This is a genomic window from Nonomuraea sp. WAC 01424, assembly GCF_003947315.1.
GTDB lineage: Bacteria > Actinomycetota > Actinomycetes > Streptosporangiales > Streptosporangiaceae > Nonomuraea > Nonomuraea spiralis.
This window is the reverse complement of sequence record NZ_QHHZ01000024.1, coordinates 1-53480: the sequence shown is the minus strand read 5'-3', so window position 1 is coordinate 53480 and position 53480 is coordinate 1. Positions and strand designations below refer to the sequence as shown.

At 73.1% G+C, this 53480-nt stretch carries 61 protein-coding genes (1 of these 61 running past the window's edge); 39 read left to right on the top strand and 22 right to left on the bottom strand.

Annotated features, from left to right (window positions below; genetic code table 11):
- Positions 1–17: the beginning of a Gfo/Idh/MocA family protein gene (locus DMB42_RS46650; RefSeq protein WP_125646609.1), read on the bottom strand. It extends 1000 nt beyond the left edge of the window; 17 of the gene's 1017 nt are visible here — the first part of the coding sequence; its start codon is at positions 15–17; the stop codon falls past the left edge of the window.
- 126 nt (positions 18–143) lie between these two features.
- Between DMB42_RS46650 and DMB42_RS46645 the strand changes: the two genes are divergently transcribed.
- Positions 144–1445: an aspartate aminotransferase family protein gene (locus DMB42_RS46645; RefSeq protein WP_260478355.1), complete on the top strand. Its 1302-nt coding sequence runs from the start codon at positions 144–146 to the stop codon at positions 1443–1445.
- Between the two features lie 208 nt (positions 1446–1653).
- Here the strand turns inward: DMB42_RS46645 and DMB42_RS46640 are convergent, their stop codons facing one another.
- Positions 1654–2391, bottom strand: coding sequence for a hypothetical protein (locus DMB42_RS46640; RefSeq protein ID WP_125646606.1), 738 nt, complete (start codon positions 2389–2391; stop codon positions 1654–1656).
- A gap of 172 nt (positions 2392–2563) precedes the next feature.
- Here DMB42_RS46640 and DMB42_RS46635 point away from each other — a divergent pair, with 172 nt between their 5' ends.
- Complete coding sequence (locus DMB42_RS46635; protein ID WP_260478347.1) at positions 2564–4171, top strand: sensor histidine kinase; 1608 nt, start codon at positions 2564–2566, stop codon at positions 4169–4171.
- Positions 4172–4348: 177 nt separating this feature from the next.
- Complete coding sequence (locus DMB42_RS46630) at positions 4349–5662, top strand: S28 family serine protease (RefSeq protein WP_185845229.1); 1314 nt, start codon at positions 4349–4351, stop codon at positions 5660–5662.
- A gap of 20 nt (positions 5663–5682) precedes the next feature.
- On the opposite strand, the gene DMB42_RS46625 is transcribed toward DMB42_RS46630, so the two are convergent.
- Positions 5683–6273: a TetR family transcriptional regulator C-terminal domain-containing protein gene (locus tag DMB42_RS46625; protein WP_125646600.1), complete on the bottom strand. Its 591-nt coding sequence runs from the start codon at positions 6271–6273 to the stop codon at positions 5683–5685.
- Positions 6274–6371: 98 nt separating this feature from the next.
- Between DMB42_RS46625 and DMB42_RS46620 the strand changes: the two genes are divergently transcribed.
- Together DMB42_RS46620 and DMB42_RS46615 are read left to right on the top strand one after the other, a co-directional pair.
- On the top strand, positions 6372–7586 hold the full coding sequence (locus tag DMB42_RS46620) for a glycosyltransferase (protein ID WP_125646597.1): 1215 nt from the start codon (positions 6372–6374) through the stop codon (positions 7584–7586).
- Positions 7587–7840: 254 nt separating this feature from the next.
- Complete coding sequence (locus DMB42_RS46615; protein WP_185845228.1) at positions 7841–8443, top strand: DUF305 domain-containing protein; 603 nt, start codon at positions 7841–7843, stop codon at positions 8441–8443.
- Here DMB42_RS46615 and DMB42_RS46610 read toward each other — a convergent pair.
- From DMB42_RS46610 to DMB42_RS46600, 3 genes are all read right to left on the bottom strand, one after another.
- On the bottom strand, positions 8393–9304 hold the full coding sequence (locus tag DMB42_RS46610) for a hypothetical protein (protein WP_125646591.1): 912 nt from the start codon (positions 9302–9304) through the stop codon (positions 8393–8395). The two genes, DMB42_RS46615 and DMB42_RS46610, sit on opposite strands and share 51 nt — an antisense overlap.
- Positions 9301–10143 carry a hypothetical protein gene (locus tag DMB42_RS46605; RefSeq protein ID WP_125646588.1) on the bottom strand — a complete coding sequence of 281 codons (843 nt, stop codon included), beginning with the start codon at positions 10141–10143 and terminating at the stop codon, positions 9301–9303. The genes DMB42_RS46610 and DMB42_RS46605 overlap by 4 nt, the downstream gene beginning before the upstream one ends.
- A 166-nt stretch (positions 10144–10309) precedes the next feature.
- Positions 10310–11206, bottom strand: a complete 897-nt coding sequence (locus DMB42_RS46600) for a hypothetical protein (protein ID WP_185845227.1) — start codon at positions 11204–11206, stop codon at positions 10310–10312.
- A 209-nt stretch (positions 11207–11415) separates the two neighbouring features.
- Here DMB42_RS46600 and DMB42_RS46595 point away from each other — a divergent pair, with 209 nt between their 5' ends.
- On the top strand, positions 11416–12957 hold the full coding sequence (locus DMB42_RS46595; protein WP_125646585.1) for a phosphodiester glycosidase family protein: 1542 nt from the start codon (positions 11416–11418) through the stop codon (positions 12955–12957).
- 56 nt (positions 12958–13013) lie between these two features.
- On the opposite strand, the gene DMB42_RS46590 is transcribed toward DMB42_RS46595, so the two are convergent.
- Together DMB42_RS46590 and DMB42_RS46585 are read right to left on the bottom strand one after the other, a co-directional pair.
- On the bottom strand, positions 13014–13937 hold the full coding sequence (locus DMB42_RS46590; protein WP_221762673.1) for an endonuclease/exonuclease/phosphatase family protein: 924 nt from the start codon (positions 13935–13937) through the stop codon (positions 13014–13016).
- 75 nt (positions 13938–14012) lie between these two features.
- On the bottom strand, positions 14013–14588 hold the full coding sequence (locus tag DMB42_RS46585; protein ID WP_125646582.1) for a TetR/AcrR family transcriptional regulator: 576 nt from the start codon (positions 14586–14588) through the stop codon (positions 14013–14015).
- A gap of 68 nt (positions 14589–14656) precedes the next feature.
- On the opposite strand from DMB42_RS46585, the gene DMB42_RS46580 reads away from it, so the two are divergent.
- Positions 14657–15601 carry an SDR family NAD(P)-dependent oxidoreductase gene (locus tag DMB42_RS46580; protein ID WP_125646579.1) on the top strand — a complete coding sequence of 315 codons (945 nt, stop codon included), beginning with the start codon at positions 14657–14659 and terminating at the stop codon, positions 15599–15601.
- Positions 15602–15607: 6 nt separating this feature from the next.
- On the opposite strand, the gene DMB42_RS46575 is transcribed toward DMB42_RS46580, so the two are convergent.
- Positions 15608–15973, bottom strand: coding sequence for a nuclear transport factor 2 family protein (locus DMB42_RS46575; protein WP_125646576.1), 366 nt, complete (start codon positions 15971–15973; stop codon positions 15608–15610).
- A gap of 92 nt (positions 15974–16065) precedes the next feature.
- Between DMB42_RS46575 and DMB42_RS46570 the strand changes: the two genes are divergently transcribed.
- The 6 genes from DMB42_RS46570 to DMB42_RS46545 all read left to right on the top strand — a co-directional run bounded on the left by DMB42_RS46570 (position 16066) and on the right by DMB42_RS46545 (position 19575).
- A complete protein-coding gene (locus DMB42_RS46570) occupies positions 16066–16953 on the top strand; it encodes a LysR family transcriptional regulator (protein ID WP_125646573.1) in 888 nt (295 codons plus the stop codon).
- Positions 16954–17016: 63 nt separating this feature from the next.
- Positions 17017–17448, top strand: a complete 432-nt coding sequence (locus DMB42_RS56200; RefSeq protein ID WP_125646570.1) for a ClpX C4-type zinc finger protein — start codon at positions 17017–17019, stop codon at positions 17446–17448.
- Between the two features lie 45 nt (positions 17449–17493).
- Positions 17494–18132: a TetR/AcrR family transcriptional regulator gene (locus DMB42_RS46560; protein WP_125646568.1), complete on the top strand. Its 639-nt coding sequence runs from the start codon at positions 17494–17496 to the stop codon at positions 18130–18132.
- A gap of 12 nt (positions 18133–18144) precedes the next feature.
- Positions 18145–18432 carry a DUF6204 family protein gene (locus DMB42_RS46555; RefSeq protein ID WP_260478346.1) on the top strand — a complete coding sequence of 96 codons (288 nt, stop codon included), beginning with the start codon at positions 18145–18147 and terminating at the stop codon, positions 18430–18432.
- A 34-nt stretch (positions 18433–18466) separates the two neighbouring features.
- Entirely contained in the window at positions 18467–19027 is a 561-nt protein-coding gene (locus DMB42_RS46550) for a helix-turn-helix domain-containing protein (RefSeq protein ID WP_260478345.1), read from the top strand.
- Between the two features lie 17 nt (positions 19028–19044).
- The gene (locus tag DMB42_RS46545) at positions 19045–19575 is read left to right on the top strand and encodes a GNAT family N-acetyltransferase (RefSeq protein ID WP_125646562.1); all 531 of its coding nucleotides are present in this window, start codon (positions 19045–19047) and stop codon (positions 19573–19575) included.
- On the opposite strand, the gene DMB42_RS46540 is transcribed toward DMB42_RS46545, so the two are convergent.
- Positions 19559–20371, bottom strand: coding sequence for a MurR/RpiR family transcriptional regulator (locus DMB42_RS46540; RefSeq protein WP_125646560.1), 813 nt, complete (start codon positions 20369–20371; stop codon positions 19559–19561). The genes DMB42_RS46545 and DMB42_RS46540 overlap by 17 nt on opposite strands.
- 55 nt (positions 20372–20426) lie before the next feature.
- Between DMB42_RS46540 and thrC the strand changes: the two genes are divergently transcribed.
- From thrC to DMB42_RS46480, 12 genes are all read left to right on the top strand, one after another.
- Entirely contained in the window at positions 20427–21491 is a 1065-nt protein-coding gene (gene thrC, locus DMB42_RS46535) for a threonine synthase (protein WP_125646558.1), read from the top strand.
- 87 nt (positions 21492–21578) lie between these two features.
- Positions 21579–22877 carry an alpha-amylase family protein gene (locus DMB42_RS46530; protein WP_221762672.1) on the top strand — a complete coding sequence of 433 codons (1299 nt, stop codon included), beginning with the start codon at positions 21579–21581 and terminating at the stop codon, positions 22875–22877.
- Between the two features lie 182 nt (positions 22878–23059).
- Complete coding sequence (locus DMB42_RS46525) at positions 23060–23719, top strand: DNA/RNA non-specific endonuclease (RefSeq protein ID WP_185845226.1); 660 nt, start codon at positions 23060–23062, stop codon at positions 23717–23719.
- Positions 23720–23780: 61 nt separating this feature from the next.
- Complete coding sequence (locus DMB42_RS46520; RefSeq protein WP_125646552.1) at positions 23781–24374, top strand: biotin transporter BioY; 594 nt, start codon at positions 23781–23783, stop codon at positions 24372–24374.
- Positions 24374–25714: an AMP-binding protein gene (locus tag DMB42_RS46515; protein ID WP_125646550.1), complete on the top strand. Its 1341-nt coding sequence runs from the start codon at positions 24374–24376 to the stop codon at positions 25712–25714. The genes DMB42_RS46520 and DMB42_RS46515 overlap by 1 nt, the downstream gene beginning before the upstream one ends.
- A 1-nt stretch (position 25715) precedes the next feature.
- Positions 25716–26846 carry a thiolase family protein gene (locus tag DMB42_RS46510; protein ID WP_125646549.1) on the top strand — a complete coding sequence of 377 codons (1131 nt, stop codon included), beginning with the start codon at positions 25716–25718 and terminating at the stop codon, positions 26844–26846.
- Entirely contained in the window at positions 26843–27517 is a 675-nt protein-coding gene (locus tag DMB42_RS46505) for an energy-coupling factor ABC transporter ATP-binding protein (protein WP_125646547.1), read from the top strand. The genes DMB42_RS46510 and DMB42_RS46505 overlap by 4 nt, the downstream gene beginning before the upstream one ends.
- On the top strand, positions 27514–28119 hold the full coding sequence (locus DMB42_RS46500) for an energy-coupling factor transporter transmembrane protein EcfT (protein ID WP_125646546.1): 606 nt from the start codon (positions 27514–27516) through the stop codon (positions 28117–28119). Before DMB42_RS46505 ends, DMB42_RS46500 begins: the two co-directional genes overlap by 4 nt.
- A 125-nt stretch (positions 28120–28244) precedes the next feature.
- Positions 28245–30284 (top strand): prolyl oligopeptidase family serine peptidase, encoded by a 2040-nt coding sequence (locus tag DMB42_RS46495; protein WP_125646544.1) that lies wholly within the window; start codon positions 28245–28247, stop codon positions 30282–30284.
- A 32-nt stretch (positions 30285–30316) separates the two neighbouring features.
- Positions 30317–30694: a helix-turn-helix transcriptional regulator gene (locus DMB42_RS46490; RefSeq protein ID WP_125646542.1), complete on the top strand. Its 378-nt coding sequence runs from the start codon at positions 30317–30319 to the stop codon at positions 30692–30694.
- On the top strand, positions 30642–31259 hold the full coding sequence (locus DMB42_RS46485) for an SRPBCC family protein (protein WP_125646540.1): 618 nt from the start codon (positions 30642–30644) through the stop codon (positions 31257–31259). The genes DMB42_RS46490 and DMB42_RS46485 overlap by 53 nt, the downstream gene beginning before the upstream one ends.
- Positions 31256–31654, top strand: coding sequence for a VOC family protein (locus DMB42_RS46480; RefSeq protein ID WP_125646538.1), 399 nt, complete (start codon positions 31256–31258; stop codon positions 31652–31654). Before DMB42_RS46485 ends, DMB42_RS46480 begins: the two co-directional genes overlap by 4 nt.
- Before the next feature lie 30 nt (positions 31655–31684).
- Here DMB42_RS46480 and DMB42_RS54540 read toward each other — a convergent pair whose 3' ends face one another.
- Both DMB42_RS54540 and DMB42_RS46475 read right to left on the bottom strand, forming a co-directional pair.
- Positions 31685–31804, bottom strand: a complete 120-nt coding sequence (locus DMB42_RS54540; RefSeq protein ID WP_221762671.1) for an SDR family oxidoreductase — start codon at positions 31802–31804, stop codon at positions 31685–31687.
- A gap of 1 nt (position 31805) precedes the next feature.
- Complete coding sequence (locus DMB42_RS46475) at positions 31806–32477, bottom strand: SDR family oxidoreductase (RefSeq protein WP_221762670.1); 672 nt, start codon at positions 32475–32477, stop codon at positions 31806–31808.
- Between the two features lie 265 nt (positions 32478–32742).
- Here DMB42_RS46475 and DMB42_RS46470 point away from each other — a divergent pair, with 265 nt between their 5' ends.
- Positions 32743–33381, top strand: a complete 639-nt coding sequence (locus DMB42_RS46470) for an NAD(P)-dependent oxidoreductase (RefSeq protein WP_125646536.1) — start codon at positions 32743–32745, stop codon at positions 33379–33381.
- A gap of 9 nt (positions 33382–33390) precedes the next feature.
- Here DMB42_RS46470 and DMB42_RS46465 read toward each other — a convergent pair whose 3' ends face one another.
- Entirely contained in the window at positions 33391–34002 is a 612-nt protein-coding gene (locus DMB42_RS46465; protein WP_125646534.1) for a TetR/AcrR family transcriptional regulator, read from the bottom strand.
- Positions 34003–34047: 45 nt separating this feature from the next.
- Between DMB42_RS46465 and DMB42_RS56195 the strand changes: the two genes are divergently transcribed.
- Positions 34048–34995, top strand: coding sequence for a GNAT family protein (locus DMB42_RS56195; RefSeq protein ID WP_312024808.1), 948 nt, complete (start codon positions 34048–34050; stop codon positions 34993–34995).
- An 8-nt stretch (positions 34996–35003) separates the two neighbouring features.
- On the opposite strand, the gene DMB42_RS46455 is transcribed toward DMB42_RS56195, so the two are convergent.
- Positions 35004–35501, bottom strand: a complete 498-nt coding sequence (locus DMB42_RS46455; protein ID WP_125646532.1) for an FBP domain-containing protein — start codon at positions 35499–35501, stop codon at positions 35004–35006.
- A gap of 67 nt (positions 35502–35568) precedes the next feature.
- On the opposite strand from DMB42_RS46455, the gene DMB42_RS46450 reads away from it, so the two are divergent.
- The gene (locus tag DMB42_RS46450; RefSeq protein WP_125646530.1) at positions 35569–36138 is read left to right on the top strand and encodes a TetR/AcrR family transcriptional regulator; all 570 of its coding nucleotides are present in this window, start codon (positions 35569–35571) and stop codon (positions 36136–36138) included.
- 21 nt (positions 36139–36159) lie between these two features.
- Here DMB42_RS46450 and DMB42_RS46445 read toward each other — a convergent pair whose 3' ends face one another.
- Entirely contained in the window at positions 36160–36666 is a 507-nt protein-coding gene (locus tag DMB42_RS46445; protein WP_125646528.1) for an RICIN domain-containing protein, read from the bottom strand.
- Positions 36667–36800: 134 nt separating this feature from the next.
- Here DMB42_RS46445 and DMB42_RS46440 point away from each other — a divergent pair, with 134 nt between their 5' ends.
- Positions 36801–38288: a pyridoxal-dependent decarboxylase gene (locus DMB42_RS46440; RefSeq protein ID WP_260478344.1), complete on the top strand. Its 1488-nt coding sequence runs from the start codon at positions 36801–36803 to the stop codon at positions 38286–38288.
- 23 nt (positions 38289–38311) lie between these two features.
- Here the strand turns inward: DMB42_RS46440 and DMB42_RS55710 are convergent, their stop codons facing one another.
- Together DMB42_RS55710 and DMB42_RS46430 are read right to left on the bottom strand one after the other, a co-directional pair.
- Complete coding sequence (locus DMB42_RS55710) at positions 38312–39442, bottom strand: SWIM zinc finger family protein (RefSeq protein WP_125646526.1); 1131 nt, start codon at positions 39440–39442, stop codon at positions 38312–38314.
- Positions 39439–42162: a DEAD/DEAH box helicase gene (locus tag DMB42_RS46430; protein WP_125646524.1), complete on the bottom strand. Its 2724-nt coding sequence runs from the start codon at positions 42160–42162 to the stop codon at positions 39439–39441. The genes DMB42_RS55710 and DMB42_RS46430 overlap by 4 nt, the downstream gene beginning before the upstream one ends.
- A gap of 101 nt (positions 42163–42263) precedes the next feature.
- Here DMB42_RS46430 and DMB42_RS46425 point away from each other — a divergent pair, with 101 nt between their 5' ends.
- The 4 genes from DMB42_RS46425 to DMB42_RS46410 are packed head-to-tail and all read left to right on the top strand — an operon-like array spanning position 42264 to position 45539.
- Complete coding sequence (locus DMB42_RS46425; RefSeq protein ID WP_125646522.1) at positions 42264–42881, top strand: DedA family protein; 618 nt, start codon at positions 42264–42266, stop codon at positions 42879–42881.
- Positions 42865–43965 (top strand): sensor histidine kinase, encoded by a 1101-nt coding sequence (locus DMB42_RS46420; protein ID WP_125646521.1) that lies wholly within the window; start codon positions 42865–42867, stop codon positions 43963–43965. Before DMB42_RS46425 ends, DMB42_RS46420 begins: the two co-directional genes overlap by 17 nt.
- The gene (locus DMB42_RS46415) at positions 43956–44600 is read left to right on the top strand and encodes a response regulator transcription factor (RefSeq protein ID WP_125646519.1); all 645 of its coding nucleotides are present in this window, start codon (positions 43956–43958) and stop codon (positions 44598–44600) included. The genes DMB42_RS46420 and DMB42_RS46415 overlap by 10 nt, the downstream gene beginning before the upstream one ends.
- Positions 44601–44621: 21 nt before the next feature.
- Positions 44622–45539 (top strand): N-acetyltransferase, encoded by a 918-nt coding sequence (locus DMB42_RS46410; RefSeq protein ID WP_125646517.1) that lies wholly within the window; start codon positions 44622–44624, stop codon positions 45537–45539.
- 29 nt (positions 45540–45568) lie between these two features.
- Here DMB42_RS46410 and DMB42_RS46405 read toward each other — a convergent pair whose 3' ends face one another.
- Complete coding sequence (locus DMB42_RS46405; RefSeq protein ID WP_125646515.1) at positions 45569–46474, bottom strand: chlorophyllase/cutinase-like alpha/beta fold protein; 906 nt, start codon at positions 46472–46474, stop codon at positions 45569–45571.
- 166 nt (positions 46475–46640) lie between these two features.
- On the opposite strand from DMB42_RS46405, the gene DMB42_RS46400 reads away from it, so the two are divergent.
- On the top strand, positions 46641–47219 hold the full coding sequence (locus DMB42_RS46400) for a TetR/AcrR family transcriptional regulator (protein WP_125646513.1): 579 nt from the start codon (positions 46641–46643) through the stop codon (positions 47217–47219).
- A gap of 116 nt (positions 47220–47335) precedes the next feature.
- Complete coding sequence (locus DMB42_RS46395; protein ID WP_185845225.1) at positions 47336–47944, top strand: dihydrofolate reductase family protein; 609 nt, start codon at positions 47336–47338, stop codon at positions 47942–47944.
- A gap of 21 nt (positions 47945–47965) precedes the next feature.
- Here the strand turns inward: DMB42_RS46395 and DMB42_RS46390 are convergent, their stop codons facing one another.
- Positions 47966–48610, bottom strand: coding sequence for a TetR/AcrR family transcriptional regulator (locus tag DMB42_RS46390; protein ID WP_125646509.1), 645 nt, complete (start codon positions 48608–48610; stop codon positions 47966–47968).
- Between the two features lie 429 nt (positions 48611–49039).
- Here DMB42_RS46390 and DMB42_RS46385 point away from each other — a divergent pair, with 429 nt between their 5' ends.
- Complete coding sequence (locus tag DMB42_RS46385; protein WP_125646507.1) at positions 49040–49639, top strand: SRPBCC family protein; 600 nt, start codon at positions 49040–49042, stop codon at positions 49637–49639.
- A gap of 27 nt (positions 49640–49666) precedes the next feature.
- Here DMB42_RS46385 and DMB42_RS46380 read toward each other — a convergent pair whose 3' ends face one another.
- A complete protein-coding gene (locus DMB42_RS46380) occupies positions 49667–50320 on the bottom strand; it encodes a maleylpyruvate isomerase N-terminal domain-containing protein (protein ID WP_125646505.1) in 654 nt (217 codons plus the stop codon).
- Between the two features lie 140 nt (positions 50321–50460).
- On the opposite strand from DMB42_RS46380, the gene DMB42_RS46375 reads away from it, so the two are divergent.
- Both DMB42_RS46375 and DMB42_RS46370 read left to right on the top strand, forming a co-directional pair.
- Complete coding sequence (locus tag DMB42_RS46375; protein ID WP_125646503.1) at positions 50461–51342, top strand: RNA polymerase sigma-70 factor; 882 nt, start codon at positions 50461–50463, stop codon at positions 51340–51342.
- Positions 51343–51400: 58 nt separating this feature from the next.
- Entirely contained in the window at positions 51401–51817 is a 417-nt protein-coding gene (locus DMB42_RS46370) for an HIT family protein (protein WP_125646502.1), read from the top strand.
- A gap of 19 nt (positions 51818–51836) precedes the next feature.
- Here the strand turns inward: DMB42_RS46370 and DMB42_RS55705 are convergent, their stop codons facing one another.
- Both DMB42_RS55705 and DMB42_RS46365 read right to left on the bottom strand, forming a co-directional pair.
- Positions 51837–52028, bottom strand: a complete 192-nt coding sequence (locus DMB42_RS55705) for a hypothetical protein (protein WP_260478343.1) — start codon at positions 52026–52028, stop codon at positions 51837–51839.
- Complete coding sequence (locus tag DMB42_RS46365; protein ID WP_260478342.1) at positions 52019–52660, bottom strand: S9 family peptidase; 642 nt, start codon at positions 52658–52660, stop codon at positions 52019–52021. Before DMB42_RS46365 ends, DMB42_RS55705 begins: the two co-directional genes overlap by 10 nt.
- Positions 52661–52741: 81 nt before the next feature.
- Between DMB42_RS46365 and DMB42_RS46360 the strand changes: the two genes are divergently transcribed.
- The gene (locus DMB42_RS46360) at positions 52742–53335 is read left to right on the top strand and encodes a TetR/AcrR family transcriptional regulator (RefSeq protein WP_125646500.1); all 594 of its coding nucleotides are present in this window, start codon (positions 52742–52744) and stop codon (positions 53333–53335) included.
- Positions 53336–53480: the final 145 nt, after the last annotated feature.

Below are 53480 nucleotides of genomic sequence, written 5' to 3'. Positions count from 1 at the left end.
ATGGAATCTCTTTCCATGCGTGCATCCTTGAGGGCGCGTCTTCCCGCTGTCAAGAGGCTGGAGCATTGACGTGGCACGACGTTCCACGTACGTTCGCAGCAACCTGAAACGACTTTCCATGTGAGGGATGCACGGTGGACTCCATGAAGCCGGCCGGCCTGGCCCTGCACCAAGCCGCCCGCGCGGTACTCCCTGGAGGCGTGAACTCCGCGACGCGCTACGTCGGCTCGCCGTATGCCTTCGTGGCCGCGGAGGGCGCCCGCGTCACGGACGCCGACGGCACGCACTACCTCGACTACCACGCGGCGTTCGGCGCCGTGCTGCTCGGCCACAACGCGCCTGTCGTGAACGAGGCCGTCGCCCGCGCCCTGGGAGGCGTCGACCTGATGGGCATCGGGGTGACCCGGCCCGAGATCGAGCTGGCGGAACTCGTCACCGAGCTCATTCCCTCGGCGGAGACGACCATCTCGACGATGAGCGGGTCGGAGGCGACCGCCCAGGCCGTGCGCCTGACCCGCGCGGTGACCGGGCGTCCGCTGCTGGTCAAGTTCCAGGGCTGCTACCACGGCTGGCACGACTCCGTCGCCCGGAACGTGATCTCCCCGCCGGAAAGGGCCTACGCCAGGGATCCACTGTCGGCCGGGCTGCTCGACGAGGCCGTGGACTCCACCCTCATCGCCGAGTTCAACGACCTCGACTCGGTCCGCGCCTGCTTCGAACGGCACCCCGAGCGGATCGCCGCGGTCATCCTGGAACCCGTCCCGCACAACGTCGGCGCGCTGCTGCCCACCCAGGAGTTCGTAGAGGGGCTGAGGGCGCTGACCACCGCCCACGGATCACTGCTGATCTTCGACGAGGTGATCACCGGGTTTCGGCACGCGCTCGGCGGCTACCAGCAGGTCTGCGGTGTCATGCCTGACCTGACCGCCTTCGGCAAGGCCATGGGCAACGGATATCCCGTGGCCGGCCTCGCGGGCAGGCGGGACCTGATGGCCCGCTACGAGAGTGACGTCCTGCTGGCCGGGACCTTCAACGGGCACCCGGTCACCACGGCGGCGGCCGTGGCGACCATGACCTACCTGCGCGACAACCCGGACTTCTACCACCGGACCCACCGGCTCGGCGAGCGCATGCGCAGCGGCCTGTCGGACATCCTCGGCGAGCTCTCCACCTCCGCGACCGTCGCCGGGTTCGGCGGCGTCTTCGCCGTCTACTTCACCTCCGGCCCGGTACGCGGCTACCGCGACCTGCTCCGCAACGACGGCGACGCCTACCGGGTCTTCCACCGCAGGATGACCGAGGCGGGATTCCTCATGCTCCCGATGGCGCTCAAGCGCAACCACATCTCCGGCGCGCACACCGAGGCCGACATCGACCTGACCCTGGAGGCCGCCCGCGATGTCCTGAAGTCCATGCACACCGAGGGCCTGCTGCCGGGGGCATGATCTTTCCCGGGTGAGGAGCGCGGCCTCGCCCGTCCGACGGGGTCACGGCGACCTCCGGGCGGCGGGGCCGCGGACCTCGCTGCGCGGGGCGGACTTGACCCTGACGTCGGGCCACGGGCTCGGGCACCCAGGTCACCGCGTACTTGTAGGCGCGGCCGGTGACCTCCGGCCGCTGGGTTGCGGATTGCGCAGGCTCGTCCTTCTGTGGTCATGGTTTGTGGTGGGTGGCGGGGTCGGCGTCCTCCAGGGTGGCCAGGCGGGTGCGGGCGCCGGTCAGCATGTCCGCGGTGTCGGTGTCGTCGGGGCGTTCGGCGTGCAGGACCTCGTACATCTCCACCCTGCGCTGGGCGAGGCCGAGCTCTGCGTCGCGCTGTTCGGCGGGTGTCAGTTCGGCGCCCTTGTGGGGACCGGTTTTCGTGAGCAGGTTGGCGGCCTCGGCGATGAGCCCGGCCTGCTCGGTGGTGGTCATGGCCGGATAGCCCGGAGGGACGGGCTCGGACTCGTGCACCGCCAGTCGCAGGCCCGTCTGGGGCGGCCGCAGCCGAAGGCTCAGCAGGGCCAGGACCTGCGCCGGGTCGGCGAGGGGGCCGAGGTAGGCGTGGGCACGGTCAGGGATCAGCCAGGCCAGCAGGGCCCGGCGCCGGAAGTCCGCGTCGGCCGCTCCGTAACGTTCGTGCGCGGCCTGCTTGCTGATCTCGCCGTGCGCCTCGCCGATCGTCTCCCAGGAGGTGCCGGCCAGCCGCTCGCAGACGACGGCGTCCCGCAGGATGTCGCGGGCCTGCTCGAACAGCAGGTGGGCGGCGGCGACCAGGTCGCCGGGCTGGTGGTCGCTGTGGTCCCCGTCGGCGGCCAGCGCGAGGTAGCCCCTGGCGGCATCGGCTGCCTCGGAGGTGACGGCCAGCCGGGCCAGCGCGGCCCTGGAGTAGGCAGTGCCCTTGTCGATCATCTGTCAAGAATCACCTGACGAACATGGATGGTCAAGAAGTGCTTGACCATCCAATGGGGTGACCGGCCGGCCGGGTTGGTCGGCACGGCATCGGCTTGGGCGGCCATTAGGAGGAGAGGGGTTCCTCCTTGGGGAGGATCGATCTTCGAGAGGGCCTGGATAGCGTTGGCGCATGCGATGGCGTGGTCCGGTTCTGGATGCCCTGCTGATCTTGGCCGCCATCGGCTTCGACGTCCTGACCACGTGGCACACCTGGGGGACCTCCTCCGCGCCTGTGGTGATCTGTGCCGCGTTCTCCGTGCTCGCCGGAGTTCCCATGGGGTTCGTACGGCGGTGGCCGGTGCCGGTGGTCGGTTACCTGTCGGGGCTGCTCATCATCACCGATCAGATCGGCGCGTTCACGGTCAACACCGTGCAGATGCTGCTCATCGCGTCCCTCGGGGTCGTCGCCCACCGGGCGCGTGCACTCGTCGTGGTCGGTACGGCCGTGCTCAGCGCGGTGGTCACCGGCGTCAACCTCGCCGATCCCGGCCACCCCTTCACCGCCAACGCCTGGTTGTACTGCGTCGGAGCCGTCGTGCTGCCCGTTCTCATCGGTGGTTACCTGCGCGGCCCGGCCGGACGCCTTCCCGAGCGCGACATCACCCTCGACGTGCTGATGGCCGGTGGCGGGCTCACGCTGACCGTCCTGGACACCTGGACGGACTGGCCCGCCGCCGGTGGGCCCGTCTGGGCCATCGGGTCGCTGGCAGTGCTCGCGGGCCTGTCACTCGGCGTCGCGCGGCGCCTGCCGGGGCTGGTGTTCGTGTTGCAGGTCGTCCTCATGCTGCTGGCCGGCCAGTACTTCGAGGCGGCGACGAGCACCTGTGTCATGCTCGTCCTCATCTCCGTCGGCGTGTTCGCGATGCGCGTGGCTTCCTGGTTCTGGACGTTCGTCGTCTATCTGGTCGCCGTTCTCGTCATCGCCGTCTTCACCGCCGCGATGGGCATGGTCGGGCCGAGCGCCGCGGTCCAGCCGACGCGCGTCCTGGTGCTGATGACGCTGGTCGTGGCTCCCGTGGCGATCGGCCGCTACCTGCAAGCCCGGCAGGCCGCAGACGAGGCGGAACGGCTGCGCCTGCGGGAGTCGCGCCGGCGCACCCTGGCCCAGGTACGCGCCGACCAACTGGCCGAGCGCGAGAGCATCGCCCGCGAGATGCACGACACCGTCGCCCACCACGTCGGCGCCATGGTCCTGCGGGCCGGCGCCGCCCGCTACGCCGACCCCGACGGCCCCTCCACCCAGGTGCTGACCGACATCCGCGACACCGGCCACCAGGTGCTCGAAGACCTGCGTGGCCTGCTCGACCTGCTGCGCGACCCCGGCAAGCAGCCCGGCCTGCTGACCGACCCGGCCGCCGTGATGCGCCAGTCGGCAGAGCGTATGAGCGCGGCGGGGCTGATCGTCGAGCTCGACATCGGCCCCGAGGTGGAGCAGGCCCCTCTCGTCGCCCGCGCCTCGGCCGCCAGGATCGTCCAGGAAGGTCTCACCAACGTGCTCAAACACGCGGGCCCGGGCACCGACGTGCGAGTACGTCTCACCGCGTCCCCCGACGGACTGGCCATCGAGGTGCGCAACGGCCGCCCGCCCGCCGCCGTGCTCGGCCTGCCCTCCTCCGGGCAGGGGCTGCGGGGCATGCGTGAACGCGCCCACGCGCTCGGCGGCACGCTGAGCGCCGGTCCCGACGATGACGGCGGCTGGCTGCTGACCGTTCTGCTGCCCACCAGGCAGGCGGCGTGATCGAGGTGGTCGGGGCCGAGCCGAGGCGCTGACAGGAGCCGGTGAGACGCCCGCGCATAAAGCGTGGATGGTCACGCATTCGTGATCTCGTCGGCGGTTCTTACGGTGAATGCCGGACTTCCTCCGTGAAAGGACGCCGACATGACCAAGGTTGGCCCTCATCCAGGTACGTCACGCATGATCCGCCGAGCCGTGACCCTGGCGATCACCCTCACCATGGTGCTGACCGGGCCGGCTCCGGCCGCCCTGGCTCGGTCCGCCGACATCCTGGCGCTGCTTCGGGCCGTGCCGGGGATGAGCGTGCAGGAACGACCGTCCACCGAGGACGGCGTGCGATGGTTCTGGCTGCGTTACCGCCAGCCGGTCGATCACCGCCATCCGGAAGGGGCCTGGTTCGAGCAGCGCGTCATGTTGCAGCACCGCTCACTCGACCGGCCCATGGTCTTCCACCTCACCGGGCACAACGTGCCGGAGACCATGTTCGAGACCGAGCCGACGAAGATCCTCGACGCGAACCAGATCTCCATGGAGTACCGCTATTACCCCGGCTCCAGGCCCGTGCCGACCGACTGGACGAAGGACACGTTCTGGCAGGGGGCGAGCGACCAGCACCGGATCGTGACGGCACTGAAGTCGATCTACGACCGCAAGTGGATCGGCACCGGCGGCAGCAAGGGCGGCCAGGCTTCCGTGATCCACCGGCGCTACTACCCGGACGACGTGGCCGGAACCGTCGCCTACGTGGCGCCCAACGACATCGACGACGAGGACGACAGCGCGTACGACCGATTCCTGGCGACGGTGGGCGACGATCCCGCGTGCCGGGCCCGCGTCAGGAGCCTGGCCAGGGAGATCCTCGAACGGCGCCCGGCGATGGTGCGGCTGCTGGAGGCCGCCGCGGCCGCTCATGGGTGGACGTTCGACGTCGTCGGCGGCATCGACCGTGCCTTCGAGTACTCGGTGATGGACTACGAGACCGGGTTCTGGAGCTACAACGACGAGGCGGACTGCGGCAGCCTGCCCTCGCCGGACGCCTCCGACGAGGTGCTGTTCTCCAGTTTCGACCGGGTTCTGGGCTTTCCGTTCTTCACCGACCAGGCACTCGCGCCATTCGTGTCCGTGTTCTACCAGGCGGGCACCGAGATGGGCTGGCCGACGCCGTCGTACCCGCACCTGCGGCCGCTCCTGCGGTACGCGGACGGCTACGGACCCCGCTCGTACGTGCCGCGCGACATCCCCATGACGCTGGACCAGAGCGTGCTGCGGGACGTCGACAGGTGGGTACGCGCCCGGGGCACCAGGCTGATGTTCGTCAACGGCGGGAACGACCCGATGACCGCGGAGCCGTACCGGCTCGGGCCCGGCAGCCGCGACTCGGCCGTCTACACCGCGCCCGGCGTCAAGCACGTCTTCCTCGGCGAGGTGATCGGCAGGCTGCCGTCGTGGCAGAAGGAACGAGCCATCGCCGACCTGCGGCGCTGGGCGCGGTAGCGGCTCACCGCGCGGGTCTGTCACTCCGGGCGGAGGCGCGCCAGGTGGTGGTCGAGCAGTGCCGTGACGTCCTCGGGTGTGTAGTGGCCGACCAGGGTGGCGTTCACGATGCCCTGCGCGAAGGCGTACAGGATGCTCGCCTCCTTCCCGGCGTCCAGGTGGGCGGCGAGTTGCCCGGCGGCCTGGGCGGCCCTGATCTGCTCGGCGAGGAAGGACAGCAGGTGCGGGTATCCCGTCCGCATCGCGACCGCCTGGTTCTCGCACACCACCGAGCTCGCCTGGAACGCCTGCCCGATGCGGTTCAGGTAGCAGCGCTCCTCGTCCAGCGGCAACAACTCCAGCACGGTCGCCCTCAGCACGTCGAGCGGTGTGGACTGCCGCGCGACCACGGCCGCGATCCGTTCCCCGATCCAGATCCCGATGCGTTCCAGCGCCAGCAGCAGCATCTGGTCCTTCGTCGTGACGTAGTACTGCACCGCCCCCATGGACATCCCGGCCGCGGCCGCGACCTCCCTCAGGCTGACGCTCTCCATGCCCTTGTCGTGGATGACGCGGTGCACGGCCTCGGCGATGTGCCGCCGCCGGGCCTCGTGATCGACGATCTTCGGCATACTCCCGCCGCTTTCTCATGCGAGTGCATGGTAAAAACTGCAGCCTGCGTTTACCATGCGACTGTATGACAAAAAATCGATGACAGGGGGAGATCCGAATGCGGGTTCTGATCATCGGAGTCGGCACACGCGGGGACGTGGCGCCGTACACGGGGCTGGGGGCGCGGTTGCGCGAGGCCGGGCACGAGGTGACCATCGCCGCGCACGAGCCGTACGCGGAGGTGGTCACCGACGCGGACCTGAAGTACCTGCCCGTTCCCGGAGACCCGCTCACCGCGCTGACCGGCCGCTTTTCCATCAGCGCCTTCAAGCAGTACAGCGAGCACCTCACCGAGGGCCTGGCCGGGCTCGCCGGGCAGGACGCCGACCTGCTCCTGCTCGGCGTGGCCGGAGCGCTGGGCAGTCACCTCGCCGAGGCGATGGGCGTGCCGAGCATGGGGGTGCACCTCCAGCCGATCGACCCTACGGGGGACTTTCCGCCGGTCACGAGCCTGTTCCACGGGTCGCTCGGGCGGTGGGGGAACCGCAGGGCGGCCCGGCTGGCGTTCGAGTTGCCGGCCGCCGGTCCGCTGATCTCCGGGTTGGGCACCAGGATGCGGGCCCGGCTGGGACTGCCCCCGATGAGCCCGCGCGCCGTCTACCGCCGCCGGGAGAGCACACGCTGGCCGGTCTTCCACGGGATCAGCCCGCTGGTGTTGCCACGCCCGGCCGACTGGCGGCCTGGGCTGGAGATCACGGGTTACTGGTGGCCGCCCCGGCCGCGGGGCCGGCAGCCGGATCCGGTGTTGCCCGACTTCCTGGCCTCCGGGCCGCCGCCGGTCTTCGTCGGCTTCGGCAGCCTGGCGGAAACGCGGGCCGAGCAGTACACCGAGCTGGCCGTGCAGGCGCTGCGGCGGGCCGGGTTGCGCGGCGTGTTGCAGACCGGCGTGCGGGGACAACTCTCGGACGACGTGCTGGCGGTCGGCGACGTGCCGCACGACTGGCTGTTCCCCCGGCTGGCCGCCGTCGCCCACCACTGCGGCGCCGGCACCACGGGGATCGGGGTGCGGGCGGGGGTGCCGGCCGTGGCCGTGCCGGTCATGAACGACCAGCCGTTCTGGGCGTCCAGGCTGACGGCGCTAGGTGTGGCCCCGGCCGCGATCCCGTTCCGCCGCCTGACGCCCGTACGGCTGGCCGCCGCGCTCACGGCAGCGGTCACCGACCCGGTCCACCGGCGGCGAGCCCGGTCCCTGGCGGCCGGGGTCGCGGCGGAGGACGGCGCGGCACCCGTCGTCGAGGCCGTGAACCGGCTCCAGGTCACCCGCGCAGGCTGACGGGGTGCCGCGAGCGTACGTGGTGGCCCGTCGGCAGGTCAGGGTGCGGGGCTATCGTGGTTACAGATGTCGAATCGGCGTTGGGGGGACGCATGAAGCGACGCTCTGTGAAGACCGCGATCGCCGTCGGGGCATTCCTGGCCGCCGGCACTGTGGGTTCGGGGGCCACCGCGTCGGCCGTGGGATCTCCGCCGATGCCGTCCCCGAGCCCTTCTCCAACGGGTCCGCAGTCGACGTGCCCGGGAATGGGGCAGATGCACCCCGTCACCAGCGAGTACGACTACCTCTCGCAGATGGTGCCGCACCACGAGGACGCCATCACCGCGGCCCGGCAGCTGCAACGTTCCGGCAGACCCGAGATGCGGCGGCTCGGGCAGTCCATCGTCACGACGCAGACCGCCGAGGTCGGCCGGATGAAGGGGTGGCTGGAACAGTGGTACCGGCAGAGCCCGGCGCCGAGCCCGAGCGGGACCACCATGCCCGACCTGTCGGGGCTCTCCGGGGATCAGCTCGACAAGGCGTTCCTGCAGCACATGATCCCGCACCACATGATGGCGATCATGATGTCGCAGCAGCTCCTCATGCACGGTGAGGCGCAGCACGCCGAGGTCGCCGGCTTCGCCCGCAAGGTACGCGACGACCAGTGGGCCGAGGTCCGTACGATGCGGCAGTACCTGACCCAGTGGTTTGGGGCGCAGAACCTGCCCTGCGTCCCAAACATGCCCGACATGCCCGGTATGACGCCAGGACCTCACATGTCGGGAATGCCCGGCATGCCGCCGCCCACTGAGCCCCGGACACTTCGGTCAGGACGGGCAGTCCGGGGGCATCTTGAGCACCCCGAACTCCAGCCGTAGCGAGTCGTCGGCGGGAAGGGCGATCGCCCGCGCCCACGGGTCGGTCGCCCAGCAGGCGGGCAGGAGGAAGTACCGCTGGTTGGAGTGGATCAGCAGGCGCAGGCCGGTGTAGCGGTAGCGGTACATCGCGTTGGGGTCGGGCAGCGTGGTCTCGGTGATGCCGGGGCCTTCCAGGTAGAGCCGCCGGTTCGCGTACACCACCGTGCTGGGCAGCCGCCCGGGGTCCAGGCGGTACAGGTCGGCCGCCGCCCGGCCGCGCGACTCGGCGAACTCGGTGATCACCCACAGCAGCAGGACCAGCAGGAGCGTCATGCAGACCGTACGCCGGACGATCTGTTCCGTGGCCGACGACGTACGCCGGGGGTTGAGCCGCTGGTGCAGCGAGGCGCCGTAGACGAGTACGAAGACCCCCAGCCCCAGGCAGAACGGCATGCCGAAGGGCGGCAGATCCACCCATCCGGCCATGCCCGCGATGCCCACCGCGGCGCACCCGGTCCCGAGAACGGCGGCGCCCCTGATCGCCCACTTCGCAGCGGTACGGTGCCGTTCGGCGGTACGGGCCAGCCAGGCGTGCACCGGCGGCGCGATCAGGGCCGCCACCAGCACCACGATCAGCGGTTCTATCGTCAGCGTGACGCTGCGTAGCGCGTAGTCCTGCAAGGACAGGCCCAGCATGCTCTGGTCCACGCCGAGGCGCCCGTACATCGTGTTGGCCCGTACTGCCCCGAAGTACACCAGGATCGCCGTGACGAGGGTGGTCGGGGTCACGACGTGGGCGAGGACGGTCCACATGCGTGACAGGTCCTGACCGGCCCCGCCGTCGCCTCCGGCCGGGTCGCCTGTGGGATGCGGCTCGGTCACGACGGGCCCGGCGCCGGGCCGGTGCCGTCGGGCGGCCCTGACGGACCCTCGCCCGGCGGGCCGGAGTTGCCGTCGCCGGGCGGCTCGGAGGGCCCCTCGCCGGGGGTTCCGGAGCCGCCGGGTGGCTCGGTCGCGCCGCCGGTGTCCACGGGCCCGCCGGGCGAGCCGGTGCCGGGCTCCCCGGGCCCCGGCGCCGGGCCGCTCGGCCCCGGTCCGGCCGGGCCGGACGACGCGGTGACCGTGGCGCACTCCGGCAGGCTGCCGGGATCGGACGCCACCGCGCACGCGTTCCTGAGGTACCCCGCCGGGAGCGGGCCGAGCTTCTCCAGGCGGCCGATGACCTCCCGGGCCCGCTCGTTCTCGCCCAGGGCTACGGCGCTGACCAGTTCCGTCTGGTCGAGCAGGCCCATCAGTTGCGGGCGCATCTGGCGGGGAAGGGCGGCCTGGTGCTTCTTGGCGGAGTCGACCCGGGCGAGCGCCTGGCGCCACTGCCCGCTGTTGGCCTTGGCCGCCGCCCCGCAGACCCGCGCCACGGCCTTCTCACTGTCGGAACTGCCCGGGTCGGCGACCACCGCGTCCATCTTGCCCGCCGCGCCGGCGAAGTCGTGGTCGTTCAGCATGTTCTGGCAGTCCAGCCCCACCTGGGCGGTGGCCTCGGGCAGGTCGCCGGTGTCCTCCTCGGGGACGAGCCGGCCCTGCGGCGTGATGACCGGCCGTGCCTGCCGGGGCGCGCCGGGCCCGGGCTCGCCCGCCCCGGGCCCCTCCGGGCCGTCGCCGCAGCCGCCGGTCAGCACCACGGCGGCGAGCAGCGTCACCGCGGCCGGCCAGGTCCTGCCCACTGTTCCCCCGATTGCTCCGTACCTGTCGGAACAGGTCGTACCGCATCGAAGGGGACGGTACTCGCGGCGAACTCCCCGATCGCTGGAAGCTGGAGAATCCTTTGACCTGCGTGATCAGATCAAAAGGGCGGCCGGCCCGGTCGTCCGGCCCGGCCGCGGTCGGATGTCAGGCGGGCGGCGTCACGCCGTTCTTGGAGACCGGTACGGCGAGCTGCACGGCGCCGGTGAGCCGCAGCTCCTCGGCGGGCAGGTTCGCCAGCACCGGGTTCAGGTGCTTAAGCGTCAGCGGAACCGCGGAGATCGTAGGGCCGGCGATGTCGAACTTCTCCAGGTCCACCCAGCGCACGATGTCGAACACGTCCGCCGGGATCTGGTCGCCGCTCTTCTGCACCGGTACGCACAGCTGCCGGGCGGCGCCGACCTGCACGGTCCTGGGCGGGATCTGGTTGACCAGTACGGGGTTGAGCTGGGTGAGGTTCAGCGCCTTGTTCATCGCCGGGTTCGGCGTGTGCGCGTAGCACAGCAGGTCGATGTGCGAGACGACGCGCAGGACGTCCGGCGGCGGGGTCACGCCGTTCTTGGCGACCGGCACGCAGAGGTTCTGCGGCACGTTGAGCGTGACGCTGATGCCCGGCACGCCCTGAAGGACGGGGTTGAGGTGGCGCAGCGCCAGGTTCTGGTTGATCTGGGGCGCGCTCACCCGGTAGCACGACAGGTCGACGAACCTGACGTAGTCCAGCACGGTCGCGGGCGGGATCACGTTGTTCTTGGCCACCGGGACGCACATCTGCTCACGCGGGCCGAGCGTGACCTGCACGGGCGGCAGGTTGGCCAGCACCGGGTTGATGTGGCGCAGCGACAGCGCCACGGCGGGCGGCTGGTACGTCGTCGTCTTGTAGCAGTCCAGGTCGAGGTTCGACACGAACTCCTTGGCCGTGGGCACCGCCAGCGCCCCGGCGGGGGTCGCGACGAGGAAGGCGGCGGCGAACACCGCCAGGGCGGCCGATAAGAGACGTCTTACCGCGGTTCGTCCGTGGCGTGGGGACGCAGGGTTTCCGTTCATCCATCCTCCTGAGCCGGTCGATCGTGCCTTGACTGTGCGCCCGCTTCCCCCGCCGGACAAGGTGCGTGGCCACTGTTTGACAAGCGCTTGTCAGCACGCGTTCGCGCCGGTCCCGGGGACGGGCCGTTCACGTGATCTTCCGGCGGCGGATCCGGGCGCGTCCCGCCCAGGGCGCGCGGGCGTCACCCGCCTGCGATGGAGTGGCGCGCATGTACCGCAAAGCTCTCCCCGCTCTCCTGGCAGCCGCGTCGCTGCTGGTCACGGCCCCGGCGACCACGGCCACGGCGGCCACCGCCGCCCCCGGGACCGTGGACGTGGCCCCCGGCGTGACGCTGACGCAGCTCACCCTCGGCGCCAAGAACGACGACGACTTCTGGACCGTCCACGTGTACCTGCCGGCCGTGATCGACGGCCCGCTCAACCGGGCGGCCACGGCGCTGGGCCCCCGGGAGATCGCCGACCGCGTCGCCGCGACGCTGCGGGAGAAGGGTTTCGAGCCCCGCGTCGAGCAGGTGGACCTGCCCGCCTTCGCCGACCGGCCGGCGGGCGTGCTCGGCTGGATCGTCCGGGTCGGACGGTACGCCACCGCCGCCGCGGCCGCCACCGGCCTGGGCCAGGTCAAGGCGGCGGGCCTGACGGGCGGCACCCGCTACACCGCACAGGACGGCACCGACGCCGGGGCGCCGCAGCGCGTCCACGTGCTGCGCGTCGACTTCCGCCGTTTCCGCGGCACCGTGGACACCGACTTCGGTCCCACGCTGAGCGGCATGGAGACGCTCACCGACCTGATCTCCTCCTCCGGCGCCGTGGCGGGCGTCAACGCGCAGTGGTTCCTCAACAGCTCGCCCACCGGCCTGTACGTCAAGGACGGCAGGCTGATCGGCAGCGCCACCCAGGGACGCGGCGGCATCAGGATCACGCAGGGCGGCCGCCGGGTGGAGACCGACGCCTACACCGCCCACGTGACGCTCCGCGCGGGCGGCGACACCGTCGAGATCGACGGCGTCAACCGGCTGCCCGGCGAGATCTGGAACTGCGGCGGCGTCGGCGGCGACGTGCCCACCGAGAAGCCTCAGCACGACTTCAAGTGCACCGACCCCAGCGAGCTGGTCCGTTTCACCCCCGAGTGGGGCACTCCTCCGGTGGGCGCGGGCGCGGAGGCCGTGCTGGACGCGCGCGGCAAGGTGCTGGTGGTCAACACCACCCGCGGCGCGGCCGTTCCGGCGGGCGGCTCGACCATCCAGGCGATCGGCGACAGCGCCGACTGGCTGCTCGCGCACGCGGCGCCGGGTCGCCGGCTGACCGTCACCGAGCGGGTCGAGGACAGCAGGGGCCGCCGCGTCCCGCTCACCCCGGACACCACCATCCTCCAGGTCGGCCCCACCCTCGTCCGTGACGGGCGGGTGTCGGTCAACGCCGCCGCCGACGGCATCATCCGCGACGGCGCGGACCAGACGTTCACCTACAACTGGACCGTACGGGCCAACCCGCGCTCGATGGTCGGCGTGGACGACCGGGGCCGCCTGATGCTCGTGGTCGTGGACGGGCGGCAGGACGGTTACAGCGAGGGCCTCGGCATCGCCCAGGGCGCCGAGCTGATGAAGCGGCTGGGCGCGGTGGAGGCCATGAACCTCGACGGCGGCGGCTCCAGCGTGATGGCGACGTCCCGGGACGGCATTCTCAACCGTCCCTCCGACGCCACCGGACAGCGCGCTCTGGGCAACGTGCTGCTCGTCCGGCCGGGCCGGTGATCGTCGGCTGAGAAGGCCCGCCCCGGGGGCAGTCCCGGCGGCGGGCCTTCGTGTTCCTACGACAGGGTCACGGTTCCGACCACGACGCGGTGGTCGGAGCACAGGCCGCCGGGGTTACCGGTGCACGTGGCCGGCGGGGCGAGCGAGTCGGCCGAGTACGCGCCCACGATCCTGTCCTCCCTGGCGAAGATCAGGTCGAGCTTCGTCCCCGAGCCGCACGGGCCCTTGCCGTCCGGCGTGCTGACGGTCAGCTCGCCGTAGCCGGGGCAGTTGCCGGGGTCGGCGTCGTCCAGCTCGTGGTATTTGCCGGTGTTGCCGCGGTTGTTGGCGGTGTTCACGGTGGGGGAGTAGTAGCCGTTCAGCCGGGCGGCGTCGGGCGTGAGGTTGAAGTCGCCCGCCACGACCACGGTGTCCCCGGCGGCGTGGTACGCCTCCAGCTTGGCCAGCACGGCGTTGAGCTGGGCCGCGCGGTAGGCGTCGACGTACGTGGTGTGCGTGGAGCAGAACCGCAGGTGGGGGCGGGCCTGCAAGGGGGCGCAGAGCATCTTGCGCCGCTCGGTCTTGCCGTCGTCGGGCAGGGTGACGCGCTCGGCGGCGCCCAGGGGTTGTCTGCTGAAGATGGCGTTGCCGTACTCGCCGCCGCCGCACGGCGCGCCCGCCGTCGCCGGGTACGTGGCGGCGAACCGCGCGAAGTTGTCCCGGTCGGCCGGCCAGCCGGCGTCCCGCAGGCCGCTCACCAGCGCCTGGTACTGGCCGGCGCACAACTCGTTGAACGACACCAGGTTCGCGCCCCGCGCGACGATCGAGCTCACGGCCGCCCGGACCATGCCGTTGCCCGTGGAGCCGTGGTTCAGGGTGTTGCCGGCCGCGTTCCAGTGCCAGACGGTGTAGGAAGCGGCGGCCGCCGCGCTCGCCGTCACGGCCGAGGCCGCCAGGACCGACGAGACGATCATGGTGGCCAGGAGCCTGGGGAACCGCACGGGCTTCCTCCCCGAAGTCGATGATCAGGAACGTACAGCGGACCAGAGCCCGGTCCGCCGCGTCAACCGCCCTGCTCAGGCGGGCTCCGGCCAGCCGGATTCGAGGAGGTCGAAGACGGCGTCCAGCGCGGCGCGCGGGTCGGGCTCGGCGCCCGCGAGCTCGGGGATCTCCAGCACGTACCGGGCCAGCGCGCGCACTGTCATGTCGGCGGCCTCGCGCCCGGTCGCGGCGGCGATCGCCTCGGCCAGGGGGCGTTCGGCGGCGATCCACAACCTGCGCGAGTACTCCCGCAGGGCGGGCGTGCGCACGATGAGGTCGCGCTTGCGCCGCTGCTCGGGCGGCAGGGCGGCGGCGAACGGCCCGCGCGCCGCCAGGCAGCGGCGCAGGGCCTCCAGCACACTCTGGCCCGCCGGCCGGTCGCGGACGGCGGTGGCCAGCCAGACGTGCCGCTCGTCGCCGTCGTCGAAGATCAGGGCGTCCTTGCCGTCGGGCACGTGCGCGAACAGGGTGGCGACGGACACGTCGGCCTCGTCGGCGATCTGGGCGACGGTGACGCCGTCGTAGCCGTGCTCGGCGAACAGCCGCACGGCGGCCTCGGCCAGGGCCCTGCGGGTCTGTACCTTCTTGCGCTCGCGGCGCCCGGTCGTCATGCCGCCAGACTACCGTAAAACTATAGTGATTATAGTTTCATAGTCACTTCAGAAATAAAGGAGCCGCCATGTCCGCCCACTCATGGGACGTCCGGCGCCTGCCGTCCGCCGAGGGCAGGAACTTCCTGGTCACCGGCGGCAACGCGGGCATCGGCTATTTCGTGGCCGAACAGCTCGCCGGCACCGGCGCCACCGTGATCCTCGGCAGCCGCGACCCCGCCAAGGCGTCGGCCGCCGCGCGGTCCATCGGCGGTCGCGTCCCCGGGGCGCGGGTCCGGCACGTGCCGCTCGACCTGGCCGACCCGTCCTCGATCGAGGCCGGCGTCGCGGCGCTGCGGCTGGAAAGCCTGGACGCGGTCGTGTGCAACGCCGGGGTGCTGCTCGACCACCCGCCGCGGCGCGAGACGGACGACGGGCACGAGCTGATGTTCGCCACCAACCACCTCGGGCACTTCGTGCTGGTCTCGTGGCTGGCGCCGCTGCTGGCGGCCGCTCCGGCCGGCCGGGTGGTGACCGTCGGCAGCCTCACCGCCAAGTCCGTGACCCTCGACCTGGACGATCTCCAGAGCCTGCGCGACTACCGGCCGAAACGCGCGTACGCGCGCTCGAAGCTGGCGCAGATGCTCTTCGGCTTCGAGCTGGACCGCCGGTTGCGTGCCGCGGGCGCCTCGACGTCGAGCGTGGTGACCCATCCCGGCGGGGCGCTCGACTCCCTGACCCCCTCGCGTCCGGTGCGCTCCCGCACCACCGGCGAGCTCCGCCCCGGCCTGCCCGCGGGGCTGCTCGTCCAGGGCAAGGAGGCCGCGGCCTGGCCCGCCGTACGTGCCGTGCTCGACCCGTCCGTACGCGGCGGCCAGTTGTGGGGGCCGCGGGTGTTCGGGCTGCGCGGCCGGCCCGTCCCCGAGCCCGTACGCGGCGACCTGGCCGACACCGCGCTGGCGGCCGGCCTGTGGGCCGCCAGCGCGGACCTGACCGGCGCGGCCGCGGCCACGGCCGGACCCGCCGGGGCGTGATCGTGCTCAGCCGTTGGGGTTGACGAACTCGGGCTGGTCCAGCACACGCAGCCAGCTCCCGTCGGGCTGGCGGCGGACGACCTGGGCACGGGCGCCGGAGCCGTCCTTGGGCGGGGTGGAGGTGAGGGCCAGGTCGCCGCTGACCAGCGTCGGCAGCGGCTGCTCCAGCTCGAAGCGCGGGCCCCCGGCCAGCACCTTCTCCCACAGCGCCTGGATCGCCGCCCGCCCCACGGTCTGCGCGCCCGGCGGGTAGGCCAGCACGGCGTCCTCCTCGTAGAGCGCGGCGACCCCGGCCGCGTCGCCGGCGTTGGAACGCTCGACGAACAGGCGGGTGATGTCCTCGGGGCGCATGGCCTTCTCATATGCGGTCATGGTGACGTCCTTTCCGGTTTCTCCTTCCAGGCTGCCTGGGCCCGTACCAGAAGTCCAACAGATGGTTGTGATGACATCTAGAATCAGCAGTTATGGAACTGAGGCAGTTGGAGTACTTCGTCGCGGTGGCCGAGGAACGCAGCTTCACCCGGGCGGCCGAACGGGTGCACATCAGCCAGTCCGGGGTCAGCGCCCAGATCCGCCGGCTCGAACGCGAGCTGGGCGCCGAGCTGTTCGACCGGTCGGCCCGCGTGGCCACCCTCACCGTGGCGGGCAAGGCCGCGCTCGGCCACGCCCGCGCCGCGCTGGCCGCCGCCGGGGCGGTCGGCCAGGCGGTGGGCGAGGTGACCGACCTCATCCGCGGCACGCTCACGGTCGGCATGGTGCTCGGCTGCACGATCACCCCTCTGTTCGACGCGCTGGCCGCCTTCCACGAGGCGCATCCGGGTGTGGAGCTCGCGCTGCTGGAGGACAACTCCGACAGGCTGGTCGAAGGGGTTCGGTCGGGCGCGCTCGACCTGGCGCTCATCGGCACCGCGAACGCCGTCCCCGAGGGCCTGGAAGCCCTGACGATCATCAGCGAGCGGCTGGTCGCGGCGGTCCCGCCCGGCCATCCCCTGGCCGCGCGGCGCCGGGTCACCCTGCCCGACCTGGCCGAACACCCGATCGTGTGCATGCCGCAGGGCACCGGGCTGCGCGCGGTGTTCGACGAGGCGTGTGCCGCGCGAGGGCTGCGGCCGGTGATCGCGCTCCAGGCCGGCGCCGCCGACACCATCGCCGACCTGGCCGTACGCGGGCTCGGGGTGGCGATCCTCAGCGAGTCGATGGCCGCGCGGTACCGCGACCGGCTCACCGCGCTGCCCGTCGAGGACGTACGCGCGCCCGCGCTGCTCGCCCTGGTCTGGCGGGAGGGCGGCGGCCCCGCGGTGCGGGCGCTGCTCCGCCACGCCCGCCGGACGTTCTCCGCCCAACCCCTGTGACCCTGGAACGCATGCTGTCAGCCTGTCCTTGACACGGATGCCTGTCAAGGACAGGCTGACAGCATGACGACATCAAGCACCCCAGAGGTGAGGCCCGTCGAGCAGGTGGCGACGAGGTGTTCGTTCTGCGGCAAGCCGCACGAGGAGGCCAGGAAGGTGGTCGCCGGGCCCGGCGTCTACATCTGCGACTCCTGCGTCGAGCTGTGCCACGAGATCATCGCCGGCGAGCTGCAGAAGGCCGAGGGCGACCGGACCGCGAGCGTGCACTGGGGCCCCGACCCGACCGACCAGTACGTGTCGGGCATGTCCGACGAGGACGTCCTGGCAGCCCTGCCGCGCCAGGCGCTCACCGTCGAGCAGGCCGAACGCGACCTGCGCGCCTGGGTCGGCATCCTCCGTGACCGCGAGGTGACCTGGGCCAGGATCGGCGAGGCCCTGGGCATCACCCGCCAGGCGGCGTGGGATCGCTTCGCCGCCGACGTCGAGTCCCGGTGAGCGAAAAAACCGCAATCCACTGCAATTTTGCAGTAGAGTCCCTTCATGACCGAAGGGCTTCGTGAGCGCAAGAAGCGCAAGACCCGCCGGCACCTCTCCGACGTGGCGATCGGGCTGTTCGTGGACCGCGGGTTCGACCAGGTCACGATCGCCGAGATCGCCGCGGCGGCGGAGGTGTCGGTCAACACGCTCTACAACTACTTCGCCGCCAAGGAAGACCTCGTACTGCCTCCGGAAGAGGCCTCGCCGCAGCGGCTGGCCGACATCGTGCGCGACCGCGCGCCGGGCGAGTCGGCGGCGGGCGCGGTGCTGGCCCGGCTGCGCGAGGAGCTGCGCGGGCAGGACCGCAGGCTGGGGCTGACGGCCGGGTTCGGCCGGGTGCTGGAGATGATGCTCGCCGCCCCCACGCTCCGGGCGCGGCTGGAGGAGCTGGGCGCGCAGATGACCGACGCGCTGGCGGAGGCACTGGCCGAGGAGGCGGGGGCCGCGCCGGGCGATCCGCTGCCGCGGGCCGTCGCCTGGCAGATCGGCTGCCTGCACTCGCTGGTGTTCGCCGAGGTCGGCAGGCGGGTGGCGGCCGGCGAGCGGCCCGAGGCCATCGCCGGGGCCGTGCTGGAGCTGCTGGACGTGACCGAAGCGCTGGCCGGCGAGCGGCTGCTGACCTATGCCGTACGGGAGGGCTGAGCGTTGTTCCGGGTGACCATTCGTGGGAAGTTCGACGGGCTGGACGAGGAGGGACGCGCCAAGGTGCTGGCGGCGGAGGCGGTCGCCTTCACCGACTCGGGCACGTTCACCCATGACGGGACCGTGTCGGCGTTCACGTTCCGCTGCCAGGTGCCCGCCGGGCCCGAGGACGGCGAGCGGGAGGCGACCGGACGGGCGGTGGCGGCGCTGGAGGCATACGAGGTGCCGTACCAGGTGTTGCGGATCGCGGTGACGGACATGCGGGACATCAAGATCCGTCACAAGGGCCGGCGCGCCTGACCCCTTGTCCCGCATGTGGGATATGCTCCCGGATGTGGGACACAATTTGGACGAGCGGCTGGCCGGACGGCTCGCCGAGCTGCGGATCGAGCGCGACTGGTCGCTCGACGAGCTGGGCCGGCGCGCCGGCGTCAGCCGTTCGACGTTGTCCCGGCTGGAGCGCGGGGAGATCAGCCCGACCGCCGCCCTGCTCAACAAGCTGTGCGCGGTCTACGGCCGGACGATGTCGCGCCTGCTGGCCGAGGTGGAGTCCGAGCCGGCGCAGGTGGTGCGGGCCGGGGCGCAGGCGGTGTGGCGGGACGAGAGCTCCGGTTTCGAACGCCGTTCGGTCTCGCCGCCGCATCCCGGGCTGCGCGGCGAGGTCGTCGAGGGGCGGCTGCGACCGGGGGCGGACATCGCCTACGACCAGCCGCCGGTCCCCGGGCTCGAACAGCACATCTGGGTCATGGAGGGCGTGGTCGAGGTCACCGCCGACGGCCGCGTCCACCGGCTGGAGGCGGGCGACTGCCTGCGATTCCGCCTGTGGGGGAGCTCGCGCTTCCGCTGCCCCGGCCCTTCGCCGGTCCGCTACGCCCTGCTCGTCGTCCTCCCCTGAGCACCGAAGGAGTCCCCATGCACACCGTCGCCCTGCTGTCGGCCGAGGAGTTCGCCGCGAGCGTCGAGGAGCTGGCCGTGCTGCTGGCGGACGCCGTGGACGGCGGCGCGTCCGTCGGGTTCCTGAAGCCGTTCGGGCCGGCGGAGGCCGCCGTGTGGTGGCGCGAGCAGGAGGCGGCGGTGGCCGACGGCGGCCTGGCGGTGTGGGCCTGCCGCGACGCGGACGGCCGCCTGGCCGGCACGGTCAGCGTCGTCCTGGCCCGCAGGCCCAACTCGCGGCACCGCGCTGAGGTCGCCAAGCTCCTGGTGCACCGCGCGGCGCGGGGCCGCGGCCTGTCGCGCCTGCTGCTGGACGCCGCCGAGCGGGGAGCCGCCGCGGCCGGGGCCGGGCTGCTGGTGCTCGACACCGAGACCGGCAGCCCCGCCGAGCACGTCTACCTGACCGGCGGCTGGACCCGGTACGGCATCGTGCCCGGCTACGCCGGCGCGCCCGACGGCACGCTCCTCGACTGCAGCTTCTTCTACAAGCGGCTCACAACGCCTGCGTGAGCTCGTCGAGGTCGGCCAGGCGGCGGGCCGGGTCGAGCCGGGCGGCGGCGGCCACCAGCAGCAGCTCGGTGACCGCGATCTGGTGCGCCAGCGGCGCGATGGGCCCGGCGGCCTCGGGCGGCAGCCGGATCAGCGTCTCGGCCCGCGCGGCGAGCGGCGACTCCCAGGCATCGGTGATCAGCACCAGCCGTGCTCCACGCGCGCACGCGGCCTCGGCGAAGCGGGCGGTGCCGGGGGAATAGCGGCGGAAGTCGTAGGCGACCAGGGCCGCCGGGCCGGGCAGGTCGAGCAGCGCGCGGGCGCGGGCGGGCGCGGATCCGGGCACGCGGTGGACGCCGGGCCGCAGGCCGGCGAGCTGCCTGATCAGGTACTCGGCGGCCAGCTCGCTCAGCGGCCCGCCCATCGCCCACACGGACGCGGCCTGCGACAGCAGCGTCCCCACGGAGTCGAGCAGCTGCTCGGTGACGGCGGCCAGGGTGCCGTCCAGGCCGGCCCGGAGGTCTTCGGCGGCACGCCGCATGCCGGGCGAACGGGTGACGAACTCGCGCAGGCGCGACCGGTCGCGGGCCCCGTCGCGTACGGCCGACTGGAACCCGGCGAAGCCGGCGTATCCCAGCCGGTCGAACAGCCGCGAGGCGGTCGGCGGGCTGACCCCGGCCCGCTCGGCCAGGGCGCGCAGCGAGCCGAGCGCGGCGAAGGGGTAGTCGTCGAGGAGCACCCGTACGATCGCCCGGTCCCCGGGCGGCAGGTCGGGATAGACCGCGCTGAGACGGCTCGCCACCGGATCGTCGTCCATGCTGACAAATGTTACATCAATCCGACCATCATGAAACAAGTGTTACGGTGCACGCATGAGTACCTGGAACGGACTGATCGACAGCGGCTACCGGCGCTGGCTGCCGGTCACCGCCGACACCCCCTCCGTCTCGCTCAACGAGGGCAACACGCCGCTGCTGCGCTCGGCGCACCTGTCCGGGCTGACCGGCTGCGACGTCTGGCTCAAGGTCGAGGGCGCCAACCCCACGGGATCGTTCAAGGACCGCGGCATGACCGTGGCGATCAGCCGGGCCGCGCAGGCCGGGGCCGAGCTGGTCCTGTGCGCCTCCACCGGCAACACCAGTGCCTCGGCCGCCGCCTACGCCGCCCGCGCCGGGCTCGCCGCCGCCGTGCTGGTGCCCCGGGGCGGCGTCGCGGCCGGCAAGCTGGGCCAGGCCGTACGCCACGGCGCGCACGTCGTCGAGATCGACGGCACGTTCGACGACTGCCTGCGCGTCGCCCGCGAACTGGCCGGCCACCACCCGATCGCGCTGGTCAACTCGGTCGGCAACGAGCTGCGCCTGGCCGGTCAGCGCACGGTCGCGTACGAGATCGTCGACGCGCTGGGCGAGGCGCCCGACATCCACTGCCTGCCGGTGGGCAACGGCGGCAACATCACCGCCACGTGGGGCGGCTACCGCACCTACCTGCGCGAGGGCCTGGCCACCCGGCTGCCGCGCATGTGGGGCTTCCAGGCGGCCGGCGCGGCCCCGCTCGTGCACGGCGCACCGGTCGCCGCGCCGCAGACGGCGGCGACCGCGATCCGCGTCGGCAGCCCGGCCACCTGGGACGGCGCCGTCCGGGCCCGCGACGAGTCCGGCGGCCTGATCGGCGCGGTGAGCGACGAGCAGATCTTCGCGGCGTACCGGGAGGTGGCCCGGCGCGACGGCGTCTTCGCCGAGCCCGCCTCGGCCGCCGGGATCGCCGGCCTGCTCGACCGGCACGCCGCCGGCGCCGTCGCGCCGGGCCGGCTCATCGTGATCACCCTCAGCGGCAACGGCCTGAAGGACCCGGACGCCTCCCTGCGCGACGGCGGCTCCCCGACCCGCACGTCCTCGGCCACCGCCGAAGTGGCCCGCGCCCTCGCCCTGACCTCCTGACCCGTCCTCGCCACCATGGCCCCCGGCGAGGGGCGTGCGGCGGGGGCCCGCCTAGAATGGGCCGTGGATCTTCGATGGGGGGTTGACGTGCCGTCCTGGGCAGAGCAGGCGATCTTCTGGCACGTCTATCCGCTGGGCTTCCTGGGCGCCGAGCGCGCCGCCGTACCGGAGGTGACCCACCGGCTCAGGGGCCTGGTGCCGTGGCTGGACCACGCCGTCGCGCTGGGCGCCGACGCGCTGCAACTCGGCCCGGTATTCGCCGCCGAGACCCACGGCTACGACACCCTCGACCACTTCCGCATCGACCCGCGCCTCGGCGACGACGGCGACTTCGACGCGCTGGTGTCCGCCGCGCACGAGCGCGGGCTGCGGGTGCTCCTCGACGGCGTCTTCAACCACGTCGGGCAGGGTTTCCCGCGTTTCCAGCAGGCCCTGCGCGAGGGGCCGGGCTCGGCGGCCGCCCGCTGGTTCCGGCTGCGCTGGCCCGCCGACGGCGGCCCTCCCGCCCACGACGACTTCGAGGGGCATCAGTCGCTCGTCGCGCTCGACCACGCAGAGCCGGCCGTCGCCGAGCACGTCGCGGCGGTGATGGCCCACTGGCTCGACCGCGGCGCCGACGGCTGGCGGCTGGACGCCGCCTACGCCGTGCCGCCGCGGTTCTGGGCGCGGGTGCTGCCGCGCGTACGCGGCGGGCGGCCCGGCACGTACGTGGTGGGGGAGGTCATCCACGGCGACTACGCCGCGTTCGTGGCCGAGACCGGTGTGGACGCGGTGACCCAGTACGAGTTGTGGAAGGCGATCTGGAGCTCGCTCAACGACCGCAACGCCTTCGAGCTGGCCTGGGCGCTCAAGCGGCACACCGCCTTCGCCGAGTCGTTCGTCCCGATGACGTTCGTCGGCAACCACGACGTCACCCGCATCGCCAGCCGCCTGACCGACGTACGCCATCTGCCCCACGCCCTGGCCGTGCTGATGACGGTCGCCGGCACACCCTCGCTGTACGCCGGCGACGAGTACGCCATGCGCGGCGTCAAGGAGGAACGCGAGGGCGGCGACGACGCCGTACGCCCGGCGTTCCCCGCCTCCCCGGCCGGCCTGCCGCCGGACGGCCTGCCGGTGCTGGAGCTGCACCGGCGGTTGATCGCCCTGCGCCGCCGCCACCCGTGGTTGTCGCGTGCCCACACCACCGACCTGACCCTGTCCAACCAGCTCTACGCCTACGAGAGCCGCTCCGGCGAGCACGCCCTGGCGGTCGCGCTGAGCACCGGCGACGAGCCGTCGCAGGTCACCCTGCCCTTCTCCGGCCGGCTCGGCGCCGGGGACGGCGACCTGGACGGCACCCTGCTGACGCTGCCCCCGCACGGCTGGGCCGTCGTCGAACACTGAGCAGGACAACCTACCTGCAATCACTACCAAAAGTAGCGATGTAGCAACGTTCCGCTACGACCTCCACGGGCATAAATGTCGCGACAAAGCCGACGAGGCCACCAATAGCGTGAAGCAACCCGCGATGGCGGGAGCGCGCGGCCTGTCGCCTTTCCCCGCGAGAGGACATCCTGCTCATGCCCATGACAAGGCTCCCCCCTGCCCTGTGCGCCGCCGCCCTGGCGATCGCCACTCTGACGGCCCCGCCTTCAGCAGCCCAGGCGGCCCGGGCGCCGCACGCGGCCGACACGGACGCCGCCGCCTGCATCCGCCACCTGGCCAGGAACCACACCTACAAGGACGGCTCCAACACCTACACCACCGACGGCGCGGGACGGCCGGCCCAGGCCCTGTCCACCGAACTGGCCAGGAAGGCGGCCCCCCGCAGCGACTGCGAGTCCACCGTCGGCAACTGGGGAGGCAGCGGCGACTGGCAGGGCGGGCATCTCCTCGCCTCCTCCTTCTCCGGCGTCAGCAAGCGCTACAACCTGGTCCCCATGCGCGGCAGGCAGATCAACCAGGGCCTGATGCTCCGCGTCGAGAACGGCGCCCGCGCCTGCCTGGGGTCCAAGGGCGGCGCGGTGGCCGACTACCGCGTCCAGGTGCACTATCCCGACGCCGTGACGCTGGTGCCCGACCGGATCCACGTGTCCATGGCGGCGACGATCTCCGGGGTGTCCAGGCAGGTCACGGTCACTTTTCCCAACGCCACCCTGTCGGCGCGGGAGCTGGACTCCTGGCACACGAAGATCGCCAACGCCTTCCGGGCGGCCCACTGCATGACCGCCTCCGACAAGGCGTAGCCATCGGCGTTGTGGGAACCCTGCATGCGTGATCGCCCCGTTCTGGTGTGGGATCGTCCTCATGAAGAACGCAGGAGGACAGCGCGGGTTCCTCATGGGGGACCTGGCCAGGATCGCCGTGTTCGCCGCGCTGATCGCGGTGCTGGGCGCCCCGGGCTCGTTCAACGTCTTCGGCAACCCGGTGCCGATCACGCTGCAGACGCTCGGCGTCATGCTGGCCGGGGCCGTCCTCGGGAGCTGGCGGGCGGCATTGGCGGTGGTCGTGCTGCTCGGCCTGGTCGCGGCGGGGTTGCCGCTGCTGGCGGGCGGGCGCGGCGGGGTCGGCGTGTTCACCGCCCCCTCGGCCGGGTTCCTCATCGGCTGGATCCCCGCGGCCGCGGTCACCGGGCTGCTGGTGGAGCGGGCCGGTCGCACGCCGAGCCTGCTGCGACTGCTGGTGGCCTGCGTGGTGGGCGGCATCGGGGTGGTCTACCTGATCGGCGTGCCGGTGCAGGCGCTGATCACCGGACTGCCGCTGACGGAGGCGATGCGGCTCAGCGCCGTGTTCCTGCCGGGTGACCTGGTCAAGGCGGTGGTGGCCGCGCTGGTGGCCAGGGGCACGCAGCGTGCCTATCCCGACGCGGTCCCGGCCGTTCACAACGAACGGGTGCGCTGATGCCCGTTGCCGAGCACGTCCTGCGGCACGCCGCGGGGAGCCCGTCCAGGGTCGCCCTGCGCGGGCCGCTCGGCTCGCTGACGTACGGCGAGCTGGCCGGGCGGGTCCAGGGCGGCGCGCGGTACCTCAAGGGGCGCGGCACGCTGGCCGCGATCGCCCTTCAGGACCCGGTCGAGCTGCTGACCGCCGTGCTGGCGGCCGATCTGGCCGGGGTGACGCCGCTGGTGGGCGACCATGCCTGGAGTCCGGAGCGGTGGGTGCGCATCACCGCGGCGGCGGGCGCCGACCTGCGGGTCAGGGAGCCGCTGCCGTACGTGCCTGGCGCGCCGCTGGTGGCCGAGCCGCGTCCCGGTGACCGGGCCTGGGCCTGCTTCACCTCCGGCAGCACCGGCCGGCCACGCGCGGTCGTCCGGAGTCGGGCCTCGTGGACGCATTCCTTCCCGTACCTGGACGAACTGGCCGGGATCGGCGCGGACGACGTCGTCCTCGTGCCCGGCCCGCTGGTCTCCTCCCTGTACGCCTTCGCCGCCGTGCACACCCTGGCGGCCGGCGCGACCGCCCTGGTGCCCGGGGGCCGTCCCGCGGCGGCGCTGCTGCGCGCGGCGACCGCGGTCCACGTGGTGCCCCACCGGCTGGCCGAGCTGCTGGAGCAGGCTCCGGGCCTGCGTACGGCGGTCGTCGGCGGCGCGGCGCTGAGCAGGCAGGCACGTGATCGGGCCGGGCGGGCGGGGGTGCGGGTGTTGTCGTACTACGGCGCGACCGAGTTGTCGTTCGTGGCCTGCGACGCCGACGGGGGCGGGATGCGTCCCTTTCCGGGCGTCGAGATCGAGGTCAGGGCCGAGCCGGGGCGCAGGCTCGGCGAGGTGTGGGCACGTTCGCCGTGGCTGGCCGACGGCTACCTGGGCGGCGCCGCCGGTCCGCTGCGCCGCGACGGCGAGGGCTGGACGACGGTCGGCGACCTGGCCGAACCGTACCGGGCCGGGCAGGTGTTGCGGGTGCGCGGGCGCGGCGACGGCGCGATCCAGACCGGCGGGGCGACCGTCGTGCCCGAGGACGTCGAGGCGGTGTTGCGGAAGGTGCCGGGCGTGGGGGACATCGTGGTGATCGGCTCGCCTCACCCGTCGCTCGGCTCGGTGGTGACCGCCGTGGTGGAGGGCGCCTCGCCGCCGCCGCGCGCGTTGCTGGAGGCCGTCGCCCGCGGCGGGCTCGACGTGGCGCAGCGGCCCCGCCGCTGGTACGCCGTTCCGGCGCTGCCGCGCACCGGGTCGGGCAAGCCGGCGCGTGGCCTGGTGGCCGACCGGCTGGCCGGCGGCGACCCCGAGATCCGGCGGCTGGCCTGACGTGGGCGGCAGACCCGTCGTCGTGGCGGCCCGCCGTACGCCGATCGGCACGGCCGGGCACGCCTTCAAGGACGTCGCCGTGGACGGGCTGGCCGCCCCCGTCATCGAGGCGGTGGCCGGTGAGGTGGGCCGGCCGGTGGACGACGTCGTGCTCGGCAACTGCACGGGCCCCGGCGGCAACGTGGCCAGGGTGTCGGCGCTGGCCGCCGGGCTCGGCCACGGTGTGCCGGGCCTGACCGTCGACCGGCAGTGCGGCAGCGGGCTGGCCGCGATCCTGGTGGCCGGGCAGGCGGTGGCCTCGGGGGAGATGGACGTGGTGATCGCCGGAGGGGCCGAGAGCGCCTCGACCGCGCCGCTGCGTACGCCGCGCGGCGCGGACCGTCCGTACGAGCGGGCCCCCTTCGCGCCCGGCGGCCACCCCGACCCTGACATGGGCCCGGCGGCGGAGGCCCTGGCGGCCCGGTACGGCATCACCCGCCTCCGCCAGGACGAGTACGCCCGCCTCAGCCACGCCAAGGCGCTGGCCGCCCGCGCGGCGGGCGCGTTCGAGGAGGAGATCGTGCCCGTCGGCGGCCGGGCGGAGGACCAGCGCCCGAGGGCGCTGCGCGCCGCCTCGCTGGCCCGGTTGCCCGCGGCGTTCGTGGCGGGCGGTACAGTGACCGCCGGCAATTCCTCCCCGGTCAGCGACGGCGCGGCCGTCGTGGCGCTGGTGGCCGACGGGTCGCGTGGCGGCCTGCCGGGGCTGCGGCTGGTGGCCGGGGCCGTCGTCGGGTGCGATCCGGCGCTGCCCGGGTGGGGGCCGGTGCCCGCGGTGCGCCGGGTGCTCGTACGTGCTGGGGTGGACATGGGACAGGTGGCGGCGGTGGAGATCGTGGAGGCGTTCGCGGCGCAGGTGCTGGCCGTCACCGACGCGCTCGGTCTCGACCCGCTGGCGGCCGACCGCGAACGGGTGTGCGCCGGCGGCGGCGCGCTGGCGCTCGGCCACCCGTGGGGCGCGACCGGCGCGGTGGTGGTGACCAGGCTTTTCTCCAGGCTGGTACGGTCCGCAGCCCCGGCCGGGACGCTGGGCCTGGCCGCCGCGGCGGTCGGCGGCGGCCTGGGCGTGGCCGCGCTGTTCGAGGTGGTCGTGTGATCGAGTTCGCCGACGTGCACGTCCGGCTGGGCACGCGGGACGTGCTGCGCGGCGTCACCGCGAGCCTGGGCGAGCGCCGGGTGGGCGTGGTCGGCGCGAACGGCTCGGGCAAGAGCACGCTGGCCCGCCTGATCAACGGCCTGGCCGTGCCCACCTCGGGCGAGGTCACGGTGCTCGGGCTGGACACCCGGCGCCAGGCCGCGAAGATCAGGCGGCGGGTGGGGTTCCTGTTCACCGATCCGGACGCGCAGATCGTCATGCCGACCGTGGCCGAGGACGTCGCCTTCTCGCTGCGCCGCAAGGGCCTGTCCCGTGAGGAGGTCGAGCGCCGCGTGCACGACGTACTGGCCCGCTACGGGCTGGACGGGCACGCCGACCATCCCGCGCACCAGCTGTCCGGCGGCCAGAAGCAGTTGCTCGCCCTGTGCGCGGTCATGGTGCTCGAACCCGACATCCTGGTCATGGACGAGCCCACGACCCTGCTCGACCTGCGCCACTCGCGCCAGGTCGCCGACCTGCTGCGGGAGATGCCGCAGCAGGTGCTGGTCGTCACGCACGACCTGCCGCTGCTGGCCGGGTTCGACCGGGTGCTGGTGCTCGACGGGGGCCGGGTCGTCGCCGACGGCACGCCCGCCGAGGCGATCGGCCACTACACCGCCCTGATGGCGTGAACGGTCTCACCGGGGCGTACGTGCCGGGCGGCTCGTGGCTGCACCGGTCGCCGGCCGGGGTCAAGCTGGCCGGTCTGGCGTTGTCGTGCACGGTGCTGGTGCTGCTGCGTCCGGCGGCGGCGCTGGCGGGGGCGGCGGTCGTGGTGGTGGCGTTGTACGCGTCCTCGCGGGTGGGGGTGCGGGCGGCGTGGGCGCAGGTCAGGCCGGTGCGTTGGTTCGCCGTCGCGCTGTTCGGCCTGCAAGTGGTGTTCGCGGACCTGGACGCGGCGGTGTCCTCGACGTTGCGGGTGGTGCTGGCCGTGGCGCTGGCGGGGCTGGTGACGCTGACCACGCGGACGGCGGCGATGCTCGCGACGCTGGAGCGCGGCCTGTCGCCGGCCAGGTTCGTGGGGCTGGACCCGTTCCGGTTGTCGTTGTTGCTCTCACTGACCGTGCGCAGCGTGCCGGTCGTGGCGTCGCTGGCCGGGCGGGTCAGGGAGGCGCAGCGGGCGCGGGGGGTTGAGCGCAGCGTGCGGGCCTTCGCGGTGCCGCTGGTGGTGGGGGCGTTGCGGCACGCGGACGCGCTGGGCGAGGCGCTGTCGGCACGCGGCCTTGACGACTGACCCCGCCCCGTACCGCCGCCGCGACCCCGATGAACGGCTACGCCTTCGACAGCGTGGGAGCGTGCCCGCGCCGCCACCCTGGCCTGCCTTGCGCCGCCTCGACGGGCCGTGTCTATGATCGCGCCATGCCTCCCCTCACGCTTCCCCGCCAGCACGCGCGGACGGCTCGCTTCACGCACGGCGTGCCGCGGAACTTCACGATCTCCCCGGACGGCACACGGGTGATCTTCCTGCGGTCCTCCTCGGGCGAGGACCCGGTGAACCGGCTGTGGTCGTTCGACGTGGCCACGGGGGAGGAGCGCCTGCTCGCCGACCCCGGCGCGCCGACGCCCGGCGCGCGCCTGTCGGAGGCCGAGCGCGCCCGCCGGGAACGCACCCGCGAGCGCGCCGCCGGCATCGTCGCCTACGCCACCGACGCCGCGGTCACCAAGGCCGTCTACGCGGTCGACGGCGCGCTGCACACCGTCGACCTGCTGACCGGCGAGGTGAGCGCGCTCGGCCTCACCGGCTCCGACCCGCGGCTCGACCCCTCGGGCCAGCAGGTCGCGTTCGTCTCGGGCGGCGCGCTGCACGTCGGGGAGCGTCCGCTGCTCGTCCCCGGCGGCACGGACGTGACGTGGGGGCTGCCCGAGCACGTGGCGGGCGAGTCGATGGGCCGCCATCGCGGCTACTGGTGGGCCCCGGACGGGAGCCGCCTGCTGGCGGCCCGGGTGGACAACTCCGCCGTGCAGAAGTGGTGCCTGGCCGAGCCCGCCGAGCCCGGCAGGCCGCCGCGGGTGATGGCCTACCCGCCGGCCGGTACGGCCAACGCCGACGTGTCGTTGTGGCTGGTCACGCTGGAGGGCCGGCGCACCCAGGTCGTGTGGGACCGCAGGGCCTTCGAGTACGTGGCGGCGGTGTCGTGGACCGGCCAGGGCCTGCTGGTGCTGGTGCAGAGCCGCGACCAGCGCACCACCCGCGTCCTGGAGGTCGACCCGGCCACCGGCGCGACCACCCTGGTACGTGAGGACACCGACGACGCCTGGCTGGAGCTGGTGCCGGGCGTCCCGGCGCGGACGGCCGCGGGCGAGCTGGTCTGGACGGTGGACCGCGACGACACCCGCCGCCTGATGGTGGGCGAGGACGTGGTGACGCCGCTCGGCCTCCAGGTGCTGGAGGTCCTGGCGGTCGACGGCGAGAGCGTGCTGGCGCAGTGCTGCGAGGAGCCGACCGAGCGGCACCTGTACACCTGGTCAAGGGCCGACGGCCTGGTCAGGGTGACGTCCGAGCCGGGCGTGCACACCGGCGCCCGGGCCGGCGGGACGACGGTCGTGGTGCGCCGCAGCCTGGAGGAGCATGGGGTGCGGGTGAGCGCGGGCGGGAAGGCGATCGTCTCCCACGGCGCGGTGCCGGTGCTGCGGCCGGGCGTGGAGCTGGTGTCGCTGGGCAAGCGCGACCTGCGTACGGCGGTCCTGTTCCCGTCGGGGCACGTGCCGGGGTCGGGGCGGCTGCCGGTGTTGCTCTCGCCGTACGCCGGGCCCATGGGGACGCGGGTGCTGCGCAGCCTCGACGCCTTCGCGATCGAGCAGTGGTTCGCCGACCAGGGCTTCGCGGTGCTGGTCACCGACGGCCGGGGCACGCCGGGCCGGGGGCCGTCCTGGGAGCGCGCCATCCGCTTCGACAAGCTGAGCGCGGCGCTGGAGGACCAGGTCGACGCGCTGCACGCCGCCGCCGCCCGCCATCCCGACCTCGACCTGGACCGGGTGGCGATCCGCGGCTGGTCCTACGGCGGTTACCTGTCGGCCGCGGCCGTGCTGCGTCATCCCGACGTCTTCCACGTGGCCGTCGCGGGCGCGCCGGTGACCGACCCCCGCCTGTACGACACCCACTGGCAGGAGCGTTACCTCGGCCACCCCGACGAGCACCCCGACGCCTACGACCGCAGCTCGCTCCTGCCCGACGCGCCGCGCCTGAGCCGTCCGCTGATGCTGGTGCACGGCCTGGCCGACGTCAACGCCTTCGCCGCCCACACCCTGCGCCTGTCGGGGGCGCTGCTGGCCGCGGGCCGCCCGCACACGGTGCTGCCCCTGACCGGCGTCACGCACATGACCTCGCAGGAGGACGTGGCCGAGAACCTGCTGCTGCTGGAGCTGGACTTCGTGCGCGCCCACCTATCCCAGGTTTGACTTATATAAGCCTGCCCTGAAACACTGAGGTCGTGCACGCGTTCGACGTCCTCGGTGATCCGGTCCGCCGCCGGATCCTGGAGCTGCTGGCCGGCGGCGAGCAGAGTTCCGGCGAGGTCACCACAGTCATCCAGCGAGAGTTCGGCATCTCCCAGCCGGCCGTCTCCCAGCACCTGAAGGTGCTGCGCGACAACGGGTTCGCCACCGTGCGGGCCCAGGGCACGCGACGGCTCTACGCCGTGGAGTTCGCGCCGCTGCGGGAGGTCGACCTCTGGCTCGATCATTTCCGCGGGTTCTGGGAGCAGCGCCTCGACGCGCTGGCCACCGAACTGGTGCGGGGCAGGAGAAAGAAACAAGATGGACAGTCTGGACGAGATATCCCGGATCAGGCGGGAGCTGAAGGACGGTGAGCGCAAGACCGTTGTACTGACCAGGCACTACGACGCCGAGGTGAAGGACGTCTGGGACGCCTGTACCGACGCCGAGCGCCTGGCCCGCTGGTTCCTGCCCGTCTCGGGCGACCTGCGGCTCGGGGGCACGTACCAGCTCGAAGGCAACGCGGGCGGGGAGATCCTCGACTGCGAGCCGCCCGCCTACCTCAGGGTGAGCTGGCTGTTCGGGCCCGACCCCGGCTTCTCGGAGGTCGAGGTGCGCCTGTCGGCCGAGGACGAGGGCACCCTGTTCGAGCTGCGGCACACCGCCGAGGTGCCGCCGGAGATGTGGGGGCGCTACGGGCCCGGAGCGGTCGGCGTCGGCTGGGACCTGGCGCTGCTGGGTCTGGGCCTGCACCTCGCGGGCGGGCCGCCGCCCGACAAGAGCGGCTTCGAGTTGACCGGCGACGGCCGGCGTTTCATCACCGCCAGCAGCCAGGCGTGGGGGGCGGCCTTCGAGCGGGCGGGCGCCGCGCCCGAGACCGCCGTCGCCGCCGTCGCCGGCACCACCGCCTTCTACCTGCCTCCGGAGGACCAGGCATGAGCCAGAAGACCACGACGTTCCTGATGTTCCAGAACGGCGACGCCGAGGAGGCCATGACCTTCTACGTGTCCCTGTTCGAGGACTCCAAGGTGGTGGCCGTCTCCCATTACGGCCCCGGCGAGCCGGGCCCCGAGGGCACCGTCAAGCATGCCACGTTCACCCTGGCCGGCCAGGAGTACATGTGCATCGACAGCAACCAGCAGCACGCCTTCGGTTTCACGCCCTCGATCTCGATCTGGGTCGCCTGCGACACCGAGGAGGAGATCGAGCGGCTGTACGCGGCGCTGCTGGAGGGCGGTCAGGCGCTGATGCCGATCGGCTCGTACGGCTTCAGCACCAGGTTCGGCTGGCTGGCTGACCGGTTCGGCGTGTCCTGGCAGCTCAACCTGGCCTGACGCCCTCAGCGGCGGCCACGGGCGGGGGTGTCAGACCAGGGTCTGGCCCCCGTCCACGGTGAGCACGGTCCCGGTCACGAAGTTGTTGGTCATGAGGAACAACGAGGCCGAGGCCGCCTCCTGCGCCGTGCCGAAGCGGCCGAGCGGCATGCTACGGCATGCTACGGCCGGCCGCGGCCACCGCCTCGTCCCCGTCGAGGCCGAGGCTGCCGCGCGAGAGCGGGGTGTCCACCACGCCGTACCTGACGGCGTTGACCCGCAGCCGCAGGGGCGCGAGCTCGACGGCCAGGGTCCTGGTGAGTCCTTCGACGGCGCCGAGGATCGCGATGGCGGCGGCGGCTCCGGGGATGGGCCGCTGGAGGTAGAGGCCGGAGCTGAAGGTGATGGATCCGCCGGGCGCCATGGCCCGGGCCGCGACGCGGGCCGCGCCGTAGGCGCCCCAGAACCGGCCGTCCACGGCCTGCCGGAGCCGGTCGGCGGGCGTGTCGAGGAACGGCCCGCCGGCCAGGCCGCCCGCGGTGACCAGCATGTGGTCCACCGGGCCGCCGGCCTCGTCCAGAACACGCCGCAGGTCGTCCTCGTCGGTGCCGTCGGCGGCGATGCCGACTACGGTGCTCGCGGGGGTGCGTACCCGCTCGACGGCGGCGGCCAGGCGGTCGCGGTCGCGGGCCACGAGCACCACGCGGGCCCCGACGGAGGCCAGCAGCGCGCCGGCCGCGAGCCCGATGCCGGAGCTGCCCCCGACGACCACAACGGTACGGCCGTCCAGCGCGGCGGGCAGCGGCAGGCTGACAGGCACGGGGGCAAGGGTGTCGACAGTCACGATCTCTCTCCTCAACAAATAAACCATACGGTTGGCTTAAGAGAACCCTGGCGCGCCGGCTCATCCTCGACGAGCCCGATCCCGGCAGGGCGCTGGCCCGGCGCCGCGCGGCGGTCGTGGAGACGGCCCGGATCCTGGCGGCCGCCCACGCCCCCGGCGGTGCCGGGGAGCCCTCGGGCGCCGCCGAGCCCTCCAACGCCACCTGACCCTCCGGCGAGTAGGGTGAGTAAGTATTCACCCACTCTCCTGTGAAGGGGAACACGACATGAGGCTCGTCATCTTCGGCGCGACCGGCGGCACCGGGCGTGAGCTCGTCCGGCAGGCGCTCGATCTGGGGCACGAGGTCACCGCCGTCGTCCGCGATCCCGCCCGGTTGCCCGACGACCTGCGCGGCCGGGTCGAGACCGTGACCGCCGACGTGGCCGATCCCCAGGCCATCGCCCCGGCGATCAAGGGCCGCGACGCCGTGCTGATCGCACTCGGCTCGCGCGACCGGGGCCCGACCACCGTGCACACCACGAGCATGCGCTCGATCACGCAGGCCATGGAACGTGTCTCCGCCCGGCGGCTGCTGCTGGTGAGCGCCGCCGGCCTGGTCACCGACGCCGGTGACGGCCCGTTCACCCGGTACGTGCTCAAGCCCCTCGTCGTGCAGCCGCTGTTCAAGAACTCCTACACCGACCTGGCCGCGGCCGAGCGCCTGCTGCGGGCCCGCGATCTGGACTGGACGATCGTGCGCCCGGCCCGGCTGCTGAACAGCGGGCTGACCGGCCGCTACCGCACGGCCGTGGACCTCAACGTGCGCGGCGGCCGGTCCACCACCCGCGCCGACCTGGCCCACTGCATGCTGAGGCTGGCCGGCGACCCCGCCTCGATCGGCCACGTCGTCTCCGTGGCCACCTGAGGGACGGCGTCACGGACTGCGGGCCGGCAGGGGTGCCGCGATCGAGGCGAGGAAGTCGTCGAGCAGGGACGTCTGCACGTCCTCGGGGAAGCGGGCGGGGTCGAACAGCGCCTGGACGACCAGGCCGTGCGTGAAGGCGACGACGGTGGCCGCGAGCCGTCCCGGGTCGGCGGCCGGGGGCAGTTCGCCGAGGTCGCGGGCGGTCTCCAGGTGGCGCAGCAGCGACGAGCGCAGCCGTTCGTAGCGGGCGCCCTGGTCGGCGCCGAGGTCGTCGTCGGCCAGGGCCAGGTCCCATGAGCTGACCCAGATGCGGTTGCGGGCGACGTCGCCGGGGGCCAGCGGCAGGATGTCGAGCAGCGCGGCCCTGAGCGCGGCCAGCCCGTCGGCGGGGCGCTCGCGCCGGGGACGGGCGGCCGTACGTTTCTCCAGCAGGTCGAGGGCGTGTGCGACCAGGGCCCGTTTGGTCGGGAAGTAGTGCATGAGCAGGCCGGTCGAGGCGCCCATGGCGGTGGCGACAGCGCGCAGGGTCAGCCCGCCGAACCCTTTGTCGGCCAGCACCTGCCAGACCGCCTGGGAAACGTCCTCGCGGCGGGCTTCACGGTCTCCGGGAGCGGGTGCCATGCTGCTACCTTACATACCGAACGCTCGTTACGTACCCATTGGACGGTGTCCGTGTTCACACTGCCGCTCGGCGACGACGCCCTGCTGCGCCCCTTGGAGCCCTGGCAGGCGCAGGAGTTCCTCGACCACATCGACCGTGCCCGCGCGATCGTGGATCCGTGGATCCCCTGGGCGGCGCGCAGCACCGACCTCGCCTCCGCCACGGCGGTCCTGCAGCGGTACGCCGACGACCAGGCCGCCGACGGCGGCCGCATCTACGGGATCTGGCTGGCCGGCACGCTGGTCGGCGGCGTCATGTTCACCAGGTTCGACGCCGTGTCGGGGGTGTGCGAGGTCGGCTGCTGGCTGGAGCCCGCCGGGCAGGGCCACGGGCTGGTGACCCGGGCCTGCCGGCTGCTGATCGACTGGGCGTTCGGGGAACGCGGCATGACCCGGGTCGAGTGGTGGGTCTCGGCGGGCAACACCCGCAGCATCGAGGTCGCGCGCCGGCTCGGCATGACCCGCGAGGGCGTGCTGCGCGCGCGTTACCCGCACCGGGGCGAGCGGCACGACAGCGAGGTCTGGGCGCTGCTGGCCGGCGACGCGCCCGCCACGGGCGCCAAGGCCGAGCTCGACGGGTTGATGGCCGCCTTCCTGGACGCCTTCACCAACACCGCCGGACGCGTCCCGGACGTCGCCGCCGTCCGCGACCTGTGCATCCCGCAGGTCACGATCGTCAACAACACCGGGGGCGAGCCGGTGGCCTACGATCTCGACGGCTTCGTCGAGCCCCGGCAGAAGCTGCTGACCGACGGGACGCTCACGGAGTTCTCCGAGTGGGAGGTGGCCGAGCGCACCGAGATCTCCGGGTCGATCGCCCACCGGTTCAGCGACTACCGCAAGTCCGGCGTCCGGGACGGCGCGCGGTTCGAGGGCGCGGGCCGTAAGATCACCCAGTTCGTCCGGACGCCCGCTGGGTGGCGGATCAGCTCGATGGCCTGGGACGACGAGTAGGCGGCCGGTCAGGCGGCCACCTTGTCCAGGAAGGCCCGCACGTTGGCGTGGGTGCGGGCGAGCTTCTCCTCAAGGGTCAGCGACTCCTCGACGACCCCGGCCCCCGCGGCCTGCCTCTTCCCGCGCAGGTAGAGGGGGCAGGCGAGGTCGGCGCACATGTACTGCCCCACCGTGTTGCCCTGGCGGCCGGGCTCGCCGGTGCGCCGGGCGGTCATCAGCGCCACGCCGCCGCTGGTGTGCGTGGTCAGGCAGAGCGAGCACATGCTGCGCGAGGTGAAGGCCCGCGCGGCGCCGGAGGTCACCCGCAGCGCGACCCCCACCAGGGGGCCGTCGCCGCTGGCGACCAGGTAGGCGCGCTCGGGGGCGCCCGGATCTCGCCAGCCCAGGAAGTCGAGGTCGTCCCAGGGCAGGTCGGCCAGGTCTCTGGGCAGCTCGGCGCGCTTGGCCTCGCCCTTGGAGCAGTTGATGAACGACGTGCGGATGTCGTGTTCGGTCAGGGGTCTCATGGGCGTGGAGGCTAATCCTTCTTAAGGATAGTATGCAAATACTTAAAACCTGTAAGAAGGGTGGCGCATGGCACGAGCGGGTGTGACGGTGGAGCGGCTGGTCAAGGCGGCGGCCGAGCTGGCCGACGAGGTCGGCTTCCACAACGTGACCGTCTCCGCGCTGGCCCGCGGCTTCGGCGTCAAACCCGCCGCCCTGTACGCGCACGTCAAGGACCTCCAGGAGCTGCGGGTCAGGGTCGCGGAGCTGGCTCTGGGCGAGATGGCCGACCGGGCCGCCGCCGCGCTGGCCGGCCGGTCGGGCAAGGACGCGCTGATCCCCTTCGCCGACGCCTACCGCGACTACGCCAAGGAGCATCCGGGCCGCTACGCCGCCACGCAGATCGAGCTCGACTCCGAGTCGCTCGACCTCGACGCGGGCCGCCGGCACTCTGACCTGACGCGGGCCATCCTGCGCGGCTACGACCTGGCCGAACCCGACCAGACCGACGCCGTACGCATGCTCCACAGCACGCTGCACGGCTATGTGACCCTGGAGACGGCCGGCGGGTTCCGCCGCCACTCCCGCGCGGCGGACGCCTCCTGGTCCAGGACCCTGGACGCCCTCGACTCCGTGCTCAGGAACTGGCCCCCGGCCTGATGAGGCAGGGGGCGCGGACCCTCAGACCGCGGCCCAGAGCTGGGCCTTGTTGTTCAGCCCCGGCGAGCAGGGGAAGATCTTGACGAAGGTGTCGAGGGTGTCCAGGCAGCTTCCGGAGGCCAGCGACGAGCGGATCTGGTTGAACCCCGACCCCTTGACGAACGGCACGCCGCCCAGCGTGAACCACCGGACGCCCGGGTTGGTGTCGCTGCAGGCCCGTTCCACCACCTGCGCGCCGAAGGCGGCCGAGTCCACGGCGACGCACAGCTGCGTGGCCGGGTTGCGCAGGACGAAGGAGTCGCCGGGCAGCGGGACGATCTCCCACTGCTGCTCGCGGACGCTGTGGCAGGTGAAGCGCTGCAACCGGGCGCCGGGGACGAAGATGTCGTCCTCGGTGCGGATGTCGAGGCACTTGCTCTGCTCGGCCTCCTTGATGTGCACGGGGGCGGCGGCGTGGGCGGCGCCGGGGAGAATCCAGACGGTCAGTACGGCGGCCGTCGCGGACACGATCCAGCGTAGAGGTCTCATGCGGGTCTCCTTGTTCTCCTGGTGATGAGTGGGTGCCTATCTGTGGTGGCGTTCCATGGCGTTCCATCGGGGGTTCGCGTGGCGGCTTGTTGGCCCGGTGGCCGCCGGTGCCGCACAGTGGCGGGGTGACGGATGTGACCGAAGGTGAGGCCCTGTCGGGTGGCGTCGGCGGGGCCGGCGCTCTGGAGCCGCTGCTGCGTGCCGTGCTGGACGCCCTGGCCGAGGGCGCGCGGCGGCGGGCCGGGCCGATCCCCGCCCGTACGCCCGGCGACCTGGCCGCCGAGCTCGACCGCGTGGCGGGCGGTTCCGCCGGGGAGTGGCTGGGGGTGTTGACGGCGGCGCTGGCGTACGGGAGCGCCGATCCGGCCGATCCGCTGTGCGCGGCGCATCTGCACTGCCCGCCGCTGGCCGTGGCGGTGGCCGCCGATCTGGCGGTCTCGGCGCTCAACCCGTCGCTGGACTCCTGGGACCAGGCGCCGGCCGCGACCGTGCTGGAGACGTCGCTGCTGGCCGAGCTGGCCCGGCTGGTGGGGTACGGGACGTCGGCGGCGGGCGTGCTGACCTCCGGCGGCACCGAGTCGAACCTGATGGGCCTGATGCTGGCCAGGGACCTGGTGCTGGGCCGGGCGTCGGGAGAGCGGATCGAGTTGTCGGGGCTGCCCGTGGGCGGGCCGCGGCCCAGGGTGTTCGCCTCCGAGGCCGCGCATTTCTCGACCCGGCGGGCGGCCGCGCTGCTCGGGCTCGGCGAGGACGCGGTCGTGGCCGTCCCGGTCGATCGGGAGTTGCGTATGGACGCCGGGGCGCTGGCGGCGGCGTTGCGGGAGAGCGCGGGGCGTGGCGAGCGGCCGGTGGCCGTGGTGGCCACGGCGGGCACGACGGACACCGGGGCGATCGACCCGTTGCGCGAGTGCGCCGAGCTGGCCGCCGGGCACGGCGCCTGGCTGCACGTCGATGCCGCCTACGGCGGTGGCGCGCTGCTGTCGGACCGGCTCGCCCCGCTCCTGGACGGCCTCGCGCTGGCCGACTCGGTGTCCCTGGACTGGCACAAGCTCGGCTGGCAACCGGCCGCGGCGGGCGTCTTCCTGGTACGCAGGGCCGAGACGTACGCCTCGCTGGCCCGGCGGGCTGTCTACCTCAATCCGGCCGACGACGAGGAGGCGGGTTACCCGAGCCTGCTGGGGTACTCGCTGCGGACGACCCGGCGCGCCGACGCGTTCAAGATCGCGGTCACGTTGCGCACGCTGGGCCGGGCGGGGCTGGGCCGGCTGGTGGACGCCTGCCACGACCTGGCCCGGTACGCCGCCGCCGCGGTGCGTGCCCATCCGCGGCTGGAGCTGCACGCCGAGCCGGTGCTGACCGCGTTCCTGTTCCGGTACGCGACGGCGGATCCGGCGCGGTCGGACGCGGTGAACGCCGCGCTGCGCCGCAGGTTGCTGCGCGAGGGCACGGCGGTGGTCGGCCGCACCGAGCTCCCCGAGGGTCTTCCCGGGGAGCCCGGCGCCGGTCCGGGGCGGGTCCGGCTCAAGCTCACCCTGCTCAACCCGCACACCACGACGTCCGACCTCGACCGCCTGCTACGGGCGGTCGCGGCGGCGGGCGAGGCCGAGGAGTCCGGTCCCTGACCCCTGCCTGCTTGTCGGCGGGGTCAGGGCAGGAGGGTGGAAGGGTCGCGTTCGGGTGGGCCGGAGGGCCACCAGTGGCCGTCGTGCTCGGTGAAGGGGTACCAGCGGCCGTCGCGGCCGTAGCGTACCTGGCGGGCGCCGAGGGTCCAGCGGTTGCGCCAGGTCTCCAGGTGCGGCGGGGGCTCGCCGTCCCAGCCGGACTCCAGCAGCGCCTGGGCCCTGGCCAGGTCCTGGCGGGGCGGGGTCCAGGCGGTGTCGAGCACGTCGAGCCCGGCGGCGCCGCCGTACCGCCAGGCCTGGACGGCGGGCTCCAGGCCCAGGTCGAGGTCGTGGTCGGCGGCCAGGCGGACGCGGTCCTGGTATTCGCTCAGCGGTTCCAGCCGGCCGCGCAGCAGGATCTCGCGGGCGCGCCCGGCGGCCGAGGCGGCCAGGACGGCCAGAGCGGCCACGTCCACGCCGGGTGCGGGGTCGAGCGCGAGCGGCGTGAAGGCGGTCTCCGCAGGTGGCGGGTCGGGCAGGGGCGGCTCGCCGAGCGCGAACGCCTGCGCGGCGGGCACGCCCCCGGCCGGGGCATCGGGCGGGGCATCGGAGCGGGTGGGGGGCAGGTCGCGGTTCTGCAGTGCGTCGATCAGTTCCCGCTCGCCGCGCCCGCGCAGCAGCAGCAGGACGAACGGGTCGCCGTCCAGCAGCCAGGACGCCTGGTAGCACAGGGCGGCGGCGTGCTTGCACGGGTGTCCCCAGTCGGGGCAGGAGCATTCGGGCTCCAGGTCGCCGACGGTGGGCAGCAGCGGGACGGCGGCGTCCTCGGCGGCCTCGACCAGGTCGTGCGGGACGTCGCGGTCCAGCAGGGCGGCGATGTGCCCGGCCTTGGCGGCGACCTGGTCCAGGAAACGTTCCCAGGCGGCGTCGGTGAGCTGTTCGACGCGGACGACGGTGTCGTACTCGTGCTCGGTGATGGCGGCGAGCCGGCCGGGGCTGACGGTGATCGGGCCGACCTGGCCGGTCTTGGCGTAGGCGCGGCCCTTGCGCAGCAGGGTCTGGTCGAGCGAGGTGTCCTCCAGGGCCTTGATCCATGCCTGGCCCCACCAGGTGGTGGCGAAGCGGGCTCCGGCGCGTTGCGGGGGGAAGGCGGGGAATCCGCGTACGGCGGTCATCTGAGCTCCACGAGGGCGGCGAGTTCGGCGTCGGTCAGCTCGGTGAAGGCGGCCTCTCCGGAGGCCAGGACGGCGTCGGCGAGCGAGCGCTTGGCGCCCAGCATGGCGGCGATGCGGTCCTCGATCGTGCCTTCGGCGATGAGGCGGTGCACCTGGACGGGCCTGGTCTGGCCGATGCGGTAGGCGCGGTCGGTGGCCTGGTCCTCCACGGCGGGGTTCCACCAGCGGTCGTAGTGGATGACGTGGTCGGCGCGGGTGAGGTTCAGGCCGGTGCCGGCGGCCTTGAGTGAGAGGAGGAAGACGGGGGCCTGGCCGTCCTGGAAGCGGCGGACCATCTCCTCGCGGCGGGCGACCGGGGTGCCGCCGTGCAGGAGTTGCGTGCCGACGCCGCGGGCGGTCAGGTGCCGGTCCAGGAGCCTGGCCATGGCGACGTACTGGGTGAAGACCAGGACGGCGCCGTCCTCGGCGACGATCGTGTCGACGAGCTCGTCGAGCAGTTCGAGCTTGCCGGAGCGGCCGGTCAGCCGGGGGGCCGATTCGTGCAGGTAGTGGGCGGGGTGGTTGCAGATCTGCTTGAGCCCGGTGAGCAGTTTGACGATCAGGCCGCGCCTGGCCATGCCCTGGGCGCTCTCGATCTGGGTCATGATCTCGCGGACGGTGGCCTCGTACAGGGCGGCCTGTTCGGTGGTGAGGGGGACGGGCCGGTCGGTCTCGGTCTTGGGCGGCAGTTCGGGGGCGATGCCGGGGTCGCTCTTGCGGCGGCGCAGCAGGAACGGGCCGACGAGCCTGGCCAGCCGGGCGGCCGTCTCGGTGTCGCCGGACTCGACCGGTTTGGCCCATCGTGCCCTGAAACGTCCGAGGGGGCCGAGCAGGCCGGGGGTGGTCCAGTCGAGGATGGCCCACAGTTCCGACAGGTTGTTCTCCACGGGGGTGCCGGTCAGCGCGCCGCGGGCGGCGGCGGGGATCTCGCGCAGCGCCTTGGCGGTGCCGGAGGTCGGGTTCTTGACGTGCTGGGCCTCGTCGGCGACCAGCAGGCCCCAGGGGTGGGCGCCGAGGGTGGCCGCGTCCAGGCGCATGGTGCCGTACGTGGTGAGCACGAAACCCTCGTCGGCCAGGGTGCGGGCGCTGCCGTGGTAGCGGCGGACCGGGACGCCGGGGGCGAACCTGGTGATCTCGCGTTCCCAGTTGCCCAGCAGCGAGGCCGGGCAGACCACGAGCGTGGGGCCGGTGCCGGCGCGGTGCAGGTGGAGCGCGATCAGGGTGATGGTCTTGCCCAGGCCCATGTCGTCGGCCAGGCAGCCGCCGAGCCCGAGCGAGGTCATCCTGGCCAGCCAGCGCAGCCCTTGGAGCTGGTAGTCGCGCAGGGTGGCGGCCAGGCCGGACGGCGGATCGACGGGGTCGGGGTCGGTGAGCCGGTCGCGCAGCTCGGCGAGCCAGGCGGTGGGTTCGACGGCGACCTGTTCCGGCTCGCCCTCGCCGTCGAGCTCGACCGTGCCGGTGAGCGCGGCGCCGAGCGCCTGGAGGCCGGTCAGGGGCTTGAGGTCGGGGCGGCGGGCCTTGCGGGCCAGGGCGGGGTCGATGAGCACCCATTGGTCGCGCAGCCGTACGACGGGGCGGTGGGACTCGGCCAGCAGGTCCATCTCGGCGGCGGTCAGCGGGGCGCCGCCGAGCGCCAGCCGCCAGTTGAAGCTGGTCAGGTGGTGGCCACCGAGGAAGGAGGGCAGGTCGGAGGGCGCGTTGTCGCGTTCGCCGACGACGGCCTGGGCGCTGAGGCCGCGTACGAGGGAGCGCGGCCAGTGGACCTCGACGCCGGCGGCGGTGAGCCGGTCGGCCGCGCCGGACAGCAGGTCCTCGACGTCGCCGTCGGTGAGGGCGAGCTCGTCGGGGACGGCGTGGTCGAGCAGCCGTTCCAGGCGGGCCCAGGCGCGGGCGGCGCGGCGCAGGGCGAGGGTGACCTCGATGCGGGCGCGGGGCCCGAACCCGGGGTCGCGGCCTTCCCACAGGTCGGCGGCGTCCACGACGAGCGAGGGGTCGGCCAGGCCGTGCACCTGGACGACGGCGCGGAACTCGGCCGCGGCCAGGTCGTCGGCCTCCAGCCGGAGCGAGAGCCGTACGCCACTGTCGAGCCCGGCCGAGACCTCCTCGGCCCAGGGGCGCAGGTGGGGCACCTTGACGGGCTTGACGGCGGCGAAGGCCGTGGTGCCGGTGGCACGTACGGCTCCGGGCGAGCGCGGCATGGCGTCGGCCACGGCGTCGAGGAAGGCGCGCAGGAGGCTCTCGGCGTCGGGCAGCAACAGGTCGCGTACGGGGATGGCGCGGGCGGCGGCGGGCATGGCCTCGGCCAGCTCGCGCACCCGCCGGGCGTCGGCGGCGTCCAGGGGCCCGGCCCGCCAGGAGTCGTGGCCGCCGGGTGTGACGGCGGGCAGGATGCGTCCGCGGGTGATGAGCTGGAGGGCGACCAGCGAGGCCGCGCCCCAGAAACGGGCGGCGGGGTGGGCGGCGGCGTCGGCGCGCGCCCTGGCCAGGACGGCCACCGCGTCGGCGGCCGGGACCCTGGTGGCGGCCCGCTCGCGCGGGTGGGGACGGCCGTCGTCGTCCTGTTCGATCACCGTGGCCGTGTCGTCGCCCTCGTCGTGGAGGAAGACCAGGTGACCGGACCTGGGAGGATCGCCGGGTTCGAAGATCACTGGGTGTCGCGCCAGATCCGGAAGAGCACTCATAGGCCGTACAGTGTACGGTACGTGGGGGTGTGGTTTACCACAGGGCACCTCGGCAGTACGCCTCATTACCGACATGTCTGATCGTTCGTAGCCTGGGGGACATGACGGATTGGCTTATCGCAATGATGGAGAACCTCGGCGCCTTCGGGGCGGGGCTGGCGATCATGCTGGAGAACCTGTTCCCGCCGCTGCCGAGCGAGGTCATCCTCCCCCTGTCCGGTTTCACCGCCAGCAGGGGCGAGCTGGACCTGCTCGACGTGCTGCTGTTCACCACGCTCGGTTCGGTCGCCGGGGCCCTGGCGCTGTACTGGGTGGGCGCGCTGCTCGGCCGCGAGCGCACGCTGGCCATCGCCGCCAAGCTGCCGCTGGTCAAGGTGTCCGACATCGAGAAGACCGAGGCGTGGTTCCTGCGGCACGGCCGCAAGACGGTGTTCTTCGGCCGGATGATCCCCATCTTCCGCAGCCTGATCTCGGTGCCGGCCGGGGTGGAACGTATGCCGCTGGTGACGTTCACCCTGCTCACGACGGCCGGCAGCGCCATCTGGAACACCATCTTCGTGCTTGCGGGATACTTTCTCGGCGAGAACTGGTCGCTGGTGGAGGCGTACGTGGGGATCGGCACCAACGTGGTGATCGGCCTCGTGGTGCTGGCGATCGCGGTCTTCGTCACGGTACGCCTGACGGAACGACGCAAGGGGAGGCATGCGAACCGCCGCTGAGGGGCTGAAGGTGCTGGGCGCGGTGACCCTGGGCGCGCTCACCGCACTGGCCGGGGCGCTGTTCCTGCTGCTCACGCTGCCCTTCGTGAACCGGCCCTGCGTACGGGTGGCGGCGGCGAGGCTGGCCGCGCTGGAGGCCCGCCGGCTGCGCCTGGACACCACCACCCTCGACGCCCTCGGCGGGCTGGACACGCGGCCGGCGCGCTACCTGGCCGCGCGGGTCCCGGCCGGGGTGCTGGGCGGGCTGATGGTCGCGCTGCCGCTCGTCGGCGCGGGCGCCGGGGCGCAGATCACCTGGGCGTGGGCCCGCGACGAGCCGTTCGACGGGATGAGCAGGTCACTGCCGCTGGTCCTGTACATGGTGGTGGGCGGGTGCGTGTTGTTGTTCATGGACCTGTCGGGGCTGGTCGGGGTGCACGCGCTGGAGCGGCGGCTGGCCGGGCGGATGCTGGGGCCCGACCGTACCGAGATGCTGGAGCGCCGGATCGCCGAGCTGGCCGAGAGCCGGGCCGGGATCGTGGCGGCGGTCGACTCCGAGCGCCGCAGGATCGAGCGCGACCTGCACGACGGGCTGCAACAGCGCCTGGTGGCGTTGTCGATGCTCATCGGACGGTCCCGGCGGGGGCGTCCCGAGTTGCTGGAGCAGGCGCACCAGGAGGCCCAGCAGGCGCTGACCGAGCTGCGCGAGGTGGCCTGGCGGGTCTATCCGAGCGGGCTGGACTCCCTCGGGCTCGGCGAGGCGCTGGCGGGGGTGGCCGAACGCGCGGGTGTGCCGGTCACGGTGGTGTGCGACCTGCCGGGCAGGCCGCCGATGGCGGTGGAGACGGCGGCGTACTTCGTGGTGAGCGAGGCGGTGACCAACGCCGCCAAGCACGCGGCCGCCACGCTGGTGAGGGTCGAGATCAGGCAGGAGGAGGACAGGGTGTTCGTACGGGTGGGCGACGACGGGACGGGCGGCGCGCGCCCTTCGGGGGGCGGCCTTTCGGGGCTGGCCAGGCGGGTGGCGGCGCTGGACGGCGTGTTCGACGTGGTCAGTCCGCCCGGCGGCCCGACCGAGGTCACGGCGGTGCTGCCGTGCGGGTGATCCTGGCCGAGGACTCCACGCTGCTGCGCGAGGGCCTGGTGCGGCTGCTGGCCGATGAGGGGCACGAGGTGCAGCCGGCCGTGAGCGACGGCGAGGCGCTGGTGGCGGCGGTGGCCGAGCACGGTCCCGACATCGTGGTGGTGGACGTGCGCATGCCGCCGACCCACACCGACGAGGGGCTGCGGGCGGCGCTGGAGATCAGGCGGCGCTGGCCGGGGGTCAAGGTGCTGGTGTTGTCGCAGTACGTGGAGAAGCGCTACGCCACCGAGCTGATGAGCGCGGACGTCGAGGGCGTCGGCTACCTGCTGAAGGACCGTGTCGGGCAGGTCGGCGACTTCCTGGACGCGCTGGAGCGGGTGGGCGCGGGCGGCGCGGCCTTCGATCCGGAGGTGGTGCGCCAGTTGCTGGCCCGTACCACGCAGGTCGATCCGCTGTCCCGGTTGACGGTGCGCGAGCGGGAGGTGCTGGAGCGTATGGCCCAGGGCATGACCAACGCCTCGATCGCCCAGCAGTTGCACGTCTCGCAGAGCGCGGTGGAAAAGCACGTCAACTCGCTGTTCGACAAGCTCGGCCTGTCGCACGCCAGCGGTTACAGCCGCCGGGTGCTGGCCGTCCTGCACTTCCTGAAGTCCTGAGAAGCGCTGGGGAGCACTGTGATGCGCGCGCGTGCCTTCCGTCACGACGAGCTGCCCTTCCTGCGGTCGGTCATGGCGGGGTGGATCGCCGAGGCCGGCCGGTGCGGCTACGACCACACCGGCGAGCTGCCGCACCGCGTCTATGACAATCTGCGTGATCGCCGTCCGGCCGGTGAGCTGGTGCGGTGGTGGGAGGACGCGGACGGCCCGGCCGGGATCGCGATCACGTTGCGGTTCGGCTGCGCCTTCGACGTCTTCGCCGCGCCGCGGCTGCGCGGCGGGCCGCTGGAGCTGAGCATGCTGGAGTGGGCCGCCGGGGCGACCGCGCGGGCCATGGACGCGGCCGAGCCGTACGTGCTGACCGACGTCTTCGACTGCGACGCCACCAGGATCGAGTTGCTGGGGTGGGCCGGTTTCGCACGTTTCCGGGTGTGGGACCACGTCAACGAGCGGGACCTGCGCGACCCGGTGCCCGAGCCGGAGCTGCCGGCCGGGTTCCGGTTGCGGCACGCCCTGCCTCGGGACGCGCAGGGGCTGGCCGAGGCGCGCAACGCGGCGTTCGGGGACGACTGGACCGGGCCGTCGTACCGTTCGGCGGTGATGGAGCGTCCCGGTTACGACCCGCGGGACGAGATCGTGGTCGAGGCGCCCGGCGGGGGTGTGGCGGCGTTCGCGGTCGGCTGGATCGACGGGCGCAACGGGATCGGTCATTTCGAGCCGGTCGGCACGCATCCGGCGTTCTGGCGGCGGGGCCTGGCGCGGGCGGCGATGTCGCACGCGATGCGCCGGATGCGGGCGCTGGGCCTGACGGCGGTGACGGTGAACCACGACGCGGGCAACGCGGCGGCCCGCGCGTTGTACCGTTCGCTCGGTTTCGTACGGCGGCACGAGACGTACGGTTTCCGCCGCCCGGCCGCGGCGATGCCGTCCTCCGGCTGATCCCCCTGCCCTGGTCTACCTGCCCTGGTCTACTTGCTCTGGATGCGGCCGAGCGGGTGGGGGGCGGAGTCCAGGGCGGTGCGGGCGGCGGGCCAGGCGGGGTCGCCGGGGTGCAGGGCGGTGCGCAGGTAGGCCGTGGTGAGCCGCTGGAGGAGGGCCACGTGTTCGGGGCTCTCGTCGGTGGTCTCGGCGACGCGGTGGCCGGCGATGCCGCCGAGGGAGTGCTCGGCGCCGTACAGGGTGAGCAGGCTCTTGTCCCCGGGGCTGAGGGTGTAGCCGTCGGTGAACCAGTCGGGTCCGCGGACCGTCAGCGCGGACTGGTCCTTGTCCCCGGCGACCAGCAGGGCCGGGGTGGTCATGCCGTCGAAGGAGGGGTTCATGAAGGGGAAGTGCTCGGCGGCGAACGGCGACAGGTCCGCGCCGCCCCGGCCGGTGAGCGCGAGCAGCACGCCGGCGCCGACGCGCGGGTCGGACAGGTCCTCTCCCGGTACGCCGTCGGCGTCGAGGACCCGCGCGCCCAGCAGCATGCTCGCGCTCTGGGCTCCCCAGGAGTGGCCGGCGACGGCGACGCGGCCGTGGTCGACCCGCCCGGCCAGGCCCGGTACGGCGGCCTCCAGCAGGTCGAGGCCGTCGATGGCGCGCCTGAGGTCCTCGACCCTGATGCGCCAGATCAGCGGCGTACGGGGGTCGTCGGCGGCCAGGGCGAGGGTGCGGGAGTCGAGGTGGGTGGGTTGCAGGACCACGAACCCGTGGGCGGCCCAGTGGTCGGCCAGGGGGGCGTAGCCGTCCATGGACCAGCTGTAGCCGTGGGAGAAGACGATGACGGGCAGGTCGTGGCCGGTGGCGGGGGCCGAGACGCGGACCTGGAGGTCCTGGCCCCGTCCGGGGGCGGGCAGGGTGAGCGGTCGTACCGAGACGACGGGGGTTTCGGGCATGGCGGTGCGCCTTCCATGGGCTCGACGGGGGCTTGCGGAGGAGGCCAGGGGCGCGGGCGTTGGCCGCCGGCGCTCGGCTCTGGCATCATGGACAACCGGGACGGTGTCCCGTTTTGACGATACGGGACAGCGTCCCGTTTAGCAACACGGCTGTGGAGGAAGCGGCGTGGTCAAGGACAGCGACGAGCGGGCGGCCCGTCCCAAGCGGGCCGACGCCCGGCGCAACGAGGAGAACCTGCTGCGCGCGGCGGCGGCGGTCTTCGTCGCCTCGGGGGTGGAGGCGCCGATCCGCGACATCGCGGCCGAGGCCGGTGTCGGGACCGCCACGATCTACCGGCATTTCCCGACACGGGCTGACCTCGTGATCGCCGTCTACCGTCACCAGGTGGAGTCCTGCGCCGAGGCCGGTCCGGCGCTGCTGGAGTCGAGCGCGAGCCCGTACGCGGCGCTTCGGGAGTGGATCGGCCTGTTCGTCGACTTCCTGGTCACCAAGCACGGGCTCGCGGCGGTGCTGCAACCGGACAACACCGGCTTCCAGGCGTTGCACGCCTACTTCCTGGACCGGCTCGTGCCCGTGTGCACGCGCCTGCTCGACGCGGTGGCGGCGGCCGGTGAGATCCGGGCCGACCTGAAGGCGCTGGAGCTCATGCGCGGCGTCGGGAACCTGTGCATCGGGGCCGACAACGATCCCGGCTACGACGCCCGCCGCCTGGTCGGCCTGCTGGTGGCGGGGCTGGGCCGGTGAGCCCCCGTCGCGGAAGGAGCACCTTAAGACTTCCGTAAGCGCCTTCCGCGAGACTTCGTACACATCGACCCGCGACCAGGCCGGACGGTCTGGTCCTTCACTGGAGAGTCATCATCATGAGGAAGATCAGCGCGAACCTGTTCATCTCGCTCGACGGTGTCATCCAGGACCCGGCGGACTGGCATTTCCCGTACTTCAACGAGGAGATGGGCGCGGCGGTGACCGAGCAGATGACCGACACCCTGCTGCTGGGCCGCGAGACCTACGACAGTTTCGCCGGGGCGTGGCCGGAGCGGGAGGCGGCGGGCGGTGAGGACGCGGCCTTCGCCAAGACGATCGGCGACGCCCGCAAGATCGTGGTGTCCCGTCAGCCGCTGGAGTTCACCTGGCGCAACTCCGAGCTGCTGCGGGGTGAGCTGACCGAGGCCGTGGCCGCGCTGAAGGCCGAGCCGGGCGGCCCGATCGGGATGAGCGGCTCGGTCTCGGTGGTCCGCCGGCTCCTGGCCGCCGGTCTGCTGGACGAGCTGCACCTGCTCGTGCACCCGATCGCGGTGCGCAAGGGTGATCGGCTGTTCGACGAGGGGGACGACACGATCCCGCTGGAGCTGGTCAGGTCGCAGGTGTTCACGACAGGCGTGCTCTACCTGGTCTACAAGCCGGCCGGGTCGGCCGGTGAGGGCTCCTACGACGACGCCAAGACCCACCTGCCGCAGGACGTCGGCTAGCCCGCGTGGTGTCGTCCCCGCTCAGGTGGCCAGCAGGTCGTCCAGCTCGGCCGCGAAGAGCAGGGCGGGGTCGAAGCCCATCGCGGTGAAGTGGCCGGCGAGCTCCAGGGACAGGACGCCGTGGACGCGCGTCCAGAAGCTCAGGGCCCGGTGCAGGACCTCGGGCGGGGCGGGGTGGCCGGCCGCCCAGTCGCGGTGGTCCTCCAGGTGACGGCCGAACGGGGTGGCGGGCCGCAGGGGGGCGGCCGAGCCGGCGTCGAGCAGGAGCGCCATGATCTGCGCGGAGATGGCCGTGATGTCGTCGGGGGCGTGGTAGCCGGGCACGGGGGTGCCGTAGACGAGCAGGTAGCGCTGGGGGTCCTCCAGCGCCCATCCGCGTACGGCGTGGGCCAGGACGGCCAGGTCGGCGCCCGGGGCGGCGGCCGAGCGCAGGGTGTCGGCGAGGCTGCGGTAGGCGTCGCGGATGAGCTCGGTGATCAGTTCGTCGCGGTTGGCGTAGTAGCGGTAGAGCGCGGGGCCGCTCATGCCCATCTGTTTGGCGATGGCGTTGAGCGACAACGCCGAGGCCCCCGTCGTGGCGATCTGCTGCCAGGCGTGGTCCTTGATCTCGGCGCGGACCTGGGCGCGGTAGCGCTCGCGCGGGGTCTGCTGGGCCGTTTCCGCCATCGTCCGCCTTCCGCTGTTACAGCCAGGAGATTCTGTTAGAGGGTATCACGAACGTTGTTGACACTCCTTCGCCACGCAGTTATAACTTCTAACGAACGCATGAGCATCTTGCTCTCCGGTCGGGTGAAGGGAATGTCATGACCACCACGTCTGCCTTGTCGGCGCCGCGCGCTCGTTCGATGCCGGTGACCGTCGCCTCCTTCGCGATCCCCGTGATGATCCTCGGCGGGTTCGCGCTGCTGGCGGTCGTTCCGGTCACGGTCGTGCTGGCAGGCGCTCTGGCGCGGGTGCGGGACCGGGCGGTCCGGTGGGCGGCCGTGGCGGTGGCCCTCGCCTACGCGGTGCCGCTGATCGGGTGGCTGGTACGGCCCGACCGCGCGCCGCCCGGCGCTGACCCGCCCACTCCGAACCCTCGACGGAAGGAACACCATGTCCAGCAACGTCCGCATCGCCGCTTTCGTGATCCCGCTCGCCGTCGTCCTCGTCGGCAACGTCCCGGCCGCGCAGGCCGCCGCCGCCGAGGGCAGGCCCCAGTGCCGGGGGGAGAGCGTGGACGCCGGTGCCCGCATCCGCTACAGCGCCGACGTCGTCATCAAGGCGCCGGTGAGCCGGATCTTCAAGCTGCAGACCGCGGTGGAACGCTGGCCCGACTGGCAAAAGCCCGTTCTGACCAGCAAGCGCCTCGACCACGGCCCGCTGCGTGAGCGCTCGTCGTGGCGGTGGACCACGCCCGCGCCGGCCACAGCCACGACCCCGGCCACCACCATGCGCATCACCTCCACCGTCCGCCGAGTCGAGCGCGATGCGTGCATCCTGTGGAGCGGGCCGGCGGTCGGCAAGGGCGTGCGCATCGACCGGGGCGTGCACCTGTGGACGTTCACCGAGGTCAAGGGCGGGGTGCGCGTACACACCGAGGAGACCTGGACCGGCGACCAGGTCGAGGCCGACGTGCCCACGGCCACCAAGCTCCTGGGCGCGGGGCTGGAGGCGTGGCTGCGCGACCTGAAGACGGCCGCCGAGGCCCGCTGACGCGGACCCCTTGGCCGAAGGTCCCGCTCATCCCAGGATGAGCGGGACCTTCCGCGTGCCCAGCTCGGCCCGTTCTGCGGCGGTCGGTACGCGCCGCCCGGTGCCGACCAGGAGGGCGTCGGCGTCGGAGAACGACGCGGGGTACGGCTCGGCGGCGATCTCCTCCAGCATCCGGCGGGTGCGGGCCAGGCCGTCGGCGGGCGGTCCGGCGACGTGCGGGAGGTGGGCGGTCAGGTCGAGGTGGTGCAGCGTCCATTCCAGGACGTAGGCCGACAGGTAGTCGCCGGCGGTGAGGACCTGGTCGCGGGTGCCGACGCGCGACCTCGGGTCGGCGAGCGCGGCGGCACGGCCGGCGGCGGAGCCGAGGTCGTCGAGGTGGAACTTCAGCAGCCAGGGCTCCTGGTAGGCGGCGGCCAGCCGGACGGTCAGCGCGTCGAGCGGGTCGTCGCCGGTGGGCGGGCTCTGGGCGACCTCCCAGTAGGTGATCGCGTCCCGGCTGGGCTCGCCCTCGGCGGGGGTCGCCAGGGTGATCAGGACGTCCTGGGCGTCGATGACCAGGTGGCACACCAGGTCGCGGACGAGCCAGCCGGCGCACCCGGAGGGCCGCGCGAAGTCCTCGTCGCCGAGCCCGGCGACCGCCGCGAGCAACGCCGACCACGAACGTGAGAACAGATCCGCCACATCGGCACGGTAGTGCGCCGCCGCCCGGCGGGACAAGCGCCCTGCGTGTGCCTTTGTGACGGGCGTCACTGTCACAGGGCGGCGGTGGGCGGCGTCTTGTGCGTGTGGCAAGGTCGAGAACCGACAGGCAGGAGCCGGACATGAGCGCACGAAACGCCGACACCGCCACGGAGGCGTTCGTCACCCATCGCAACCTGCTGTTCACCGTGGCCTACGAGATGCTCGGTTCGGCCGCCGATGCCGAGGACGTCCTTCAGGAGACGTGGTTGCGGTGGTCGCCGGTCGATCTCGGCGCGGTGCGCGACCACCGGGCGTTCCTGGTGCGGGTCGTCACCCGCCAGGCGCTGACGCGGCTGCGTACGCTGCGGCGGCGCAAGGAGTCCTACGTCGGGCCCTGGCTGCCCGAGCCGCTGCTGACCGCGCCGGACGTGGCCGAGGACGTCGAACTGGCCGACAGCGTCTCGATGGCGATGTTGCTGGTGCTGGAGACGCTCCAGCCGACCGAGCGGGCGGTGTTCGTGCTGCGTGAGGTGTTCGGGCTGGACTACGACGAGATCGCCGAGGCCGTGGGCAAGACCCCGGTCACGGTCCGCCAGATCGCCCACCGCGCCCGGGGGCACGTCGCCGCGCGCCGTCCCCGGGCGGCCGTCTCGGCCGAGCAGACACGCCAGGCGCTGGAGGCGTTCCAGCATGCCGTCGAGACCGGTGATCTGCACGGGCTGCTGGACCTGCTGGCCCCCGACGTCGTGCTGCTCACCGACGGCGGCGGCGTGGTGCGGGCCGCGCTGGCCCCCGTCGAGGGCGCGCAGACGGTGGCCGCCGTGCTGAGCAGGATCGCCGGGGCGGCCTCCCTGCGTCCGGCGCAGGTCAACGGGCATCCCGCGCTGATCGTCCAGCTGGGTGGGGAGATCGACACCGTCCTGGCGATCCGCCTCGACGACGGCCTGATCAGCGGCCTGTACGCGGTGCGCAACCCCGGCAAGCTGTCGCGCCTGGAGCACGAGACGGTCGTGAGCCGCTGACCGGGCGGCGCGGGAAACCCGGGTGCGGGGCGCCGGTCCCGTCGCCGATCATGGCGGCATGGAATCATGCGTCTTCTGCGAGATCGTGGCGGGCCGGGCCGAGGCGAGCGTCGTCCACGGCGACGACGACGTGGTGGCCGTCCTGGACCATCGTCCGGCCACGCCGGGGCACGTCCTGGTGATCCCGCGCGTGCACGCGGCCGGGCTGGCCGAGGCCGGCGACGCGGTCGGCGCGCCGATCTGGCGGGCGGCCCGGCGGGTGGCGGCCGCGTTGCGGGCCTCGGGGCTGCGTTGCGAGGGGGTGCGGTTGTCGCTGGCCGACGGGGAGGGCGCCGGGCAGGACGTCTTCCACCTGCATCTGCACGTGGTGCCGCGTTACCGGGGGGACGGCGTCGTGGTGAGCGCCGAGTGGCGGCGGCGTTCGCGTGAGCAGCTCGACCGGGACGCGGCGCTGATCCGCGCCGCGCTCGCCTGACGGCCTGTCCCAGCGGGCGTCACAGGGCTCGTTCCAGGAAGGCGATGATCGTGCGGGCCAGGGCGACGCGGTGGTCGGACAGGGCGTGGTCGGTGGGGAACAGGTGGTGTTCGAGCCGTTCGACGGGTTCTGCCCGGTAGGCGGCGACGAGGGGGTCATGGTGGATCTTGTGCGGCGTGACGACGTCGCGGCCGGTGCCGATCAGGAGCACGGACGGCCGGCCAGCAGCGGTGCGAGCCCGGCCAGCCGCCAGGTGTCGCCGGCCGCCTCCATCTCGCCGACCAGTGCCTGTCCGCTGGTGCCGCGCAGGGGGTCGAGCTCGCCGTCGAACGCCTCGACGTACCCGGCGCGGGCCTTCGGCTCGGCCGCGCACAGCTCGGCGGCGGCGCCCAGGTCGAACCCGGCGGCGGAGGCGACGGCCTTGACGGACGGGTCGGCCGCGGCGGTCATCAGCGCCGCGAAGCCGCCCAGGCTGTGGCCGACCACCGCCAGGCGTCCCGGGTCGAGCCGGTGGGCGGCGGCCAGGTCGCGCAGCCCGGCGACGACGGCGGCGGAGTCCTCCAGCACGTGCGTCCACGAGTAGGTGCCGCCGACGCCCCACGAGCCGCGGTAGTGGAACACCAGGCCGGCGTACCCGGCGCGGCGCAGCGCCTGGGCGAGGTCGAAGTTGCGTTCGTTGCCGGGGAACCCGTGCAGCAGCACGACGACCGGATGCGGCCCGGGGCCGGCCGGGACGTGCAGCACCCCGATCAGGCGCGCGCCGCCGCTGTCGAACGTCACGGCCGGCGTGGTGGCCGGGAAGCCGGGGTCGTACGGCGGGTCGGCGGCCAGCGGATCAGACATGGGCGAACCCCCAAAGATCGAACCGATCGGTACGAGCCGAGACGTTAGCACCCCATCGAACCGGCCGGTACTATCCCTTGCATGCCCGTGGCCAAAGGCTCGACGATCGACCCCGCCCGCACCCGCGCCACCATCTTGGAGGCGGCCACCGCGCTGCTGTACGAGCGCGGCCTCGACGGCATCGGCGTGGCCGAGCTGTGCGCCGGGATCGGCATCTCCAAGGAGACCCTCTACCGCCACTTCGGCACCAAGGACGGCCTGGTCGAGGCCGTGTTGCGGGAGCGCAGCGAGCGGGTGGGGCAATGGCTGGCCACGCGGGCCGCGGCGGCCGGCGACGATCCGCGCGCCCAGCTCGCCGCCGTGTTCGACGCCCTGCGGGAGTGGTACGACGACCCCGCCTTCCGGGGCTGCGCGATGCTGAACGCGGCCGCCCAGCACCACGCCGAGCCCGTACGCGCCATCACCGCGCGCCACCTGGACCGCTACCTCGACCTGCTGACCGGCATCGCCGAGCGCGCCGGGGCCGCCGATCCCCGGCTCCTGGGGCGGCAGCTGCTCATGCTGGTCGAGGGCGCGACCGTCCTGGCCGCCCACCACGACGGCGCCGCCGACCATGCCGACCACGCCCGCCAAGCCGCCCTCGCCCTCCTCCCCGCCACCCCCGGCCACCTCTAGACCCAACGTCGTTCAGTTAGGGCTTGCCGATCAATAACATGCTGGGTTGATCTGGTCTGGTGTGAGCGCGCCGATGTCAGTTGCGTGCTGGATGAACTCGGTGGGGGTTGCCAGGCGGAGTCCGGTGGGCTGTGGCGTGTAACCG

Bases quoted from the DNA above. Each gene is read 5' to 3' on its own strand.
- DMB42_RS46645 (WP_260478355.1), top strand. From the start codon at position 144: ATGAAGCCGGCCGGCCTGGCCCTGCACCAAGCCGCCCGCGCGGTACTC.
- DMB42_RS46640 (WP_125646606.1), bottom strand. From the start codon at position 2,391: ATGATCGACAAGGGCACTGCCTACTCCAGGGCCGCGCTGGCCCGGCTG.
- DMB42_RS46635 (WP_260478347.1), top strand. From the start codon at position 2,564: ATGCGATGGCGTGGTCCGGTTCTGGATGCCCTGCTGATCTTGGCCGCC.
- DMB42_RS46630 (WP_185845229.1), top strand. From the start codon at position 4,349: ATGATCCGCCGAGCCGTGACCCTGGCGATCACCCTCACCATGGTGCTG.
- DMB42_RS46625 (WP_125646600.1), bottom strand. From the start codon at position 6,273: ATGCCGAAGATCGTCGATCACGAGGCCCGGCGGCGGCACATCGCCGAG.
- DMB42_RS46620 (WP_125646597.1), top strand. From the start codon at position 6,372: ATGCGGGTTCTGATCATCGGAGTCGGCACACGCGGGGACGTGGCGCCG.
- DMB42_RS46615 (WP_185845228.1), top strand. From the start codon at position 7,841: ATGCACCCCGTCACCAGCGAGTACGACTACCTCTCGCAGATGGTGCCG.
- DMB42_RS46600 (WP_185845227.1), bottom strand. From the start codon at position 11,206: ATGAACGGAAACCCTGCGTCCCCACGCCACGGACGAACCGCGGTAAGA.
- DMB42_RS46595 (WP_125646585.1), top strand. From the start codon at position 11,416: ATGTACCGCAAAGCTCTCCCCGCTCTCCTGGCAGCCGCGTCGCTGCTG.
- DMB42_RS46585 (WP_125646582.1), bottom strand. From the start codon at position 14,588: ATGACGACCGGGCGCCGCGAGCGCAAGAAGGTACAGACCCGCAGGGCC.
- DMB42_RS46580 (WP_125646579.1), top strand. From the start codon at position 14,657: ATGTCCGCCCACTCATGGGACGTCCGGCGCCTGCCGTCCGCCGAGGGC.
- DMB42_RS46575 (WP_125646576.1), bottom strand. From the start codon at position 15,973: ATGACCGCATATGAGAAGGCCATGCGCCCCGAGGACATCACCCGCCTG.
- DMB42_RS46570 (WP_125646573.1), top strand. From the start codon at position 16,066: ATGGAACTGAGGCAGTTGGAGTACTTCGTCGCGGTGGCCGAGGAACGC.
- DMB42_RS56200 (WP_125646570.1), top strand. From the start codon at position 17,017: ATGACGACATCAAGCACCCCAGAGGTGAGGCCCGTCGAGCAGGTGGCG.
- DMB42_RS46560 (WP_125646568.1), top strand. From the start codon at position 17,494: ATGACCGAAGGGCTTCGTGAGCGCAAGAAGCGCAAGACCCGCCGGCAC.
- DMB42_RS46545 (WP_125646562.1), top strand. From the start codon at position 19,045: ATGCACACCGTCGCCCTGCTGTCGGCCGAGGAGTTCGCCGCGAGCGTC.
- DMB42_RS46540 (WP_125646560.1), bottom strand. From the start codon at position 20,371: ATGGACGACGATCCGGTGGCGAGCCGTCTCAGCGCGGTCTATCCCGAC.
- thrC (WP_125646558.1), top strand. From the start codon at position 20,427: ATGAGTACCTGGAACGGACTGATCGACAGCGGCTACCGGCGCTGGCTG.
- DMB42_RS46525 (WP_185845226.1), top strand. From the start codon at position 23,060: ATGACAAGGCTCCCCCCTGCCCTGTGCGCCGCCGCCCTGGCGATCGCC.
- DMB42_RS46520 (WP_125646552.1), top strand. From the start codon at position 23,781: ATGAAGAACGCAGGAGGACAGCGCGGGTTCCTCATGGGGGACCTGGCC.
- DMB42_RS46515 (WP_125646550.1), top strand. From the start codon at position 24,374: ATGCCCGTTGCCGAGCACGTCCTGCGGCACGCCGCGGGGAGCCCGTCC.
- DMB42_RS46495 (WP_125646544.1), top strand. From the start codon at position 28,245: ATGCCTCCCCTCACGCTTCCCCGCCAGCACGCGCGGACGGCTCGCTTC.
- DMB42_RS46485 (WP_125646540.1), top strand. From the start codon at position 30,642: ATGGACAGTCTGGACGAGATATCCCGGATCAGGCGGGAGCTGAAGGAC.
- DMB42_RS46480 (WP_125646538.1), top strand. From the start codon at position 31,256: ATGAGCCAGAAGACCACGACGTTCCTGATGTTCCAGAACGGCGACGCC.
- DMB42_RS54540 (WP_221762671.1), bottom strand. From the start codon at position 31,804: ATGCCGCTCGGCCGCTTCGGCACGGCGCAGGAGGCGGCCTCGGCCTCG.
- DMB42_RS46470 (WP_125646536.1), top strand. From the start codon at position 32,743: ATGAGGCTCGTCATCTTCGGCGCGACCGGCGGCACCGGGCGTGAGCTC.
- DMB42_RS46465 (WP_125646534.1), bottom strand. From the start codon at position 34,002: ATGGCACCCGCTCCCGGAGACCGTGAAGCCCGCCGCGAGGACGTTTCC.
- DMB42_RS46455 (WP_125646532.1), bottom strand. From the start codon at position 35,501: ATGAGACCCCTGACCGAACACGACATCCGCACGTCGTTCATCAACTGC.
- DMB42_RS46450 (WP_125646530.1), top strand. From the start codon at position 35,569: ATGGCACGAGCGGGTGTGACGGTGGAGCGGCTGGTCAAGGCGGCGGCC.
- DMB42_RS46445 (WP_125646528.1), bottom strand. From the start codon at position 36,666: ATGAGACCTCTACGCTGGATCGTGTCCGCGACGGCCGCCGTACTGACC.
- DMB42_RS55710 (WP_125646526.1), bottom strand. From the start codon at position 39,442: ATGACCGCCGTACGCGGATTCCCCGCCTTCCCCCCGCAACGCGCCGGA.
- DMB42_RS46430 (WP_125646524.1), bottom strand. From the start codon at position 42,162: ATGAGTGCTCTTCCGGATCTGGCGCGACACCCAGTGATCTTCGAACCC.
- DMB42_RS46425 (WP_125646522.1), top strand. From the start codon at position 42,264: ATGACGGATTGGCTTATCGCAATGATGGAGAACCTCGGCGCCTTCGGG.
- DMB42_RS46420 (WP_125646521.1), top strand. From the start codon at position 42,865: ATGCGAACCGCCGCTGAGGGGCTGAAGGTGCTGGGCGCGGTGACCCTG.
- DMB42_RS46410 (WP_125646517.1), top strand. From the start codon at position 44,622: ATGCGCGCGCGTGCCTTCCGTCACGACGAGCTGCCCTTCCTGCGGTCG.
- DMB42_RS46405 (WP_125646515.1), bottom strand. From the start codon at position 46,474: ATGCCCGAAACCCCCGTCGTCTCGGTACGACCGCTCACCCTGCCCGCC.
- DMB42_RS46395 (WP_185845225.1), top strand. From the start codon at position 47,336: ATGAGGAAGATCAGCGCGAACCTGTTCATCTCGCTCGACGGTGTCATC.
- DMB42_RS46390 (WP_125646509.1), bottom strand. From the start codon at position 48,610: ATGGCGGAAACGGCCCAGCAGACCCCGCGCGAGCGCTACCGCGCCCAG.
- DMB42_RS46385 (WP_125646507.1), top strand. From the start codon at position 49,040: ATGTCCAGCAACGTCCGCATCGCCGCTTTCGTGATCCCGCTCGCCGTC.
- DMB42_RS46375 (WP_125646503.1), top strand. From the start codon at position 50,461: ATGAGCGCACGAAACGCCGACACCGCCACGGAGGCGTTCGTCACCCAT.
- DMB42_RS46370 (WP_125646502.1), top strand. From the start codon at position 51,401: ATGGAATCATGCGTCTTCTGCGAGATCGTGGCGGGCCGGGCCGAGGCG.
- DMB42_RS46365 (WP_260478342.1), bottom strand. From the start codon at position 52,660: ATGTCTGATCCGCTGGCCGCCGACCCGCCGTACGACCCCGGCTTCCCG.
- DMB42_RS46360 (WP_125646500.1), top strand. From the start codon at position 52,742: ATGCCCGTGGCCAAAGGCTCGACGATCGACCCCGCCCGCACCCGCGCC.